Origin of the sequence: Actinoalloteichus caeruleus DSM 43889 (assembly GCF_000429185.2) — a bacterium.
Taxonomy (GTDB): Bacteria; Actinomycetota; Actinomycetes; order Mycobacteriales; family Pseudonocardiaceae; genus Actinoalloteichus_B; species Actinoalloteichus_B caeruleus.
In genome coordinates this window covers 1-57,671 of record NZ_AUBJ02000001.1, presented here as the reverse complement: position 1 = coordinate 57,671, position 57,671 = coordinate 1, and the positions used below count along the sequence as shown (strand labels likewise).

The window sequence follows — 57,671 nt, the reverse complement described above, 5'->3', positions numbered from 1 at the left end:
CTCGACCGTCAGGTCCTTCGACGCGGTGAGCAACAGGCCGTCGACGGAGACGACCACCGCGTGGGTGACCCCGGGGACCTGGTCGACGAAGTCGTTGACCAGCCAGGCGAGGTCCTGCGCCTCATTACTCGATGGACGACTCATGTCAGCCCGTCCCGCTCCTTCGTAGTGGGGTTCACTGGTTCGCCCGCGAGGGCGGTGTCGTCCTGCGCGAGGTCCGACGGGGAGTCCGAGGTCCGGAGGTCGGCGTCCCCGGCCGGGGCGGCGGACTGGGTGGCGCGTGCGGCGCGCGGGGTGCGTGACTGGCGGCGCGCCGGGGCCGACCGCTCCGGCTCCGGCGTGGTGGTGGGGGCCGGGCCCGGATCGGCGGGCGTCGCGGTGACGCTCTCCCCTCCGGCCCCGGTCTCCGTCGCCGGCGGGGTGGGCTCCGCCGCCGCGGTCTCCTTCCTGGCGGCGTCCTGCCCGAGTTCGAACCCGTCCAGGGCGTCGTGCAGGGCCTTGGCCGACTGGGCCGACGAGGTCCGCTCGGTCGCCGGCCGGGGGCTCTGCTCCGTGGTGGGCGCGCGGCGGGGGGCGCGCTTGGGCAGACCACCACTGGTGGTGCCGCTCACCTCGGTTCCGCTGGTGGCGGTCGGCTTCGCGCCGGAGGTCCGGGGAGGGGTCGAGGAGGCGGGTGTCCTGGTGGGGAGCGGGCTGGCCCCGGCGGTGCGCACCGAGCCCCGGTCGGGGGCCGTGGGGGTCCGGCCGGGCAGCGGCGGCCGCTGGGGGTGCGGCTCGGCGACGGGTCGCCTGCTCGCGGGCGCGACGATCCGGCTGCTGGTGGGGCTGCTCGCGGGCCGGGCCCTGACGAGGCGGTCCGGGAGCACCACGCTGGCGGTCGTGCCCTCGCCGGGGCGGGACCGCAGGCTCACCCGGATGCCGTGCCGGTGGGCCAGCCGGCTGACCACGTAGAGGCCCATGTGCCGCGCCACGCTGGCGTCGAGCAGCGGGGTTCCGGCGAGGCGGGCGTTGAGCCTGGTCAGCCGCTCCGGGGGCACTCCGATCCCCGGGTCCTGCACCTGGAGCCGCAACTCGCCGTTGGCGCCGGCCGGGGACGAGACGACCACGGCCGCCTCCCTCGGGGAGTTCGCGGCCGCGTTGTCCAGCAACTCGGCCAACAGGTGGCTGACGTCGTTGGCGGCGGCGCCGACGAGTTGGACGTCCGGCATGGTCTCGGTCCTGACCCGGTGGTAGCTGGCGATCTCCGAGGTCGCGGCGCGAACGACGTCGATGAGGGGGACCGGACCGTAGTGCGGGGTGTCGCTGTCCTTGCCGGCCAGGACGAGCAGGTTCTCGCCGTTGCGCCGCATGCGGGTGGCGAGGTGGTCGATCTGGTAGAGGAACTCCAGCTGTTCGGGGTTCTCCTCCCGTTCCTCCGCCTGTTCCACCCGCTGGAGAAGCAACTCGACCAGGGTCAGATCACGCAGCGCCAGGCTGGCCAGCACGCTCGGAAGGAGCTCCCTGGACTCGGTCGGGGGTTGCGGCTGTTGGGGCGCCGGGCCGTCCACGACCCGCCGCCAGAACCGTCGAGCCTCGTCGACGGCGCGCATGCGCCAGTGCGGGAAGCGTTCGGCTGCCTCCCGCCACGCGGGAACCGCACGCGCCAGTGGCCCGCCGGCCTCTGGTCGAGCACGCCGCGGATCACGCCGCGAGGCGGGCGAAGGAGACTGTGCCAAGGGAGAAATCTCCTTATCACGAAGAATCGGATCCGCGAAGACGTCGTCACGGGCCGGCGGTCGAGGCTCCGCGACCGGAACCCGGCGCGCGTACCGGTCGTCATTCCGGAACGCCGTCTTCAATATTCCAGCTATTCGTGCCACTGCGGCGGCGAGCATAGCATGATCAAGATGCCAGTATGAATAGCCCGGGGCGAGTGAGCCGATAGGAGGATTCCGCTAACCCCAGAGTTACTTGAAGCTTCAACTTCGCTCTCCGTACCTCCGAACGGCGCAAGCCCACCGACCGGTCCGCTTCGGACAGTGACAGTGACGGGCCGAACAGCCGGCGCCCCCCGCCTCGGTCGCCCCGGCCCCGTCAGCACCGCCACCTGCGCATCCCACCCCCGATCCGGAGTGGACGCACCGGCGCGACGCCACCCCCACCCCGCCGCCCACGCGCCCGACAACCCCGCTCCGACCCGGGCGAACGAGTGGGCGACCGGGCCGCGGACAACCTCCCACTCACGCGAACGGCTCAGAAGAAAACGGAGGTTTATATCACACTCAGGTAACGCGCGCTCATTCTGGATTACCTCGGGATGCTCACCGGAATTCGCCGCACGCTCCGTGAGTGCGGCTGATAAGAAGACCGGCGGCACGGGCGTGGCCCCACCATCGGCCAGCCGGGGATTGCCGACCACGACTACCCGCGCCACCTGTCACGGCCCGTATTCGCGCGCCCGCCCGGCGGCGGTTCGGATTCCGCCTCCGCGTGAAGCCCACGTGCCACTCGCCTCGGCGCGGCCGGGGCGGGATTCCGTGGAGAGGCCTCGAGCGACGGGCCGCCTGCCCACGCGCACCGCGACGGACGGCGTCGGGGGCCCAACCCGCGTCGCCGCGAGGGGGACCCGCCGATCCCTCCCCGCCGCTCCGCCGGTCCGCACCACCGGTGCTCGGGTCCTGTTCGCCCGCCCCGGCTCGCTCCTGGTCGTCCCTGCCCTCCCACCCCGGTTCCCCCGAGGGGACGCCACGAGCCGTCGAGGAGACCGTGGACGGGCCCAGGCACACGAACACCGCGTCCCCACCGCACGGCGCCGTTGCCCGGCCGGTCAGGTCCACCCGCTCCCTGACGAGCCCTCCGAGGACGCCGTCACCCTCGTCCTCGTCGTCGGGTCACCCGAACCACCCCAGTGGTTCCCCGTCCCGGGGGGCCCGCCTGGCGCCGGGTTGCCCGGAAGCTGGCGACCAGCCGGGCGAGCAGGGTCGCGAGGAAGACCTGCCCGGCGAACGCCTCCATCACCGCCAGCCCCCGACCGAAGGGCTCGGCCGCGGTGAGGTCGCCGTAGCCCAGGGTCGTCAGCGTCGTGAAGCTGAAGTACTGGAGGGCGCCCGGTTCCCCGGATCCGGCCCCGACGAGGAACGGACCGTCCCCGAACTGGTCGAAGGCCTGGTAGCAGGCGGCGAAGAACAGGCCGATGACCAGGTAGGCGCTCAACGCGCCGAAGATCGTCGTCACCGTGACGACCTGGTGGGAGAGGACGCGCCGGACGACGACGAGCACCACCACGAGGAGCAGGGCCGCGATCCACAGGTTGAGGACGCCGAGCCCGGCCCGCCGCTGGTCGGCGAGCAGCAGAACGGTGACGACGCCCCCGGCGAGGAAGGACGACGCCACGATCGTCGCCACGACCCGACGGCGCGCCCACGAGGTCCGCAGCGTGACCAGCACCGTGACGAGGAAGAGCGGCACCCGCGAGGCGGTCGCCCAACCGCCCTCGGTCACCGCGCCGAGCAGGTAGCCGCCCACCAGCAACCCGAACACCAGTCCGTACCGGTCCCGGTGGTCGTCGCTCCAGCCCGAGGAGCCGGCCGGGCCCCCGCACGGGACCGAGCACCGCCGCACCCCGGCTGACGCAACCCGAACGCCTCGGTCCACCCGCCCCGGGACGCTGCTGGCCGCCTCACCGCCGCCCGCCCGGCCCCGCTCCCCGTGCCGTTCCGGCCGGGCGGGACGTGCCCCCGACCGGACCGGGCTCCACCCCCCACCGACACCGCCGCTCCCTCCGACTCCCGCCGCTCCTGACTACCGCAGCGGGTCGAGGCCGGCTCGCCCGATCACACCGAGGGATGAGACCGGCCTACCGGCCCGGTCAAGCCCGAGCGCCGCCCCGGGCCAGCACCTCGAACCGCGCGACGGTGGGACCGGCACCGCGGCCGGCGACGGCACGGCCTCAGACATCGGCGGACGGCACGGCGGACCTCCCGCCGAACCTCCTCCGCCGGGTCGGGTCAGCCGGGTCACGAGAAAACTGGTTGCGACCTTGCCGGTCCCCGACCTAGTCTCGCCGTACACGAGAAAGGAGGTGGTCCAGCAGTGAAGAGCTCTAGGACTCGTGAGGTGGCTGTCCGCTAGGACCGCCTCGGCAACACCCACGCCGGCCCCGCTCGGTGGCGCGTCCACTGACGGGTGAGCGGTCGGCGAATACCAGACAGCTACCCGACCCCTGGAACCCCGAGCCCGTCCTGCTCGGGCCCATGCGAACCGCATGGGAAGCGTTCCAGGGGTCGCTGTCGTTCTGGGGCCTGGTCCGCTCCACCGTCCGAGTGCCCGAGGCAGGCCTCGGGCGGAGACGGGGAGTTCTCGCGGTTTCGACCAGTCCGCTGCCCGAAGGGAACTGGCGCGCGGCGGTGCTGCTGGGCGTGGACCGGGTCGTCACACTCCCCGGAGACGACGAACTCCTGGTCACCGCGCTGGCCGACGCCACCGAGCCCCCCGCCACCCGCGCCGCCCCCGTCGTCGGTGTCCTCGGTGGCCGGGGCCGGGGCGGGAGCATCCACGTTCGCCGCCTCGGTGGCCTGGGCCTCGGCCAGGCGGGGCGGCCATCCGCTGCTGGTCGACCGCGATCCCCTCGGTGGGGGCCTCGACCTGGCGCTGGGCATGGAGAAGGTGTCGGGCCCGCGGTGGTCGGGCTGCTCGACCGCCACCGGGCGGCTCACCGCGAGCACGGTGGGAAGGGCGGGTGCCCGGGACACGGCTCCGCCTCATCCGTGAACACCGCCCCGGCGGTCACGCCTCCTCGGCCCCGCCCAACCCCCGTCGACGGTCCACGTCCCGGGGCTCGGGGTCCGGGTCGGCGAGGGTGAAGAACGCCTCCTCCTCCTGCGCGAAGTGCAGGGTCAGTACGGCGTCGAGACCGTAGAGGGTGGCCCGCAGGTCGTCGACCTGGTCGGGGAGCACCCGGCCCCCCGACTCCGCCAGGTGCCGTCCCAACCGGCGGATGAGACGTTCGATCTCCACGTGGCTCCTGCTCATGGTGCTCATCGCCTCCTGCCCGCCGAAGAGCGCTCCGACCCTCGGGTACAGGTCCCTCTCCTCAGCCCGTTCGTGGGGCAGCAGGTGGTCGACGAGCAGGCGGTGGGCGCGGTGGAGTTCCGCGTCGGCCACCGGGGAGGGCCCACCGGAGAGTGCGTCGGCCGCCTGCCGCACCGCGACCCTGGTGGGCTGGAGCTCGTCGTGCTCGGCGGCGAAGCGGCGGAGCATCCGGTCGGTCGGGTCCCCGACCTTCGTGCGGCGGGGGCGCCGCAAGGCGCGGAGGGCGTACAGGATGACCACCACGTCGATGCCCTCCTGGGCCACCGCGCCCGCCACCGGCGGCAGCCAGCCCACCGCCGCCACGATCATCGCCACCACTGACAGCGACGTGCCCACGACGGCGCTCCGCACGGCGATCCCCCGGGTGCGCCTGGCGATCTCCACCACGTCGGCCAGCCGGTCGATCCGGTCGTCGAGGATGACGGCGTCCGCCGCCTGGGCCGCCGCCGTCGACCCCCGGGAGCCCAGGGCCACCCCGACGTCGGCCGCGGCCAGCGCCGGGGCGTCGTTGACGCCGTCACCAACCATGACGGTGATCCCCCGCCGCCGCTGGTCGCGCACGCACCGGATCTTGTCGGCCGGGGACGCCTCGGCGCGCACCGCGTCGAGCCCGAGGAGGGCGGCGACCTCCTCGGCGTTGGCGACCCGGTCGCCCGTCACCAGCACGATGTCCCGCAGGCCGACCGCACGGAGGCGGCGGATGGTGCGTCCGGCGTCGGTCCTGACGCGGTCCCGCATCAGCAGGGCGCCCCGGAGCCGGTCGTCGACAGTGACCCAGACCGGGGTCGCGAGGTCCAACCGGCCCCTGCTCGCGGCACCCCTCGCCCAGTCCGGCAGGGCGCCCTCGTCGCCGGCCCTTCCGACGCGGACCGCGCTGCCCTCGACCCGGCCCTCCACCCCCACCCCGTGCCGTTCGCGCACCTCGGTGGCGCTCGGCGGGCGGAGCCCGGCACCGGCGGCGGCGCGGACGACAGCGCCGGCCAGCACGTGGGTGGAGTAGCTCTCGACGGCCGCCGCCAACGCCAGCACCCTCGCGGCGTCCTCCCCGGGGGCGCAGACGACGCCAACCACCTCGGGGCGTCCCACGGTCACGGTCCCGGTCTTGTCCGTGGCCAGGGTGGCCGCCCGGCCGAGGAGTTCGAGCGTCGCGCCGCCCTTGACCACGACACCGGACCGGGCGGCGAGGGACAGCCCGCCGGTGACGGCGATCGGCACGGCGAGCAGGAGCGGGCACGGGGTGGCCACCACCAGCACGGCGACCGCGCGGACCGCGTCTCCCGAGGTGAGCCAGGACAGGCCGGCGATGGCGAGGGCGGTGGGCAGGAACCAGGCCGCCACCCGGTCGGCCAGGCGGGCGACGGGTGCGGCGCCCGCCCCGGCCTGTTCGGCGAGGCGGACGACTCCCGCGTAGGTGCTGTCCTCGGCGGAGGCGGTGGCGACGAGTTCCACGGCCTCCCCCACGCTGACGACGCCGCTGCGCACAGTGTCCCCGGCCCTCCTGGTCACCGGGTCGGGTTCGCCGGTGAGGGCCGACTCGTCGAAGGCGGCGTCGGCGGTGACCCCCGCGTCGACGGGCACCACCTCGCCGGGGGCGACGACGATCCGGTCGCCGGGACCGAGCTCGGCCACCGGGACCGGGCGCGGTCCGTCGACGGTGACCAGTTTGGCCGTGCGCGGGATCCGGTCGAGCAGCGCGGAGAGGTCGTGGCCGGCCCGGCGTTGGGCGAGGGTCTCCAGGAGCCGGCCGGTGCCGACCATCACCGCCACGACGGCGCCGGCCAGGAACTCCCCGACGACGAGGGTGCTGGCGAGGGCGAGCACCGCGAGGAGGTCCGCGCCCCACCGCCCGGCTCGGAACTGCCCGATGACCCACACGGTGGCGGGGACCAGGCCCACCACCGTCGCGACCGCCCAGAGCACCCGGGCGGCGCCCGGGTGCGCGATCCAGACGAGCCCGCCCGCCGCGAGCAGCGTCGTGGTCGTCACCAGCAGTGCCGCCTCGCTGGAGGCGAACGCGAAGCGCCAGTTCACCACACCGAGCGTCCTCCCGGCCGTTCGTCACCTCGTGGGTACAGCGTGCTCGCCGGGCGGGCAGCCCGCCGCTCGGAACCCCGAGCGGGGTGTGGTCGTGGGGCCGTCGTGACTGGTCACGGTGTGCCAGGCGCTCCGCCCGCCGAGTTCCGCCACGACTCCAGGTCCTCGGGCAGGTCGACGTCCACCGGGTCAGCGACGTCACCGCACTCCACCAGCGTGACCTCCCGCCGGGCGAGGTAGGGGCGGGCTCCGGTGTCCCCGGCGGCCGACCGCGCCACACCCGCCCAGTGGGCACGCCCGATCAGGACGGGGTGTCCTCGCCGCCCCTGGTAGGTCGCCACGGCGAGCGCCGCGCCGGGACGGATCGGCCCGGGTGTTCCTGGTTCGGCTGTCGCGGTCCGGCGGACCCGGTCGACGGCGGCCGGGGTGAGCCCCGGGAGGTCGACGGGTACCACCAGCGCGGCGTGCGCGCCGCGCCGGAGCAGGGCGTCCAGGCCGGCTCGCAGGCTGGACCCGACCCCGGTGGCCCAGTCCTCGTTGTCGACCGGCAGGACGGGAACGGGGAAGCGGGCCCGCCGGCGCACCTCGTCGCGCGCGGCGCCGAGCACCACCGCGATCGGCGAGCACCCGCCGGCGGCCAGCGCGGCGACGGCCCGCTCGACCAGGAGGTCGCCGTCCAGGGCGGCGAGGGCCTTGGGTCGACCGAAGCGCCGGCCGGCACCGGCGGCGAGCACGAGGCCGGCGACGGTCGGGGTCGACCGCTCGGCCCACCCGGTCACCGGTCCGCTCCGGAGGACGGCGTGGGACGGCCCGGACGCGGGCGCGGATCCGGCCCGGCGGCCCGATCCCGTCGGACCGCGTCCGCCACCGGGCGTGCCGGGACGGCCGTGCGAACTCGGCCCGGAGCCGGCTGGGGGTGGTACGGGTGCGGCTCCGCCCGCCCGCGGTCCCGGGACGGGTCCGAGGTCGGGGCGAGCCGGCCGGCGGCAGCGTGGTGGAGGAGGAACGAGCGGTCCGACCGGCGGCCGCCCACCGGTCGTGGTGGCCGTCCCCTGGGCAGCGGTGGGGAGGAGTTCGGGCGGTCTCCGGCCGGCGGACGTCCCGCCGACCCTTCGGGGGCCCGCGCGTGGGGGCGGGGGTCGGAGGTCATCGCGTTCCCTCTCCAGTGCCGCATTGGGGTCCGGTCCGTCGGGTGGGCTGGTGGGGCGCCTGCCTGGTCCACGCGGTACGGGGAGCCGCCGAGTGGACCGGGCCGTCGAGGAACGTCAGCGGCCGCCCGCTGCCGCCCGCGCGGCAGGCGATGATCTCGGCGGCCACCGAGACGGCCGTCTCCTCCGGCCGGTCACCCCCGAGGTCCAGGCCGACCGGAGCGCGCAACCGGGCCAGCTCGCGGTCGCCGAGTCCCCGGCCGCGCAGCTCGCCAACCCGCCGGCGGTGGGTGGAGCGGGATCCGAGCGCTCCCACGTACCCGGCTGGTCCGCGCAGGGCCACCACCAGGGCTGGCACGTCCACCCTGGAGTCGTGGGTGAGCAGGCAGACGGCGTCCCTCCCGGTCAGCCGCTGCCCGGCCAGGTACCGGTGCGGCCAGTCGACGACCACGTCGTGGGCGGCGGGGAAGCGGCGGGCGGTGGTGAACAGCGGGCGGGGATCGCACACGGTGACGTGGTAGCCGAGGAGCCGCCCGAGCCGGGCGAGGGGGTCCGCGTGGACCGTCGAGCCGATGAGGACCAACCGGTCCGGAGCCGCGTGGGTCTCCACCAGGACCTCCACCTCCCCACCGCCGACGGTGGGGAGCCGGTGGCGGCCCGGCCGGCGGGCGGTCAGCCACTCCCGCGCCCGCCCGGTCGCCGCCCGGTCGGCCGCGCGGTCCCCCAACGTCCCGTGGGGGTGTGGCCGTCCCGGCTGGCGGTCGCCGCCGGGTGCCCCGCTCGGTGCGCCGAGAACGGTGACCGCCTGGCCGGCGAGGGGGTGGTCCTCGTCGACGACGGTGACGAGCACCGCCTCCTGGTCACGGCGGTTGGCCTCGCGCAGGGCGAGCAGTTCGGGGTGTCCCTCCCCGGAGCAGCGGCGGACGAAGACCTCCAGTTCGCCACCGCAGCTCGCGGTCGGCGCGAGGATGTCCCCTCCGGAGGCCGCCACCCGCCGCCGCAGGCACCTCCCGGTCGCCAGGGCCTGCTCGGCCCACGCGTACACGGCGGCCTCGACGCAGCCACCCGCCACTCCCCCGGTCACCTGGCCGTCCGACTCGACCACGAGGGCGAGGCCGAGCCGGCGGGGGCTGCCGCCCGTCGCCTCCACGAGGCTGACCAGCGCGAAGGGCACGCCGGCCCCGGAGATGCCCGCGAGGTGTTCCACCAGATCGGACACGGTGTTCCCCATCCCGTCTCGGAGGGCGCGCGCCCCCGGTCGGGCCGTGACCTGGGAGCGGAGCCGGGCCGGTCGCGACCGGCCCGGCGGTCACACCCCTAGGCCGTGGCGCCGTGGCCGGCCAGGTACTCGCGGAGGTTCGCGAGGATCGGGGTCCACCCCTCCCGCCAGGACTCCACGTCCTCGGCCCCGGCCAGGCCGTCGTGCACCAGGCGGTACCGGACCTTGCCGCCGGGCAACGGCCGGAGTTCGAAGGACACCCGGGTGGCGGGAGACGCGGGGCCGCCGTCCGACGCCTCCTGCCGGAAGCTGTAGACGAGCCGGCGGGTGGGGTCGACCTCCAGCACCTCGCCGCTGTCGGTGACCCGGTCACTGTCGCCGTCGTAGAACCGGACCACCGATCCCACCGTCCAGTCTGACTCGACGCGACGGTCGAACCAGTACCGCCGGGTGATCTCCCCGGAGGTCAACGCGGCCCACAGCCGGCTGGGCGTGGTGTCCAGGACGTCCTCGTGCACGAACGCGGGGTCACTCATGGCATCGCACCTCCGGTGAACACGGATCACGAAGGAGGGCGGCGTGTCGTCCCGCCCCCGGCGGCCAGCCCGCGTGGCTGACCGGTGCCGGAGAGCTCGGGAGGCACCACACCGCCCGCCGGAGGCCCATCGTCGCACTCGGGAGCGCCCGATCGGCGGAACGACGGGCGGGTGCCGTCGGCGAGGGCCGCCCACCTGCCGTCCGACGTCGTCCCCGCACTCTTCCGGGCGACGCTCGACGAGGTTGGGTGGCGAACCGACGGCTCGGCGGTCGGCGGGGACCGGACCGGCGACCTCCGCCGAGGGCAGCCGCCACGTCATGGGGTCCCGAGCGGGCCTCGCGAGCGCACCGGACGACCGCTCCTCCGGGCGGAACCGCCCTCGTCGTGGCCCCCTCCCCGCCGCTCGCTCCGCCAGCCCGCACCTCGCCCCTGGACGCGTCGAGCGGTGTGGTGAGGTGGTGCGCGGGCATCGACCAGGGAGGAAGACGAGATGGGCGGCACGGGATCGGACACGTCGGTGACGTCCTCGGACGCGGGGCGCGAGGACGCCTGGAACCGGTGGCGGGAGGCGCGACGGCACGCGGTGACCGGCCCGGAGGGCAGCCTCGCGCTGGTCGACACCTGCTGGCCCGACGAGTCGGAGCGGCTGCCCGGACTGCCGGGGCGGTGGACCGTCGTCGGCGACGAGGTGTGGCTCGCCGCCGAGGAGGCGGACCAGGTGACCGTCGACGGCGATCCGCTGTCGGGCGAACGCCGGGTGAGCGGGGCGGGAGCGGGGGCAGCGCCGATGGTGCGGTTCCCCGGCGGGAGCGCCACCGTGGTGGTGCGGGGTGGGCAGTTCGGGGTTCGGCGCTTCGACCCGGCCGCCCCGGCCGCGTCGGGGTTCGAGGACATCGACACCTCCCCGTTCGACCCGGACTGGATCGTCCCGGCCCGGTACACGCCCTTCCCCGGCCGGGAGGTGGTGAACTACGCGAAGATGTTGGAGTCGGGACCGACGGAGCTGGAGGTCCCGGGGGAGCTGCGGTTCACCGTGGGTGGCCGCGAGTACCGCACCACTCCCCTGGTCTCCGAGGGGCGGCTCCTCCTGGTCTTCTCCGACGCGACCACCGGGGTCAGCAGCTACCGACCTGGCCGTTTCCTCCGGGTGACACGCCCCGACGTGAGTGCCGGCGGCACCGCTCGCGTCCTCCTCGACTTCAACCGCGCCTACCTCCCGCCGTGCGCGTTCTCGGCGCACTTCAACTGCCCGCTGCCCCCGGCGAACCACCAGTTCGACGTGGCGGTTCCTGTGGGCGAGCGGACCGTGCGGTACCGGTGAGGACGTGGTGGACAACCCCGGCCGGGCAGGGGGCGGCCGGTGGGGCCGTGACGCCGTCCCCTGGTGGCGACGGCCGTCCTCGGCGGGGCGGGCTGGTGCCGTGGGCCGGGGCTCAGGTGGGGCGGAGCGGACCGGTGAAGGACCTGCTCAGGTGGTCGTGCAGGTCGTCGAACCGCCGGCGCCGCCCGTAGGCGGCGCGCTGGCGGTGCGCGCCCGATCCGGCCGCGAACAACCTGCCCAGCAGGTCCCGCGCGGTGGCCCGGTCACCCCCGGCCTCCAGTCCGGAGGCGGCCCGGCGCATGAGTTGGCGTACCCGTCCCCTGGCGGTGAGCAGCGTGCCGGTCCCCGGGTCGAGGCTCATGCCCTCCAGTCCGTCGTGCGCCGCGCGCCACAGCGCCAGCCGCAGGGTGTGGTCGGGGAACCGGGGGCCCGCGCGACCGGCGTCGATGTCGGCGAGCGCGACCACGGCGAGCGCGCGGACCAGCAGCGCGTACAGCACCGCCTCCTCGGCCGTGGCGGCCACGTCGAAGATCCGGACCTCGACGGTGGGGACCCGCTCCGAGGGGCGGACGGAGAAGTACAACATCCCGCTGTCCAGAGCGGCGCCCGAGATCAGGAGTTCCTCACTCGCCCGTTCGTACCCGGCGAGCGACCCGAACCAGGGCTGTGGCACGGCCGAGGGCAGCCGGGTCCAGGTGACCGCCCGCCAGCTCGCGTGCCCGGTGGGCCGACCACCCGCGAACGCCGAGTTGGCGGAGAGCGCCAGCAGGGCCGGCAGCCACGGACGCAGGTGGTCCGCGACCAGGACCGCGCGTTCCCGGTCGGGCATCCCGACGTGGACGTGGCAGCCGCACACGGACAGGTCGTCCACGAGCATCCCGTACCGCTCCCCCATCCGCTGGTACCGGTCGGCCGGGGTGAGGGGGGTGGGGACACCGGCGGCGAGCGGGGCGCAACCGCTGGCCACGACCCGACTGCCCTCCCCGGCCGCGGCCGCCGCCAGCACGGCCCGGGACCGTGACAACGAACCCAGCAGCTCGCCGGCGGTCCCGCAGACCGGCGTCGCCGTCTCGACCTGGTACGGGGTGGCCTCCGCGCAGGCGCCCACCCCGGCCCGGTCGGCCGCCGCCAGCACGGAGGGTGCCGAGGCCGCCGGCCGGCCCGACTCGCCATCGAGCAGGAGGAACTCCTCCTCGATCCCGACCGTCAACACACCTCCCATACTCGCCCTGCCCGAGGGGAGGGTGTGGATCGAGCTGGGCTCGGGGTGCTCCTGCGGCCGGGAGGACGGGGGGACACCGGCTAAGTCGGTCTCCGTCTTCTCCATCTGTACCTCCGAGGGGAGAGGTCGTCGCCGAACGGCGACGGGTTCGGCCCGCGCGGGGCCGGCCGGCCCGGGCGGGTTGACGCGTGCCCGCGGAAAACGCGATCGGAACGCCGGAACGGGGAACGCCGTCGGGAAGGCCGAGCCCGCCGCGCGTCGGCCGCCACGGCTCACCGGGCGACGGCGGGCTGGTGTACGGCGGGCGTGGCCAGGGGGCTGGTCCCGGCTGGCGGTGGGACGCCTACCGGGTGGGATGCTCCGACCTGGCCAACGCGCGAGCCACGGAACGCTCGAAACAAGCGCGTTCGTTCATCGCAACCACCGTGCCCGTCTCTTCATCGTCCGCTCGCCACGGGGCGGGACGGGTTCGGTCCGAGTTCGCCGGCCTCGGTGCGCTGGTGGCACGGCGGGAACGGACCGACGGGGACCCACCCGTCTCCTGGCGAGATGTCCGGCGAAACTCCCTGGCAATCGCTACTCGCTGCGGCGGAGGACCCACCGCTCGTGATGCTACCTAAAGTGTTGCCGGTGGCACAGTAGGTAATGGGTGGTGGACCGCTGGACCCGTCGTCCCAGGCCCTCCGGTCCCGCCGGCGGACGGTCCGCGCGCCGCGAGTCCGCTGCGCGGGAAGGGCTACCGTACAGCTGACGATTCCGACCGCTCCCCCACGGGCCGACCCGGGGGACGGACGCCGCGGCGAGAATGGAAGGGCGGGTGTCTTCGGAGGTGGGAGAGCTGTCGTTCCGCCTGTTGGGACGCGTCTCGGCCATTCGCGACGGCACTCCGGTCGATCTTGGTCCGCCTCGTCAGCGCACTGTCCTCGCGGCGTTGTTGCTCCGGCTCGGCGAGCCCGTTCCCGCGCGGCACCTGGTCGAGGCGGTGTGGTCCTCGACGCCGCCGGGAGCGGCCGCACAGGCGGTGACCGTCTACGTGTCGACGCTGCGGCGGACGCTGCGCGAGGTGCGCATCTCCGGGGACGCGGACGGATACCAGTTGGAGGCCACGCCGGAGGCGGTCGACCTGCACCGCTTCCGGCGGCTGGTCGTGGCCGCCGGCCAGGGGGACCCCGAGAGCGCCCTGCCCCGGCTCGGTGAGGCCCTCGCCCTGTGGGAGGGCGACCCGCTGGGAGGCCTCGGGGCCGCGCCCCTGGTGGCCCGGTCGGCGGGCGCGCTCGCGGAGGAGCGGCTGGCGGCGTTGCGTCACCGCAACGCGATGCGCGTCGCCCTCCACCGGTACTCCGAGGCGGTGGCCGAGCTGTCCCGGTTGGTCACCGAACACCCGCTGCGCCAGGACCTGCGGGAGCTGCTGATGCGGGCCCTGCACCTGTCGGGGCGGCGGGACGAGGCGCTCGCCGTCTTCGAGGACGCCGAACGGGTGCTCCGACGCGAGGGGGGCACCGAGCCGCTCCCGGCACTGCGCCTCCTGCGCGAGGAGATCAGGAACGGGCGTCCCGGGAAGGCGACCGGAAACGCCGGCGGCCGGGAGGTGGTGGCGGAGGGCCGTCCCCAGCCGGGCCACCCCGTGCCCGCGCAGCTCCCCGTGGACACGGCGGACTTCACCGGTCGTGACGAGTTGATCGACCGGATCTGCCACCTGGCGCGGTCCGGGGAGGCCGAGTCGCAGGTCACGGTGGTCGTCCTCGACGGGATGGCGGGAGTGGGCAAGACCGCCCTGGCCGTGCGGCTCGGACACCGGTTGTCCCTCGGCTACCCCGACGGCCAGCTGTTCCTCGACCTCCACGGCTTCACCGAGGGCACGCTCCCCCTCGACCCGGCGCGGGCCCTCGACCGGGTGCTGCGCGATCTGGGCGTGCCGGGGGAGGAGGTCCCACCCACTCCGGCGGAACGGGCCACGCTGTTCCGGACGATCGCCGCGCGGCGGCGGCTCCTCGTCCTGTTGGACAACGCGGGGTCGGAGGAGCAGGTGACGCCGCTGTTACCCGCTGGCCCGGGGAGCCTGGTGCTGGTCACCAGCCGCCGGCGGCTGCCCTCCCTCCCCGGCGTGCGTCCCTTCTCGCTCGGTGTCCTGGACAGCACCGAGGCCGCGATGTTGTTCCGCAGGGTGGCGGGTCCCGAACGCCTCGGAACCGTCCCGCCCGAGGAGGTCGACGAGCTGGTCGACCTGTGTGGGCGACTGCCGCTCGCCGTGCGCATCGCCGCGGCCAGGCTGCGGGCGCGTCCGACCTGGTCGCCCCGCCACCTCGCCAGGAGGCTCCGCGACGAACGACGCCGACTCGGGGAGCTGGAGGAGGAACGTCGCAGTGTGGCCGCCGCCTTCCAGGTCTCCTACCGGCAGCTCAGGCCCGCGCAGCGGAAGGTGTTCCGGTCGCTGGGCCTGTTGCCGGGACCGGATGTCGACGTGGGCGCGGCGGCGGCGGTCGCCGGGTCGGAACCGTGGGCGGTGGAACGCTCGTTGGAGGACCTGGTCGACAGCCACCTCCTCGAACAGCACCTGCCCGACCGCTACCGCTTCCACGACCTGATCCGGGCGCACGCCGCCACGCTGGCGGAGGCGGTCGACGACCAGACCGAGCGGCGGACCGCGCTGCACCGGCTGTTGGACTACTGGTTGGTCACCGCGCGGGCCGCCGTCGACCGGATGGACTCCAACCGGACGACCGAGTCCCTGGCCGTCGCCCACCCTCCACGACACGTCCCCACCCTCACCGGTCCCGGTGAGGCCGGGGACTGGTTGGAGACCGAGCTGGCGAACCTGGTCGCCGCGGTGGAGCGGGCGGCCGGGTCGGAGCTGGCGGAGCACTCCTGGCGGCTCGCCGACGTGCTCTGGCGCTTCTTCCACCTGCGCGGCTACCTCGACCACTGGGTCGCCACCCACGAACAGGCGTTGGACGCGGCCCGCCGGCACGGCGACCGGTGGGAGGAGGCGACGGTCCTGCACAACCTGGGCACCGCCTACTGGCGGCTCGGTCAGCTGCCCTGCGCTCTGGACCACTACCAGCGGGCGCTGGCCGTGCGGCGGGAGCTCGGCGACAGGACGGGCACCGCGCGGTCTCTGGGCAACCTCGGCCTCGTCCTGCGCCGGCTGGGTCGGCTCCCCGAGGCCAGGGAGCGGCACGAGGCGGCGCTGGCCCTGTTCCGCCGGCTCGACGACCGCCCGGGGGAGGCCAGGGCGTTGGGGAACCTGTCCATCGTCGAGGAACTGCTCGGGGACCTCGACGGCGCGCTGGCCCGGCACCGCCACGCGTTGGCCGTCTTCCGCGAGTTGGACGACCGTCCCGGGGAGGCCAGGACGCTGGGGAACCTGGCGATCCTGTTGCGGAAACTGGGTCGGGAGAGCGAGGCCGAGGAGCACGACCGCGGGGCGCTCACCCTGTTCCGGCAGCTGGGTGACCGGTCCAGTGAGGCGATGGCCACCGCGCACCTGGCCGCGGGGATGCGCCGGGACGGGGATCTCGCCGCCGCCGAACGGGAGCAGCGGCGTGCGCTGGAGCTGGCCGAGAAGGTGGGTGACCCCGGCCTGGTCCACGAGGTGTTGCTGGAACTGGGCGAGACCCTCGCCAGGTCGGATCCCCGGGCCGCGCTGGCCGAGTACCGCAAGGCCGCCGAGGTGGCGGAGTCGGTGGGCAACGGCTACCAGCGGGGCCAGGCCCTGGAACGGGTGGGTGACGCCCACCGGGCGATGGGGGACGCGGCGGCCGCGGCCGAGTCGTGGCGCCAGGCGTTGGCCTGCTACCAGCCGCTGGAGGTCCCGGAGGCCGCGAGCGTGGCCGAGCGGCTGGCGGCGCTCGGCGGACCGGCCGCCACGAGCGGCTGAGGTGGCCTCCCCGCCGCCCGCCCGTCAGTGCTCGTGGTCCTGCCCGTCCCGAACCCCTTCGTACACGGCGGCCAGGTCGTCCCGGCCGAAACCGTGGTCCTCCGCCCGGGTCAGCTGGTCGAGCACCACCCGCACCAGGGAGAGGTCGGGTGCGTCGTCGCCGGCCGACGCGGCGAGCACCAGGCGGGCGTCCTTCGCGGCGAGCCGGAGGGGGAAGGACGGGGTGTAGTCGGAACGCAGCATCGCGTAGCCCTTGGTGTGGGCGTAGGGGACGTCCATCGCGCCGCCGGAGATCGCGGCGAGGAACAACGCCGGGTCCAGGCCGAGGTGGCGGGCCAGCGCCAGCGACTGGCCGACGCCGGCGGTCAGCGTCAGGACCCAGGCGTTCGCGACGAGCTTCAGCCGCGATCCGGCACCGGCTGGTCCCACCCAGAGGGTGCGGGAGCCGATCGCGTCGAGAACCCGCGTCGCGGGTCCCCTGGTCTCGTCGGGGCCGGAGGCCAGCACGACCAGCCGCCCCTGTTCGGCGGGTTCGCGGGTGCCGAGGACCGGCGCGTCGACGTAGGGCAGGTGCGCCGTGGCGGCGGCGGAACGCAACCGCCGTTCGTCGGCGACCCCGACCGTGCTGGTCTGGATCCACAGGCCGGGACGCTGCCGCGCCGCGAGCACCCCGTCGGAGCCGGAGGCCACGGCGTCGACGGCGTCCCCGTTGGCCAGCATGGTGAGGACGACGTCCGCGCCGTCGGCGGCCTCGGCCGGGGTGTCGAGGATGTCGGCGCCGTCCGCGCGCAGCGGTTCGGCCCGGGCGCTGGTCCGGTTCCACGCCCGGACACCGAACCCGTGGGCCAGCAGGTTCCGGGCCATGGGCAGGCCCATGGTGCCGATGCCCAGCACCGCGACGGTGGGAGGCGGTGTCCAGCTCACGACCGTGCTTCTCCTCAGACCGGGGTTCGTCGTCGGGTGACGTCCGACGCGGCTCCATCGTCGGGGCGCCACTCCGCCACCGCCACTCGACGAGGGGCGGGCCGGCGGGGCCGGGTGGGCGGGGCGACCGGACGTGCCGTCCACTCCGATCCGCCGGTGGCGGGCGCGGCACGCGCGTCCCCGTCCCGTCGTCATCGGTCGAGGTGCGGTTACCGGCAGGACTCGGCGGGAACGGGGCCACGGGGATTTCGCGGACCGCGCCACCGCTCGTTCTCCACCTCACCGGGGCAGCGCGATCCCGGAATTCCGACTCGACGCGCCCCCCGGGCCCCACTTCCGAGCGACGCACTCCGAACACCGCACCCGCGACCGCGCCAAAACGTTCTGGGACCTTTTCCGAGGAATCACCGAACCAGGTCGGCCAGTGCGTTCGCCACCCGGGCTCGACACCGCCGCTCCCGGGCAACTCTGACCGGAACCGGCCCTGGACCAGGCGAACTACACCGTCCTACTGATACGGGAAGGAACGGTTTCCGATCTTGTGCGGATCACGGAGAACACCGCCACCGATAATTGGAGGGTTTTCGCCGAGGGGGAACGGAAACGTATCTCCCGAATCCAACGGACATCGAGCAAGGGTTTTCCTATGACCGCCGTGACAGTTTCTTGACGGCGCACGCGAACTCGGACTAGACCATTGTCCCGTGACGTTCGCCCACCAGGCGAACACGGCTCAGCCGAACCATCGAGACAACCGGAGTGTCATGCGCTTTCGTCTTGCCGCCACCGCGGTCGCCAGCGCGGCCATCGCCACGCTCGGGCTGGCGTCGGCCACCGCGGTCGCGTCACCCGACACGACCACCCCTGACGCCGGGGTCGTCCAGCCGTTCATCGTCGGCGGCGAGGACGCCACCGAGGGGTACGAGTTCTCGGCGGCGCTGATCAACGACGGTCGCCACGCCTGCGGCGGCACCGTGATCGCCCCCGAGTGGGTGCTCACGGCCGCCCACTGCATGGTGAGCTACGAGCCGGCGGACATCGACGTCCGCGTCGGCAGCGTCGACCGCACCCAGGGCGGCGAGGTGGTCCCCTCCGCCGAGATCATCATCCACCCGGACTACGACGACTCGGAGGTCACCCGGGTCGACGCGGACATCGCGCTGATCCGCCTCGCCGAGCCGGTCTCGGTGACGCCGGCGACGCTGTCCACCAGCAAGCCGCTGCCCGGAGACACCATCCGGCACACCGGGTGGGGCCAGGAGTGCCCGGTCGGCGGTGAGTGCGGGTCCGCCGAGATCCTCCAGCTGCTGGACACCACCGTGATCGCCGAGGGCTGCGAGTACGGATTCAACCCGGAGACCGAGATCTGCGACCAGCCGGCCGAGGGCACGGGCTTCTGCTACGGCGACTCCGGCACCGGCACCCTGAAGGCCACCGACGGCGGCTGGGAACTGGCCGGCATCATCGTGCGGACGGGCTACCAGTCCAGCGAGCCCCTCTGCGCCATCGGCCCTGGCATCAGCACGGACGTCGCCTACTGGACCCCGTGGATCGAGGAGCACGTCTCCCTCTGACGGTGAGCGGTACGACGCACCGAGCAGCGGGGCGGTGGTCTCCAGGGGAGAGCACCGCCCCGTTCGGCTGCCAGGCACCACCGCCCCTCCCGGGCGGGAGCCGAGGGTCAGGTGAGCGCCGGGAGCCGCGCGCGGGGCGAGCTGGGCGGGGCGAGCGGGGCGCGGGGCTCCCGACTCACTTCTCCACGGGATACCAGCGCTGGTGTGCCTCCCAGCCGTCCCGCAGGATGCGCGGGAGGTCCGACCGCCTCGGTTCCCAGCCGAGCTCCCGGGTGATCCGCGAGTGGTCGGCGACCAGTTCGGGAGGTTCGGGTGCGGCCCTCCGGTAGGCGAGGGGCACGGCTCCCCCCGTCACGCGGGCGGCCGTGTCCACCACGTCGCGGACGCTGCTGCGCCGGCCACTGCCGACGGTGTAGGCGCGCCACCGGCCGGGCGCGCAGGCCGCCACCGCCAGGGCGAAGGCGTCGGCCATGTCCTCCACGTGCACGAAGTCGCGCACGGCCGACCCGTCGCCGTTGATGGTCAGGGCGGCCGTCCGGCCCGTCCTGGCCGCGAGCACCGCGGGGACGAGTCGGGACGGGTCGGGGTCGGGCCGGCCACGCGCCGCGCCCGCGAGGTTGAAGGACCGCAGGCTGATCGCGCCGACCGACCCCGTCGCGGCCAGGTCGGCGGCGGCCCGGTCGGCGGCGAGTTTGCTCCCGCCGTAGGCGTTGACCGGGACCTCCGGGGTGTCCTCGTCGATGGGTTGGCCACCCGGAACGCCGTACACGGCGCAGGTGGAGGCCAGCACCAGGCGGCGGGGACCGCCGGCCGCGCCCGCCTCGGCGAGCGCGGTGAGCAGCGCCAGCGTCCCCCCGGTGTTCGTCCGCCAGTGCCGCACCGGGTCCGTCAGCGACTCGCGCACCCGGACCAGCGCGGCGAGGTGGCAGACGGCCTCCACGGCCGAGACGGGGGACCGGAGCGAGTCGACGTCCCGCACGTCACCCACGACCGCGTCCACGACACCGGGTGGAACGGGCCGCCCCGGTCGGACCAGGGCCACCACCTCATGGCCCCGGTCGGCCAACTCGGCCACCACGGCGTGCCCGAGGAAACCGCTCGACCCTGTCACCAGCACTCGCACCGCCCCAGCCTCGCAGAGCGGACCGTGGAGCCGGCGGTGTCACGTCGGCGCGTCCCGGGAGTGGGCCGCCGCGCCGTCGCGGATCAGCCCACGCCGCCGGGCGGCGGCACCTCGGAGTCCGGGGACGGGGTCTCGGTCCCGCCGGGCTCGCGTCGCCGGTGGTAGCGGGCCGGCGGGTCCAGGTGCGCGAGCATCGCCTGGGAGATCTCACGCAACTGGCGGACCTGGTCCTGGCTGAGCTGGTCGAACAGCCCCTGCCGCACGGCCTCGACGTGGCCGGGAGCGGCGGCCACGAGGACGTCGAACCCCTCCGCCGTGAGGGTGGCGATGGTCGTGCGAGCGTCTCGCGGGTGCTTCTGGCGACGAACCCAGCCCTCCGTCTCCAGCTTCGTCACCGCGTGGGACAGCCGGCTGGGCGAGGCCCGGACCACCTGGGCCAGTTCGGACATGGTCAGGGACCGCTCGGGCGCCTCCGACAGCATCGCGAGGATCAGGTAGTAGGTGTGCGGCAGGCCCGAGTCCCGGTGCATCTGGCGGTCCAGCGACTCCCGTAGCAGCTGGCTCGCCCACAGATAAGCCCGCCAGGTCTCCTGCTCGTCGTCGTCGAGCCATCGCACGCCGTCCATCCACCAAGCATACGAACGGACTTGATCGATCAACGCATCTCAGGCCGCCGAATGGCCGCACCGGGTGAGCGGGTCCTGGCCCGCCACGCCCGCCCGCCCCCGTCCGTCGCGCGGGAACGCGGTCCGGCCACAGCACGACAACGATGTGAGCCGCCCGGTCCACGAACCGCCCGTTCCGCCGCCGCTTGGATACTGTCTCCCCATTTCGGCTCCCGGGAACGAGGAGAGACATGACCACCCCAGCCCAGCTCGCGGACGACCTGATCGCCGCGATGTTCGACGCGCGTCCCATCGATGCCACCCTGGTCGGGTTACGGGACCGGGACGACCGGCTCCCCGACTACGGGGTCGCCGGTGACGAGGACCAGCGCGGTCGTCTCCAGGCCATCCTCGACCGGGCGCGGGAGCTCGACGCCGAGTCCCTGGACCACGGTGACCGGTTGAACCGGGACGTGGTGATCCACCAGGCCAGCGGGCTGCTGGAACACCTCGACGCCCGCGCGGTGGAGTACACGGTCGCCGACTCCTTCTTCTCCTCCACCGCCGAGCTGCTCATCATGCTGCCGAGGGTCGGGATCGCCGACCGCGCGCACGCCGACGGGTACCTCGCCAGGCTCGCCGGGCTGCCCACCGTGCTCGAGGCGATCGCCGAGCGTCACCGGTCCGGGATCGGCGCGGGCCTGCTGCCGGTGCGCCACCTCGTCGAGGCCACCGTGGACTTCCTGGACCGGTACCTCGCCGCCCCGGATGACGACCCCCTGCGCCAGCCGGAACCGCCGGCCGAGGCCGACGTGGACCTCGCCGGGTTCCGCGCCGAGCGGGACCGGCTGCTGGCCGAGGTGGTGCGGCCGGCGTTCCGCCGCTACCGCGACGTGCTCGCCACCGAGGTCGTCCCCTCCGGCCGGGACATGGACCACCCGGGCCTCAGCTGGCTGCCGGGTGGTGACGCCATCTACGCCGGCCTCGCCCGGGCGCACACCACGACGAGCCGGACCCCCGAGGAACTGCACGAAACCGGTCTCCGGCTCATCGAGGACCTGAAACGGGAGTACGCGGAGATCGGTGGCCGCGTGTTCGGCACCGACGACGTGACCGAGATCTTCGAGCGGCTGCGCACGGACCCGGCCCTGCTGTGGTCGAGCGGCGAGGAGATGGTCACCGAGGCCCGTGCCGCGATCGCCCGGGCCGAGAAGGTCGCGCCGGCCTGGTTCAACCGGATGCCGGCCGAGAGCTGCGCGGTGGAGGCCGTGCCGGAGTCCGAGGCCCCCGGCGCCCCGATCGCCTACTACATGTCCCCGGCGCTGGACGGCAGCCGCCCGGGCACCTACTTCGTCAACACCCACCGGGCGGAGGAGCGGGCCAGGACCACCTCGGAGGCCGTCGCCTTCCACGAGGCGGTGCCGGGGCACCACTTCCAGATCGCGCTCGCCCTCGAACTGACCGACCTGCCGTTGCTCCGCCGCCTCGCCCCGTTCAACGCCTACCTGGAGGGCTGGGGGCTCTACACCGAACGGTTGGCGGAGGAGATGGGCCTGTACTCCGGCGACCTGGACCGGCTGGGCATGCTCACCCAGGACGCCATGCGGGCCGGTCGCCTGGTGGTCGACACCGGTCTGCACGCCAAGGGCTGGAGCCGTCAGCAGGCCATCGACTACCTGCGGACCAACACCGCCATGTCCGCCTCCGAGATCGAGTCCGAGGTGGACCGCTACATCACCGCCCCGGGCCAGGCGCTGTCCTACATGGTCGGGCGCCTGGAGATCCAGCGCATCCGCGCCGCGGCGGAGGAGGCGCTGGGCGACCGGTTCGACATCCGCGCCTTCCACGACACGGTGTTGTCCGACGGTCCGCTGCCGCTGGAGGTCCTGGACCGGGTGGTGCGGGAGTGGGTGGACAGCCAGCGCTGAGCGAGGACAGGCGTCAGGAGGGGCGACGCGCACCCCCGCCGTTGAGAGGTGCGGTGGTCAGCAGTTTCTCCCGCAGCCACACCGGGCAGCGGTAGCCGTCCGCCCGTTCGACCAGGAAGTCGTCGGCGACCTTGCGGCGCAGGGTGGCGTTACCCGCCTCCTGGAAGCGGGGGTCGTCGGCGAGTTCCTCCGCCAGGGTGGGCAACGACCGGGCCAGCCGCTCGTGGTGGTCCTCCGCCACCTGGAGCGCCGTGTCGGTGGCCTGTTGGATGGCCTCCCGGGCGGTGCGGCCGGGGAGTCCCGACTGGCTCAACATCCCCCGCAGCTCGGGCTGGCGGCGGGCCACCCTCGCCCGCCGCACATCCGTGCCCGCCGCCCGGAAGGCGGGCAACGCCAGCAGCACGGCGGCGAGCCGGCGAACCTCCTCGGAGTCCACCACGTCTCCGGTGCCCTCGTGCCGGGCGGTGGGCGCGGCGGGCGACACCGCCGCCAGTGCCTGCCGGAACAGCGCGTAGAAGGGTTCCTGGTAGGTCCACCGGTGCAGGACACCTCGGTGGACGAAGGCCACGTCGAACTGGTAGAGCACGCCGTCGAACCGGCGCATCACCCGTTGCACGGCGGCCACCCCGTCGTCCGCCGGTGGGCTGGCCGGCCCGAACTCCTCGACGTCGTCCGGGTCGAAGGCCCACATGCTGACGTAGAGCAGACCGGTGTCCAGGCCGGCGGCCAACTCCACCACCCGGGTCGCGTCGTAGCTCTCGTCGGGCAGGCGCACGGTCCACCCGCCGCCCTCGGGCAGTTCGTCGACGACGGTGAGCCCCAGCGCCCTGGCCCGTTGGAGGGCGGCGCGGGCCAGGCCGGTCAGCTCCCCGTAGGCCTCGTCGTCGGGCAGCCGGGCCAAGGCCTCCAGCGCTGAGGGCGAGGTCGTCGGTTCCTGGCTGTGCACGCGGGGTCCCCTTCCGTCCCCCCGGTCGGGGTGCCGACGTGGGGCCGACGGCCCGATCAGAGGTGTGATGTCCACCTCCGCCCGATGCTAGCCATCGGGGCACCACCCGGGACAGGACTGAACGGGTCGTTGTGCGTCCTTCGTGCTCGGGCCACCGCTACCGCGGGTGCCGGTCGGCGGCTCAGGAGCGGGGCGCGGGACGGCGCAGCCGCCAGTCGAGTGCCGTGTGCCGACGGCCCGACCCCACGGTGCGGACCGCCTGGCCGAGCGCCCGCCTCGACCCGACGAGGACCACCAGCTTCTTGGCCCTGGTCACCGCCGTGTAGAGGAGGTTGCGCTGCAACATCATCCAGGCGCTGGTGGTGACGGGGATGACCACGCACGGGTACTCGCTGCCCTGGGACCGGTGGATGGTGACCGCGTAGGCGTGCACCAGCTCGTCCAGCTCGGAGAACTCGTACTCGATGTCCTCGTCCTCGTCGGTGCGGACGGTCAGCGTCTGCTCGTCCTGGTCGAGGGCGGTCACCACGCCCTGGGTCCCGTTGAACACGCCGTTGGCGCCCTTGTCGTAGTTGTTCCGGATCTGGGTGACCTTGTCCCCCAGGCGGAAGATCCGCCCGCCGAAGCGTCGTTCGGGCAGGCCGTCCCGGGGTGGTGTCAGCGCCTCCTGGAGGAGGAGGTTCAACGCACCGGCCCCGGCCGGCCCTCGGTGCATGGGCGCGAGCACCTGGATGTCCCGGCGGGGGTCCAGGCCGAACCTGCGGGGGATGCGGCGGGCGACGACATCCACCGTCAGTTCGGCGGCGGCCTCGGCCTCGTCGACGGGGAAGAGGAAGAAGTCGTCCATGCCCTTGAGCAGGGGGTGGTCGCCCGAGTTGATGCGGTGGGCGTTGGTGACCACGCCCGACTCGGCGGCCTGCCGGAAGATCTGGTCGAGCCGCACGTGCGGGATGGGGGTGTCCGGGGCGAGCAGGTCCCGCAGGACCTCGCCGGCCCCCACCGAGGGCAGCTGGTCGACATCGCCGACGAGCAGCAGGTGCGCGCCGGGCGCGATCGCCTTGACGAGTTTGTTGGCCAGCAGCAGGTCCAGCATGGAGGCCTCGTCGACCACCACGAGGTCCGCGTCGAGGGGGCGGTCGGCGTCGTAGGCGGCGTCACCTCCCGGTTTGAGCTCCAGCAGCCGGTGGACGGTGGCGGCCTCGTGGCCGGTCAGTTCGGTGAGCCGTTTCGCCGCCCGCCCCGTGGGCGCGGCCAGGACCACCTTGGCGCGTTTCGCCCTGGCCAGGGTGACGATGGACCGCACGGTGAAGCTCTTCCCGCAGCCGGGTCCTCCGGTCAGGACGGCCACCCGTTCGGTGAGGGCGAGCCGGACGGCGCGTTCCTGGGCCTCGGCGAGCTCGGCGCCGGTGGAGCGGCGCAGCCAGTCCAGGGCCCGGGACCAGTCGACGTCGGCGAAGGCGGGCAGGCGGTCGGCGCTGGTGGCCAGCAGGCGGCGCATCCGGCTGGCCAACGAGATCTCGGCGCGGTGGAACGGCACGAGGTAGACGGCGGCCGTCGGGTTCTCGGCGTCGTCCCCGGGGACCTCCTCCCGGACGACGCCCTCCTCCTCGACGAGTTCCCCGAGGCATTCGGCGACCAGTCCCGCGTCGACGGCCAGGATCTTGATCGCCTCGGCGATCAGCTCCAGCTCGGGCAGGTAGCAGTTGCCGTTGCCGGTGGCCTCGGAGAGGGTGAACTGGAGACCGGCCTTGACCCGCTGCGGGGAGTCGTGGGGGATGCCGACGGCCTTGGCGATGGTGTCCGCGGTCTTGAAACCGATTCCCCAGACGTCGCCGGCCAACCGGTACGGTTCCTCCCGCACGACGCGGATGGCGTCGTCGGTGTACTGCTTGTAGATCTTGACCGCGAGCGAGGTGGACACCCCGACTCCCTGGAGGAAGACCATCACCTCCTTGATGGCCTTCTGCTCCTCCCAGGCGGCCGCGATCAGCTTGGTGCGCTTCGGGCCGAGTTTGGGGACCTCGATGAGGCGGTCGGGCGTCTGCTCGATCACGTCGAGCGCGGCGGTGCCGAAGTGTTCGACGATGCGGTCGGCCAGGCGCGGCCCGATGCCCTTGATCAACCCTGACCCGAGGTAACGGCGGATTCCCTGGACCGTGGCGGGGAGCACGGTGGAGTAGTCCTCGACGTGGAACTGCCGACCGTACTGCGGGTGGGAGCCCCACCGGCCCCGCATCCGCAGCGCCTCACCCGGCTGCGCCCCGAGCAGCGCGCCCACCACGGTGACCAGCTCGCCGCCCCGGCCGGTGTCCACCCTCGCCACGGTGTAGCCGGTCTCCTCGTTGGCGAAGGTGATCCGCTCCAGGGTCGCGTCCAGCACGGCGCCGCGCGGGGACCCGTCCACGAGTTCCTCACCTCCGTCCGGCCCTCCGTTGGGCGCGGGGTGCCGCCCCGGGCCACGCGCGTCCAGCGAGCGTCCTCGGGGTGGCGGCGGCCACGCCGCCCTCCGTGCCGCCGCCACGGTATCCACTCGGGACGACCGTTCCGAGCCGGGGCCGGGACATCCGGATTCGGTCACCGACGGTGTCCGCGTCCGGTGTTCGGCCTACCGCCGGTTGGAGGAGATCGGCGCGTTCTCGGGTCTGTCACCTGAGCGGGCGCTGTTGTAGCCTGCCGGGACCGCCAGCGTGGACGACGCTGGACTGTGTTGAGGTTTGGGGTAGCTGTGGTGACAACCGGCAAGATCCTTCGGTTCGACGAGACACGCGGATACGGCTTCATCGCGCCCGACGAGGGCAGCGAGGACGTCTTCATGCACGCGAACGACCTGCGTGATGCCAAGCACCTGTTCCAGCCGGGGGCCAAGGTGTCCTTCGTGGTGGAGGACGGCGACCGGGGGCTGAAGGCGTCCGAGGTCCGACTCGTCTCACCGGCCGTGTCCTCGCCACCCGCGCCGGCGAGGGTGGCCGCTCCGGCGCCGCGTCCGATCGGGCGGGAGGACGAGGAGGACGGCATGTGCGACGTCCTCTCCGCCGCCGAGTTCCGGGTCGAGCTGACCGAGGCGCTGCTCGACGCGGCACCGACGCTGACCGCCGCGCAGGTCGTGCAGGTGCGCACCCGCCTGCTGGAGCTCGCTCGTGGGCACAACTGGATCGAGAGCTGATCGGTCCGCCGACGGGCCTGGCCGATCGGTCAGGATGGTGGCGTGAAGTTATACGAGCGGATTGACGGCCGGCTGCGGGAGTTCGTGCTCGCGCAGCCGGTGTTCTTCGTGGGCACCGCGCCCGCCGGCGCCGAGGGGCATGTGAACGTGTCGCCGAAGGGGATGCGGGGCACGTTCACGGTCCTGGGCGAACACCGCGTCGCCTACCTCGACTACATGGCCAGCGGAGTGGAAACGATCGCGCACCTCCGGGAGAACGGGCGGGTCGTGCTGATGTTCTGCTCCTTCTCCGGCGCGCCCAACGTGGTCCGGCTCCACGGTCGGGGCCGTGCGGTCATGCCGTCGGACCCGGACTTCGCCGAGCTCGTGTCGCGGTTCGAGGTCGAGCCGGCGCCGAGGTTGCGGGCCGTGATCGACGTCGAGGTGACCCGGATCAGCGACTCCTGTGGGTTCTCCCTCCCCCTCATGGACTACGTGGGTGACCGGGACCTGCTGACCCGGCACAACGGGCGCCGCAGCGACGAGAACGCCGCGACCTACCTCGCGACCCGCAACGCGGTCAGCATCGACGGCCTCCCCGCGATCGACCCGGTGCCGACCTCCTGATCGTCGCGGCCCCGCCCGGCCGCCACCCGGCCCGTCCCTCGACGGGCGACGTCCTGAGGAGGACGGGAGCCCGAGGTGTTCGGCCGTGGGCGCGCCGGCGCCGGAAGCCCCCGGGGCGGCGAGGGGAGCCTGTCAGCAGGCCCCGGGTCGTCCGACGCCCCGTTCCTCCTGGGGGTCGCCGTTGGCCTCGCGCAGCGCGCGCATGGCGTCGGCGAGCCGCTGGGAGTCCCCAGGCCCGAGGGGCGCGAGGACGCGGCGGCGCAGGATCTCCGCGCCGGCGGCCCGCACCTGCTTGGCGATGTCCAGCCCGTGGTCGGTGAGTTCGGCGTAGGTCACCCGGCGGTCCCGGTCGCAGCGGTGCCGCCGGATCAGGTCCGCCGCCACGAGCCGGTCGGCGACCTTGGTGAAACCGCCGCTGGAGAGGGCGGCCTCGTGGGCGAGCCGGGTCATCGGCATCCGGTGGTCGGGGCTGCGGACCAGGCGGATCAGGATGTCGAAGGAGGCGGGGGCGAGGTCGAAGCGCTCGCCGATCTCGGCCTGGATCCGGGCCTGCGTCGCGTGGTAGCCCTCGATGACCAGCCCCCACCAGGTGATGATCTCGTCGTCGGCCGCGAGGCCCGCGTCACGCGCGGCGGTCATGCGCACGCCCCTCCTCCCCCTCGTCTCACGTTCCGGACTGGGCGAGTGTAGCCGAACACATCTTCCCGGCGAACTTCTTGCACGGAAGATGTTTAATGTTTAACCTCGCGTCGGGTCGTCCGCAGACCCCCGACCGAGAGGAACGAACACCCCCATGAGCAAGGTCAAGCTGAGCGTCATCTACTACTCGTCCACCGGCACCATCGCGGAGATCGCCCGCACCCTGGTCGCCGAGGCCGAGCAGGCCGGTGCCGAGGTGCGCCTGCGCAAGGCGCCCGAGCTGGCCCCCGACGCCGCCATCGACTCCAACCCGGCCTGGCGGGCGAACGTCGACGCCACCTCCGACGTCCCCGAGGTCACGGCCGACGACGTGGTGTGGGCGGACGCGGTGATCTTCGGCTCCCCCACCCGCTACGGCAACATCGCCGCCCAGCTCAAGCAGTTCATCGACACCCTCGGCGGCGAGTGGCAGCAGGGCCTGCTGGCCGACAAGGTCTACAGCGGCTTCGCCTCCTCCGCCACCCTGCACGGCGGCCAGGAGTCCACGCTGCTCGCGCTGTACAACACCATCCACCACTTCGGCGGCATCCTCGTCAGCCCCGGCTTCACCGACGGCTCGAAGTTCGTCGACGGCAACCCCTACGGCACCAGCCACGTGGACGCCCAGGGGAGCAACCCCGTCAACGACGTGACCCGCACCGCCGCCGGCGTGCAGGCCCGCCGCGTGGTCCGGATCGCCCAGGCCCTCAAGGCCGGCCTGGCCGCCTGAGCTCCCCGGCCGGTGGTCGTCCTCCCAACAGGGAGGGCGACCACCAGACGGAGGGTGGCGACCCGGGCCTCCGAAGAACGGACGGCAGGGGCCCGACCGCGCCGCGCCCGCTCGTCCACCTCCTCAGGCCCCCTGTCCACGACGCCGCCAGCAGCACACGGCCGGCGACGTGGCTGTGAGGAACCGAGGTCAGTCCTGACGGAAGTCCCGGAAGCCGCTCGTCGAAACGGCACGGGCCCCGCCCCCGCCTGGCTCACCACGTCCTCAGCACGCCGAGGAACCCGCCGATTCAGTACCAGTCCCCTGGCTGCCACTGGACGCACTCCGGTCGACGCCCGGTCCGCAGATGTTCGGTGACGGCTCGGCGCACGTCCTGGAGCGCGAGCGTCGCGGAAAGGGGGAAGAAGAGGGGCGCGGACTCGTCGAAGAGGAGCGCGGAGCCGCCCAGATCGGCTCCCGGGTTGTACGTGTCCCAGGGCCCGAGGTCACCGTCCGGCGAGTCACCCGCCCAGTTCAACGCTCCCACCCCCTGGTCAGGCACGGTGGACACCCTCAGCTGCCACTCCGGCCACGCCTCGTGCCCGGCTCCCTGCCCGGCGGGCCTGTCCCAGACGTAGAGGAGACTGGGGCCGGCCGGGTGCGGTTCGTCCACGACCGCCCGGACCAGTGCCGTCCGTTCGCCCTCCGTCCGGGCGTAGTGCCGAACGTTGTCGATGATCGCGGTCACGACGACTGCCACGTGGCTTTCCCTTCGACGGTGGTCGGTCGGCTGCGCCCTGGTTCCCATACCGTCATGGAGAATCCCCGGGGCAGGATCGCGGCTACTGCTTCCGTACACCCGTAAGGGCCTTCGCACATCAGGTTGTTGACGACGACGACCGCGTGGGTGACACCGGACTCTGCCTGGCGCAGCGCCAGCTTCGTCTCGACGTGACGGGCGGCATCGGCGATTGCGCGGTCGCGCAGCGGATGTTCGGGGAACAGGTCGCTGGTGGCGAGAATGAGGCCCACCACGTCCGACTCCGGCCCACGCCCGGACACCACCCGTTCGCCACTGCCCTCGGGGCCCTTCAGGTTAATGCCGGTCGTGGGCTCAGAACCGATAGCCCGGCTGCCACTGCACGCACTCCGGCCGGCGGCCCGTGTTGAAGTGTTCCGCAACGGCCCGGCGCACGTCGTCGATTGGCAGCACCGCCGACGGCGGAAAGTAGGAGGGAACGGAACCGTCGAACTCGACCGCGACACCGACGATCGGCGTGGGATTCAGAGTGTCCCATGGGCCCAGCTCATCACTCGGAACCGGCCCCACCCAGTTGAGCGCGCCCACCCCGAGGCCCGGCTCAGCGGACACCCGAAGCTGCCACGCCGGCCACGCCAGCCGTCCGCTTCCCTCTCCCGCTGGCCGATCCCAGACGTAGACGAGTGACGCCCATCCCGGATGCTCCTCGTCCACCATTCGGCGAATCAGGACCGCTCGTTCCTCCTCCGTCCGGGCGTAGTAGCGATCATTGTCAATGATCGCGGTCACAACGACTGTCACGTGGCTTTCCCTTCGATGATGGTCGGTCGGCTGCGCCCTGGTTCCCATACCGTCATGGAGAACCCCCGGGGCAGGATCGCGGCTACTGCTTCCGTACACCCGTAAAGACCGTCGCACATACGGTTATTGAGGACGACAACCGTGTGGGTGACACCGGCTTCTGCCTGGCGTACCGCTAGCTTCGTCTCGACGTGGCGCGCCACGTCCGCAATGGCGAGGTCCCGCAGCCGATGCTCCGGAAACACGTCGCTGGTGGCGAGGATGAGGCCCGCCAGGTCCGACTCCGGCTCGTGGCCGGACACCATCCGCTCGCCGCTGCCGTCAGAGCCTCCCAGGATGATCCCGGTCGTCTGGCCCCGGCCTCGGGGACGTTCCGGCAACTGGTCTCGGGCCCAGGCCACCCAGGCGACGCCTGTCCCCAGGGCCGCTTCCCACGGGGTGTTCGACGGGTGCGGCAGCGAACGGCCCTGGGGCGGTTCGTCGGCCGGGGCGGGGTCGTGGGTGCCGTGCACCACCCCACCGGCTGGCGGCCCAGGGGCCTGATCAGATCCCGAAGCCGCCCTGAAACGTGGCCATCAGCCGCACCAACTGCTCGCGCAACTGCTGTTGCTGGTCGGCGGCCATCGCGATCGACTGGCGGATCTGCTCCAGCTGCGCCAGCACCTCGCCGTGCCGGGCGGTGCCGTTGAGCACCGCCAGGTGCCCGGTGACCTCGTCCATCCGGCCCTGTTCCTGACTGAGACCGTAGGGCTCCAGGAGGGTGCTGGCGGCCTGTAAGCCTCCGATGATCTGCTGCATGTCCACGGCGGTTCTCCTGTTCAGGTATGGTTTTCGGCGGCCGAGGCGGCCCGGCCGATCAGCTCCCCGGCCCGCTGCGGGTGGGTGAGCGCGGGACCCTGGGGCTGGGGTGGGCGCCACCGCACGGGAAGCGCCCACGTCAGCGGCGGGGCACCGGGAGAGGTCAGGGTGAGGACCTTCCCGCCGAGCCGGGACAGGGTCGTCACCATCAGCGAGGCCACCACCCCCGGCCCGGCCGTGATGACGGTCGCCACCGCGTCGGCGTCGGGCACGAGGAGCGCCCCGGCCACCCGCCGGGCCTGCACGCCGGGCAGCCCGACCGGTTCGGCGGGCGCGTGTTCCGGACGGAGGACGACTCCAAGGCGGCCTGCCTCGACACCCAGGCGAACCGGCCGGTACTGCTCCGCCACCACACCACCAGCCGGGCAAGCTCGCGACCCGGCATCACGACATCGGGCGGGAGGGCGGTCACGGGATCACCCGCTACGGCGGGGGCGAACCCGGCGCACACCGCGCTGGACACGCCCGCTCGGGGAGCCGGGGTGGTCACGGCGTCGCTGCCTGAGCAGCGGAGGCGGTGTCCTCCGCTGCCGCCGCCTCGGCCTCTTTGGCTTCCAGCTCACGCACCACCCGCCGGAGCTGGCCCACCATCGTCCGCACCCACTCCGAGTGGAGGTCGGGCTCCTCGGTGACGCAGGGCTCCATCTCCCGCAGCCAGTCCTGGTAGTACCGCAGCCGCTGCTCGTCCGACACCCAGGACCAGCGGCCCATGTAGCGCCTGGTGATGGCCGAGGCGATCTCGGCTGGACTGCCCTTCCGTCGTCCCATGTGGTCATTCCCCGATCTCGATGACGGTTTCGCGGCCGTGCGCCCGGCCACACCCCCACCTCACCGCCGGATCGATCGCCACGGCAGTCCCACAGTGGACGCCTTCCGTCCACGACCCGCCCACCACCTCTCGCCGCCCGGCGGAAGTCCCAGTCCCCTCCCAGGGGTCCTACTGGGGTCTCACTTCGCCGTGACCAGCCCCAACGCCTCCCACTCGTCCGCTCGGGCCACTACTCTCCGGACGCACAGGGAAACCCACGGTGATGACACGGGGTCGCGATGCACGGGAACCAGGACCTGCGCCGACTGATGGCGGAGGCGGAGCTGAGCAACACGGGGCTGGCGAACGCGGTGGTGCGGACCGCCGCGCGGGAGGGCATCCATCTCGGAACCACTCCCACCTCCGTGAAACGGATGCTGCTGGGCTGCCAGCCCCGCGATCCGGTGCCCCGGCTGGTGGCCGCCGCGTTGTCGCGGCGACTCGGCTACCCGGTGACGGTCACCGCCTGCGGGTTCGACGACCACCGAACGGCGGGTGACACCTTTGACGCGCTCCGTCGCGCGTCCACTCCGGGTGGGACGATGGGCACCGTGGTGGAGCTGTCCGGACGCGACCTGAACCGACGCAATTTCCTGCTGGGCTCGGCGTTCACGGCGAGCGCCTTCGCGGAGCCGGCCTGGCTGGCACTGACCGCCCCGCCGCCGGAAGCGACGGCGGCGGTGGGGAGTGGGCGGCGCATCGGTACCGCCGAGATCAAGGTCCTCGGCGAGATGGTGCGGCACTACGAGAGTCTGCAACGCAGGTTCGGCGGCGGTCAGGTGCGAGATCGTGTCGTGCGCTTCGTGCACGATGAGGCCAGGGTGGCGGCGGAGGCCACCTACTCGGAACAGCACGGTCGGGAGCTCTTCTCCACCCTGGCACAGGCCACCTGGTTGGCCGGGCTGACCACGGCCGACAGCGGGCGGCACGCACTGGGCCAGCGGTACTACGCACAGGCCCTGCACCTGGCCACCCAGGCCGGCGACACGCTGTTCGCCGCCAACGTGCTCGCCGAGATGAGCCGGCTGACCATCGACATCGGCAACGCCACCAGCCAGGCGACCGGCGCGGAACACGGCCCGCACGCGGCGGCGCTGGCGCGGTCGGCGCTGCGGATGACCGAGGGCGCGGCCACCCCGAGGTTCGCCGCCTGGCTGCACGCCATCGAAGCCCGGGGGCTCGCCTTCGTGGGCGACGCCCGCTCGGCGCGGCAGGCGATCGAGGAGGCGCAACGCGCCTTCGACCGGCCCGGCCCGCCGGAACCGGAGTGGCTGGCCTTCTACGGCGAGCCGGACCTGATTTCCGATGTCGGCCAGTGTCTGCGGGACGCCGGCCGGCCCCAGCAGGGGCTCGCCCTGCTCGAACAGGCGGCGGCCGCCCTGCCCGAGGACAGGGTGACGGCGCGGGCGAAGACCCGGATCCACATCGCCGCCGCCCACCTGGAACTCGGCGACTACGACCAGGCCGAGTCCGTGGCCGGTCAGGCCTTCGCCGACATGGGCGAGCTGTCCTCGGCCCGCACCGTCGACCGGGTGGTGGCGCTCCGCCAGCGGGCCCGGGGGCGGGGTCGGCATCCGGCGCTGCTCGACCTGGACGAGCGCATCACCGAACTCGTCGGGGAGCGCCCGTCCTCCGGCCCTGGCCCGGCGGGGGTGACCCCCTAGTCGACCGCCTGGTCGTTCGCGGCGCCGCACCCGCCAGGTTCGGCGGCCGGTCGGCCGTGGTCGTCGCCAGCACCGTCAAGGACCGCGAGGGCCGGACCGGCCGGCCGAGGCGCCGCGCCCCCACCGACCGGTCGGGCTCAGCTCAGCGGGAGCCGCCGCCGAACCCGGCGCGGCGCAGCGCGTCGGCCATCGCTCCGCCGCCACTGTCGGCGCGCTCCCGGCGCTGTCCACCCCGGCCGCCCTGCTGACGGCCGCCGCCCTGACGTTGACCGCCCTGGCCCTGACCGCCTCGGCCGCCCTGGCCGCCGCGCCGCTCCCCGGGCTGGCCCCCGGCCTGGGGCAGCTCGTCGTCGAGGCGCAGGGTCAGGGAGATGCGCTTGCGGGTGGCGTCGACCTCCAGCACCTTGACCTTGACGATGTCGCCGGGCTTGGCCACCTCGCGGGGATCGCGCACGAAGTTCCTCGACATCGCCGAGACGTGGACCAGGCCGTCCTGGTGCACGCCGATGTCGACGAAGGCCCCGAAGGCGGCGACGTTGGTGACGACGCCCTCCAGGGTCATGCCGGGACGCAGGTCGGCCAGGGTCTCGACCCCCTCGGCGAAGGCGGCCGTCTGGAACGCCGGACGCGGGTCGCGGCCCGGCTTCTCCAGCTCACCGAGGATGTCGGTCACGGTGGGCAGGCCGACGGCGTCGTCGACGAAGTCGGTGGGGCGCACGGACTTCAGCAGTCGGGTGTTGCCGATCAGACCGGCGACGTCGCTGCCCACCGCGTCCAGGATGCGGCGCACGACGGGGTAGGACTCCGGGTGCACCGCCGAGCTGTCCAGCGGGTCCTCGGCGTCGGGGATCCGGAGGAAGCCGGCGCACTGCTCGAAGGCCTTCGGCCCCAGCCGGGAGACGTCCTTGAGCTGCTTGCGGGAGCGGAACGGACCGTGGGTGTCGCGGTGGAGGACGATGTTCTCCGCCAGTCCCTCACCGATGCCGGAGACCCGGGTCAGCAGCGGGGCCGATGCGGTGTTGACATCCACCCCCACGCCGTTCACGCAGTCCTCGACCACCGCGTCCAGCGACCGCGAGAGCATCGTCTCGGAGAGGTCGTGCTGGTACTGGCCCACCCCGATGGACTTCGGGTCGATCTTGACCAGCTCGGCGAGCGGGTCCTGGAGCCGGCGGGCGATGGAGACGGCGCCGCGCAGCGCCACGTCCAGTTCGGGCAGTTCCTGGGAGGCGTAGGCGGAGGCCGAGTACACCGAGGCGCCCGCCTCGGAGACCATCACCTTGGTCAGCCTCAACTCGGGGTGCCGGCGGATGAGGTCGGCGGCCAGCCGGTCGGTCTCGCGGGACGCGGTGCCGTTGCCGATGGCGACGAGTTCGACGCCGTGGCGCTCGGCGAGGCGCGCGAGGGTGGCGATCGAGGAGTCCCAGCGGTCCTGGGGCTTGTGCGGGTAGATGGTGTCGGTGGCCACGACCTTTCCGGTGCCGTCGACCACGGCGACCTTCACCCCGGTGCGGAAGCCCGGGTCGAGGCCGAGGGTGGGCCGGGTGCCGGCCGGGGCGGCGAGCAGCAGGTCTCGCAGGTTCGCGGCGAAGACGCGGACGGCCTCCTCCTCGGCGGCCTGCCGCAGTCGGGTGCGCAGGTCGATGCCGAGGTGCACCAGGACGCGGGTGCGCCAGGCCCAGCGCACCGAGTCGAGCAGCCAGTGGTCGGCCGGGCGGCCCTGGTCGCCGATGTCGAAGCGGTGCGCGATCCGCTGTTCGTAGCTGCTCGGGCCCTGCGGCGCCTCACCCGGGTTGCTGTCCTCGTCGGGTTCGAGGACGAGGTCGAGCACGCCTTCCTTCTCCCCCCGGAACAGCGCGAGGATCCGGTGGGAGGGGAGTTTGGTGAAGGGCTCGGAGAAGTCGAAGTAGTCGGCGAACTTCGCGCCCTCGTTCTCCTGGCCCTCCCGCACCCGGGCGGCCACCCGGCCCCGGGTCCACATCTCCTCGCGGAGCTCGCCGATGAGGTCGGCGTCCTCGGCGAAGCGTTCCACCAGGATGGCCCGGGCGCCCTCCAGGGCGGCCGTCCCGTCGGCGACGCCCTTCTCGGCGTCGACGTAGTCGGCCGCGACGGCCTTCGGGTCGTGGGTGGGGTCGGCGAGGAGCAGGTCGGCGAGCGGTTCGAGCCCGGCCTCCCTGGCGATCTGCGCCTTGGTGCGCCGTTTCGGCTTGTAGGGCAGGTAGATGTCCTCCAGCCTGGCCTTCGACTCGGCGGCGTTGATCCGCGCCGCGAGCTCGTCGTCGAGCTTGCCCTGCGACCGGATCGACTCCAGGATCGCCGCCCGCCGGTCCTCCAGTTCGCGCAGGTAGCGGAGGCGTTCCTCCAGGTCCCGCAGCTGGGCGTCGTCGAGTGTGCCGGTGGCCTCCTTGCGGTACCTCGCGATGAAGGGCACGGTCGCCCCTCCGTCGAGCAGGTCGACGGCGGCCTGGACCTGGCCCTGCCGCACCCCGAGTTCCTCGGCGATCCTCTGGTGAATGGACATCGTCATCGGTTCTGCATCCGCCCTCTCGCTGATCTCCGGCCTGCATTGTGCCGGTGCGGGCCGGGGGGTGTGGCATCCCCCGCCGGGGTGGTGCCCGAAGATCACCCGGGACGGACGGGCCGGGACGGTGGATCGGCCCGCCGGGGCGGGACATGGCGGTGGCCCCGGGGGCGGCGAACCCCGGGGCCACCGGATCGGGGGTGCGGGGCCGGGGCCCCGCGCCGGTCAGGACGCGATCTGTTCGGCGAGCTGGTCGCTGTGCGCGGCGACGCCGGCGTAGACGCCCGGGTAGCCGGCCTGCGCGCAGCCGTAGCCCCAGGAGACGACGCCCACCAGGGTGCCCTCAACCACCAGCGGGCCGCCCGAGTCGCCCTGGCAGGCGTCCTTGCCGCCTTCCTCGAGCCCGGCGCACAGCATGGTGGCCTCGTCGAACTCGCCGCCGTAGGCGCTGGCGCAGTCCTCGGCGCTGACGAGCGGGACCGTGGTCTCGAGCAGGTAGCGGGAGGCCGCGCCCCCGGAGGACGTGGTGCCCCAGCCGACGACGGTGGCCGCCTCCCCCGGGGTGTGCAGGTCCTCGTCGGCCGGGGTGGCCAGCGGCACCGTCGGGTGGTCCAGCTCGACGTCGAGGGTGAGGACCGAGACGTCGCCGCTGAACGAGGTGCTGTCGTAGTCGGGGTTGATCCAGATGTCGGTGACCTCGGCCTCGTCGCCGTCGGTGCTGTTCTTGTCCTCCCGGCCGGCGACGACCCGGATGTCGGACGGAGCGGAGTCCTCCGTGCAGTGGGCCGCCGTGACGACCTTGTCCGCGGCGACGAGGGAGCCGCCGCAGAACTGCTGGCCGGCCGGCGTCGTCAGGTAGACGGCCCACGGGTAGTCCTCGATGCTGGCCCGCTCGCCGCCCACGATGCGGGTGCTCACCCCGTCGCCGCCCGTGGTGTCCGCGATGGCCGTTCCCGCTCCGGCGGCGGCCACGGCGGCGGTGGCCGCGACCAGGGTGGACCAGCGTCGTGCCCGACCTGCTCTCATGAACTCTCCCTCCCCGAGGGGTGGTGGGCGGCAAAAAACCGACCACACCGTCGAATGTGTGGATCGTTCACATCCAAGCCGACCGACCGGCGGCCGGGACAGGTCCGTTCGGACCAATCCGCGTACCCGCGACCGGACAACCAGACACGATCCAGACGTCGACGAGCGAGCGACCGCCACCCTCCGGGACGGGCGTCCGCGCCTCAGCCGTCGAGCACCCGGGTGACCAACGCCGTGTCGACCTCCGCGAGCGTGGCCGGCGACCAGCGCGGCCGGCGGTCCTTGTCCACCAGCTGCGCCCGCACCCCCTCGTGGAAGTCGTGGCTGTGCGCGGCCCACGCCGCCACCCGCAGCTCCCGGGCCAGGCACTCCCGCAGCGAGGAGGCGGCACCGCGCCGGAACAGGCCGGCAGCGAGGTGCAGGCTGGTCGGTGACATCGCCGCCAGGGTCGCCAAGGTGGCGCGCGCCCACTCCTGGTGCGGCCCGGCCTCCGCCTCCAGCCGCGCGACGACCTCCTCGACCGAGTCGGCGGCGAAGCACCGGTCGACGGCCTCGGCCACCGGCGCGAGCTCCGACACCGGCGGGGGCGTGGCGAACCCGGCGACCACCTCCGCCGCGGTCCCGGTTCCCAGCGCGGCGACCAGGTCGGGCAGCCGCTCGGCGGGAACGTGGTGGGTGGCCAGCCCGGTGTCCACGGCAGCCCCTGCTCCGATGTGGACACCGGTGAGTCCCAGGTGGCGGCCGGACGCGCCCCGCAGCCGGGGCAGGAAGTAGGTGGACCCGACGTCGGGGAAGAAACCGATGCCGGTCTCCGGCATCGCCAACCGGGACCGTTCGGTGACGACCCGGATCGACCCGTGCGCGGAGATGCCGAGCCCACCACCCATCGCGATCCCGTCGAGCAGGGCGACGTAGGGCTTGGGGTACTCGGCGATCAAGCCGTTGAGGGCGTACTCGGCGCGGAAGAACTCGGCCACGTTCTCCTCGTCACCGGCCAGGCTGGCCGCCCGGGCCGCCCGGATGTCCCCGCCAGCGCAGAAGGCGCGGGGTGAGCCGCCGGCCACCAGGACGGTCCGGACCTCCGGGTCGTCGCGCCAGCCGTCCAGCACCCTCGTCATCTCCCGGATCATGTCCAGGTCCAGGGCGTTCAGGGCCGCCGGCCGGTCCAGGACCAGCCGCCCGACCCCGTCGACGACCTCGTGCCGCACCGTGTCCACTGGGGACCTCCTGTCCGCTCGTCGTCGGTGTCCCGTGACGCCGACCTCGCCCGAGCCTGCCCGAGGAAGGGCCGGCCCGGGCGACCGGGGCCGTCGCGACGACGGGGACCTGGCTGGCCCCGCCGCCGGATCAGAACGGGTTGATGGACACGGTGATCCCGGCCGGCGCGTGGTCCTGGACGTAGGAGGCGAAGTCACCGACGTCGTCGAAGGCGAACCCGTAGACCTTCCCGTCGACCATGTTCTCGTGCAGCACCCGCGAGTAGTGGTTGCTGGTCTGGTCGAGGTAGAAGGCGTCCGGGTCCAGGATCGGCGCCCGCGCGCTGTCCAGCAGCGTCGACCGGTTCAGGCTCGCGCCGAGCACGGCGGCCACCGGCCCCGAGATCCCGTCGTTGGGCGCGTGCAGGGCTCCGTCGCAGAACAGCACGTCGCGGGTCGTCGGCTTCTCGAAGGGGCTGACGCCGCCGGTGAAGGTGAACAGCCCGCCCTGGACCTGCCCGGTGAAGTCGGTGTGGTTCGCGGTGACGGTGAGCGTGTCGCTCTGGTACCTGTTCCAGACGGCGTCCACGTAGGAGTCGTAGAAGGTGGGGGAGAACAGGCCGGAGTCGATGCCGTGGCTCGGCGCGATGACGCGCAGGTCGTCGACGACGAGGTTGGCGAAGTCCGGGTTGCCCCGCATCGCCGCGAAGACGGCCTCGCGCCCCCCGTCGACGAGGAAGCCGGTGCGCTGCGTCTCGCTGCCCGTCAGCTCGATGCCCAGCGGCATGCTGAACATGTCGACCTTGGTGGTGTTGCAGTACATGCCGGTCGCGTCGTAGGTGAACTCCATGCAGTCGTGCAGGATCCGGTAGTTCGGGTCGCTCTCGACCCACCCCGCCGGGTAGGCCAGGGTGTCGTCGGGGTTGACGCGGAACCGGATCTTCTCCGTCACCGAGAAGTAGGCCCGGCCGGAGAAGTTGATCGGCAGGTCGAACCGGGTGTCCCCCGCACCGTTGAGCGGGATGGCGTAGTCGGCGAAACCGTCGGCGTCGTTGTCGGAGGCGGACACGTAGGCGAGCGTCCCGTCCGGTGTCATCCGCACCGGGCGGTCCGAGGGCAGTTCGCGTCCCACGAGGTGCATCCACAGCGCGCTGTTCGGGTACCGCCCGCTGTCGTTGACCACGGTGAACGGCAGCGAGTTGGGCACCCGCGCGGCGGCCGGGGCGACAGGCCCGGACGCGGCGGAGACGGTTCCGCTCCCGATCAACGCGCCGCTGGTGGCGGTGGCGGCGAGGCCGCCGAGGAACATTCGCCTGGTCACCATGGTGGTGGTCTCCGTTCTCTTCGCCCGGTGGGGAAAGGCAGGGGCGGCTTCCCGTGACGCGGCCCGGTGTAACGGTGATCTGGGCACCATCTGAGCTGGCCCGTCGACGCCCTTCAATCGGCCGGACGGCGTAGCGGCCGGGCAGCTGGGCCAACGCGGAACAGGACAGCGGACAGCGTCCCGGCTCCCGGTGCCCCAGCGCTGGCCACCGGACGCTGGGCGGGTGTTCAGCACCGTCCTACCTGCACCGATCCCGAACCACGACCGGCGGCCGAGCGCCCGGGCGTGGGACACCGGACCCTTCCGCCCGAACCGGACAGGTCGGGGGTCGTGCACCACCACCGGAGTTCCCCGCCGGTGCTCCTGCCCGGCGAACCGGCGTCCGAGACGCCTCGGCCCCCACCACGACCGGAACGCCCGAACCGTCCTCGGCCCGCACACGATCGCGGGACCGCACCCGCCCCCCCGGCCGGCACCCCGCCAGCGCCGGCACACCGCGGCTTTCCCCGCCAGCGCCACCCCCGCCGACCGGATGCCGTTCCGATCACAACCCCTTGACCTCAAGCGCGGTTCAGGTCGGAGGGTGGGCTGGTACCCACGACGGAACGACGAACAGGACCGACGATGGCCCCCTACACCCTGCCGGATCTGGACTACGACTACTCGGCGTTGGCCCCGGCGATCACCGGCGAGATCAACGAGCTGCACCACTCCAAGCACCACGCCGCCTACGTCAAGGGCGCCAACGACACGCTGGAGAAGCTCGCGGCGGCGCGGGAGGCCGACGACTTCGGCTCCATCGTGGGCCTCCAGACCACGCTCGCGTTCAACCTCGCCGGTCACGCCCACCACGTGATCTGGTGGAAGGTCCTGTCGCCGAACGGCGGCGACAAGCCGGTGGGGGAACTCGCGGCCGCCATCGACGAGGAGTTCGGCTCCTTCGACCGGTTCCGCGCCCAGTTCAACGCCGTCGCCACCACCATCCAGGGCAACGGCTGGGCCGTCCTCGCCTGGGACCCGATCGGGCAGCGGCTGATCACCCAGCAGATCAGGGACCACCACGCGAACTCGGTGCTGCCGTCGGTGCCGATCCTGCTGTTCGACGTGTGGGAGCACGCCTTCTACCTCCAGTACCGCAACGTCAAGCCCGACTACGTCAACGCGCTGTGGAACGTCGTCGACTGGGCCGAGGTCGGTCGCCGCTTCGAGGACGCCCGCGCCGGGCGCAACGGTCTGCTGCTGCCCTGAGCCCACCCGACCGGGCCGCCCCTCCCCCACCGGACGGGCGGCGCGTCCGGTAGCCCCGCTCGACGCGGGGCCGTCCGCCCGGCACCCCCGATCAGCGGTGCCGGGCGGACGGAAGACCGGACAGACCGGCGGCGTCGACGTGACGGACGTCCTGCCGTACCCCACGATGGGATGACCACGCCTCGACAGCGCCGGTCGGGAGGAGCCCAGGATGAGCAGGAGCACCGAGCGATCCGCAGGATCCGCACTGTCCCGGCGCGCCGCGCTCGGGGCAGCCGGCGGACTGGGACTGCTGGGCGTGACGGGCATCGCCGGGACGAGCCAGGCCTCGACCGCCGACGGTCCCGGCACGCACCCCGCCACCGGGCCGCGCCCACCCGTCGGGGAGGCCACCGGCCGCCTGTACGAGATCCGCGCCGGTCGGCACGCCGTCGTCGTCGCGGGCGTCGCGGCGACCCTGCTGTCCTGGAAGGTCGACGGCGAGGAACGGCTGCTCACCCACGAACCCCACTCGGTGGGCGACAGCTACCAGGGCAAGACCATCGTGCCCTGGCCCAACCGCATCGACCGCGGCCACTACACCTTCGACGGCGCGGAGTACCAGGTCCCCGTCAACGAACCCGAGCGGAACACCGCCCTGCACGGCCTGGTGAACTGGGTGGAGTGGGAACCCGTCGAGCACTCCCGGGACCGGGTGGTGCTCGACTACCAGCTCCACCCCCAGTACGGGTACCCCTTCCGGCTCGGCCTGCGCATGGAGTACGCGGTCAGCGCGCGGGGCATCCGTGCCCGGCTCACCGCGACCAACCTCGGGCGGGCGCGGGCGCCGTTCGGCGCGGCGTTCCACCCGTACTTCCAGCTGGGCTCGGAGACGATTGACGACATGCGGGTCCGGCTGCCCGCCGACGCCTACTACACGGTCGACGACCGACTGCTGCCCACCGGGATCGCCGAGGTCGACGGGACCGGCATGGACTTCCGCGTCCCCCGCGAGCTCGGCACGACCGAGTTGGACACCGCCTACACCCGGCTCCTCCGCGAGGCGGACGGCACCGCCGTGACCCGGCTGAGCCGCCGGGGCGGCCCGACCATCGAGCTCTGGGTGGACGAGAACTACCGCTACCTCCAGGTCTACACCGACGACGGCCCACCGCCCGGCCGCGCGGGCCGGGCCGGTATCACCGTCGAACCGATGACCTGCGCCCCGGACGCGTTCAACTCCGGTGACGGGCTCGTGCTGCTCGACCCCGGAGCGGAGTTCCACGGGAGCTGGGGGCTGCGCTCCGCCTGACACCGACCCGGTCCGCCGCTCCCGGTCGGTGCGGCGGGCAGGACGGCCGATGCCCGGGCCGCGCCGGCCGGACCACCCGGTACGGGGCTCCCGGGCGGCTCACTCCGCGGTGTGCGCGAGGATGCGGTCGGCCAGGACCCCGTGCAGGGCACCGGGAAGCGCGTGCCCCAGCCCCGCCACCTCCCACAGGACGGCACCGGGGATGAGGTCGGCCAGGTGCCGCCCGTGCGGCGGCGGGTTGAGCGGATCGAGCTCCCCCTGGACCACCAGAGTCGGCACCCGAACGCCGCGCAGTTCCCGGCCCCGCTCGGTCGGCACGGGTTCCGCCGCGCCGTGCGCGCTCGGCTGCTCGAGGGTGCCGGCGTGCTCGATGGCGCGCTCCTCCCAGCGGCGGAACTCGGCCGCGTCGAACACCGAGGGCCCGGCGAGGGCCCGCCACTCCTCGACGCGGCGGTCCAGCGCGGCCGCCCGGTCCGAGGGCGGCTCGGCCCGCCGGGCCAGCACGTCGAGCACGTCCCGGCGGGGCAGGGGCAGACCGCCCGGGTCGGGTTCCCCGGTGTGGGCCCGCCGCAGGTTGCCCACGAAGTCCACGTCGAGCGCCGCCCCCAGCATCAGGGTGAGGCCGCGCAGCCGCTCCGGGTGGTCCAGCGCGAGCAGCTGGCCGAGGGTGCTGCCGAGCGAGAGACCCACCACGTGCGCCGACCGCAGCCCCCAGCCGTCGAGCACCCCCAGCGCGTCCTCCGCCAGCCGGGCCACCGGGTACGGCGCGTCGGAGAACGGCCGGGTGGTGGACCTGCCGGTGTCACGGTGGTCGTAGCGCAGGACCCGTCGCCCGCCGTCGACGAGGCGGGCGACGAACTCGTCCGGCCAGCCCAGCGCCGAGGAGTTCGCGCCCGCCACGAGCAGCACCGGGGGGTTCGCGGGGTCACCGATGCTCTCGGTCCACAGCTCCACGTCCCCCACCGGCAGCCTGCGGGACGACCTCACGCCGCCCGCACCTCCCGCAGCAGCTCGGCGACCCCGTCCAGCGGGAACGGGTCCTCCAGGGAGACGATCAGCTCCTGGGCACCGGCCTCGACGTAGTCCCGCCACGTCTCGAGTTCGTGCGGGCGGATGAGGACCGTGCGGTGGACCTCCCGGGGGTCACGGCCCACCCGTTCGCACCACTCGTCCAGCACCCGGTTCTTGTGCGCGAAGTTGTCCGGCGGGCCGAAGGCGTTCCAGGCGTCCGCGTGCTCGGCCACCAGCCGCAGCGTCACCTTCTCCCCGGAACCGCCGATCAGGATCGGCATCGGGCCGGCCGGGCCGGGGTTGAGCACCGAGAGCCGCTGCTTGATCACCGGCAGGTCGGTCTCCAGCTTCCGGAGGCGGCCGATCGCCGTGCCGAAGGTGTAGCCGTACTCGGTGTAGTCCCGTTCGAACCACCCGGAACCGATGCCGAGGATGAACCGGCCCCCGCCGAGCTGGTCGATGGTCCGGCTCATGTCGGCCAACAGGTTGGGGTTGCGGTAGCTGTTGCAGGTGACCAGGGCACCGAACCGGATGCGGGACGTCTCGACCGCCATCGCGGCCAGCAACGCGTAGGCCTCGAAGTGGGCGGCGTCCGGGTCACCGTGGAGTGGGTAGAAGTGGTCCCAGACGTAGGCGGTGTCCAGCCCCAGTTCGTCGGCCCCCGTCCAGGCGCGGCGCAGCGCCTCGGTCGTGGTGGCCTGGGGTTCGAGCTGGACACCGATCTTCACCTGCTGCACGCGCTATCTCCAGACTGCTGTGAGCCGACCGATGTGGACGCGGAACCGGGACGGGAAGGCGTTTCCCGCTCCACGAGCGGGACCGGCGGCGGTCCCGCTGCCGAGACTAGCCACCAGCACGCCCGGCGGTCACCCGCATTCCCCCGTGTGCCGCGGTTGGCCTCGTCCGGCCACCGCCCGTCACACCACCGCCGGCACCCCCCGTCAGTCGGCCAACGCCTCGGCGAGCTGGGGAAGCAGCAGGTCGAGCGCGTAGGGCAGGCTGAGGACGGTGCCCATCGAGAACGCGTTCTGCGCGTCGGCGTCGCTGAGCACGATCATCCGCCCCTCCCGCGCCATCGCGGTCCCCTGGAGCAGGGTGTCCTGCTCGATGCGCTCGGCCGGCTGCATGCTGACGACGACGCAGACGTCCGCCTCCAGCAACCCGGCCTCCTCCCGGGAGACGTCCACGGTGAAACCGTCACCACCGCGCAGCTCCTCGATCGCCGGCGAGTTGACGAACCCGAGGTCCCGCAGGGTGTCCACCCGGGTGTCACCCTCCACGTAGGCGGCGTACGACGCCTCGTCCCACCACACCACCGAACAGGTGCGCCCCTCGAACTGGGGGTACCGCGCCCGGGCATCGGCGAAGGCGTCCTCCACCTCACCGATGAGGGCCTGGCCCTCCTCCGGGCGCCCGAGCACCTCGGCGATGAGCCGGGTCTGGTCGCGCCAGTGGGTGCCGTAACTGATGTCGGTGGCCGGCCCGGACAGGGTCGGCACGAGTTCGGCGAACATCTCGTACACCGACCGGTCGTTGTCCGACTTGGTCATGGTGACCAGGTCCGGCCGCTGGGCGAGGATGCCCTCCGGGGAGAACTCGGGGCCGGTGAGCACCTCGACCTCGCCGTCCCCCCGCCTCTCCCGGGCCCACGGCCCGAACCCGTCGTCGTAGGCGCGGAACCAGTCGACCGAAGCCACCGGCACCACTCCCAGCGCCAGCAGGGTGTCGCCGTCCCCCCACCCGAGGGCCACCACCCGTTCCGGGGCCCGGTCCAGCTCGGTCGTCCCGAACTGGTGGTCCACCGAGGTGGGGAAACCCTCGGCGGCGGGTGCCCCGCTGGCCCCGGCCCCGGTGTCACCACCCGACCCGTCGGCGCAGCCGGCGAGCAACGCGACCGTCGCCCCGGCACCCCCGATCAGGAAGTGCCGCCTGGTCAGGCCACGGGTACGGACGCTGGGGAACCGGTTCATGCTGCTGTGCTCTCCTCGCGCGGAACGGCTGCCACCCGGGGTCTCCCGGGTGGCGGACGCGATCCGCCACCCGACCGCGACCAAGCCAAGGCTAACCTCACCACGCTCCGCTCCCACGGGCGGCGGGTGGGGCGACCACCGCTCCGGCGGCCACCCCACCCCAGCGGTCAGCGGGTCAGGAACTCGCCGTCCAGTAGAGAGCCCTGGCCACCTGCGAGTACAAACCCTTCGGGTGATCCCGGAACAGGGGTTCCGTGCCGAACAGCACGGTCGGTGTCCCCGCGCCACCGACGCCGGACACCACGGCCGGCCGCCCGGCCGCCTCCACCTGACCGCCGGTGCCGTCCTGCTCGGGTCGCCAGTGGCCCGCCACGAGCGGCGCGTCCGGGCCGTACCGCTGCTCCACGGTCACCCCGTCGCCGAGGCCCTCGAACCACAGGGGTGAGTAGACGAAGGAGTGCGGGGCCGCACCGGAGCCGACCCACCCGTCACCGGCGCCGACCTCGACGATGCCGTTGGCGTCGGAACGGCCCCGGACGACGTCGACGGGCAGCAGGCCGGCCTCGGTGTTGAACCGGGCCCCGACCGCGCCGCGCGTCACCACCCCACCGCTGCCCAGGAACTCCGTGAGGTCCGCGCGTGCCTCCTCGCGGAGACCGGACAGCTCCAGACCCGCCGACACGTAGAGCACGTCCACCCGGCGCCAGTCGAACCCCTCGTTGAGGACGGCGGTCGACACCGGCCGCACCTCGAACCCCATACCGCGCAACGCGACCAGCTCGTCCGGTGACACGGCCGCGGCCACCACCGGCCGCTGTCCCACGGGAGTCCGTTCGTCACCGCTCGGGGCCTCGGTGAAGCGCACACCGTGCTCACGGGACGCGGCCAACGCGTCGGCGCGCGCCGACGCCGGCACCACGATGACGCCCTCGGACGACCTGTGCACCTGGTGACCCCGGCCGAGCAGGTCGTTCACGGCCCGGATGTCACTGCCGTCGGTGAGGGCGACGGCGAGGTCCCGGCCCGGGGCGACGTCCACGCCACCCGAGGCCACCGGCTCCTCCACGGGACGGGAACGCACCGTCAGCCCACCCCGCACCGGCGCCACCTCGGCCCCCCACAACAACCCGTGGCTCAGCGCCGAGTTCGCGTAGGTCCTGGGCACCCGCTCGGTCAGATCGGCACCGTCCTCCAGCAGCGAGTTCGCGATCGCGCGGCGAGGCTGCCGCAGGTCCACCAGGTACGAACCGGGTGGGTACTCCTCCCGCCCCACGCGGAAGCCAGCTTCGGTGCGCCGCACCTCAACACCGTTGTCCAGCAACAGGTTCACCAGGCGCGCCGCCGCCGGCTCCGAGATGCCCTCCCCGGCCGCCGGGATCACGTAGCCCCGGGGGAACTCGGTGGTGTACCGGTCCGCCTCCCCGAAGCCGGGGATGTAGTCGTCGGGGATGCGCCGCTGCTGCTCCCCGGCCCCCGCGCGGCGGAAGAACTCGATCTGGTCGGCGACCAACTCGTCCCGGTTGGCGTCCACGTAGTCGATGGTGCTCAGGATGGTCGCCTCGGCGACGTCGGTGTTCACCGCCGCCCTGCGGCGGAGCTCCGCCACCGGCTGGTTCTCGTAGTCCTGCCGGTTCACCCGCAACGGGACCTCGACGGTGTGACCGTGGGTGCCCTGCAACATCGCGTACATCGGCGTGTACATCGGCAGCCAGTCGTCCCAGTCACCCGGCGCGCGGTCCCGGATCGGGATGTCGGCCCGCTGGGTCTCGGGGTGGCCGAGCCCGGCGATGGCCCGTTCCATGCCCAACGCGTTGGGCCAGGCGTGCTTGAGGTACAGGTCGTACTCGGCGTTCTGCACGTGCGGGGCGGTGTTCGGGCTCAGCAGCGTCGGGTTCACGTAGCCGTGCAGGTCCAACATCACCAGCGACTGGCCGTTGATCGCCACCTTCCGCACGGCCTCCGTCTCCGGGTTGGCCACCGTCACGAAGTCGCGGTTCAGGTCGAAACCGGCCGCGTTCTGCCGGGTGCCGGCCACCCGGCCGTCCGGGTTGTGCGAGACCGTGAAGTAGAGCCTGGACGTCTCCAACAGCCGGAGGTCCTCGGGGTCCTCGCTGGTGGCCAGCTGTTCGATGACGCGGAGCGACCCGTCGGTGCCCTCCCACTCGTCACCGTGGATGTTGGCGTTGAACCACATCGGGGCCTTGTACCCGGCGCGGAGTTCCTCGTCCGCCGCCGCGGCGCGGGGGTCGGTGCGGATCGCGTCCCGCCACCGCCGCTGCCGGGCGCTGTCCTCCGGGGTCTCGGGGGCGGTGAGGGTGACGAGGTAGATGTCACGCCCGAGCACCGACTCGCCGAGCACCTCGACGGAGACCCGGTCGCTCTCGGCCTGGAGGTCGTTGAGCCGGGGAGCCAGCTCGTGGTACGGGACGAGGCCCAACTTGACCGACCTGTCGGCCGGGTCGTCGGGGTAGATCCGCAACTGGGTCCGCCGGGGGTACCCGCGTTCGTCCGACTCGGAGAAGGAGCTGGGCGTCCCGGCCTCCACTCGCTCCCCCGGGGTGCCCGGCCGGTTCTCGCCACGCGGTCGCACCCGGGCAGGGTCGGCCAGGTCCGCCGCGAGGACCGCGTCCCGGTCCGAGACGTCCACCCCTGGCGGGGCGTCGGGAGGCGGTGGCTCGGCCGCGGTGGCGGGAGGTGCCGCCGCGGCCGTGGCCGCGACCAGGGCCGCGACGAGCAACCCGGCGGTGGGACGGGAGATGCGCACATGAACTCCTGTGGTGGCGGTGATCCGGTCACCGGTACCCAAGACCGAGTGGGACCGCCGGTCAACGGCGTCCCAGGCAGTGGTCAGGGACTTGCCGACCGCGTCGTTCCCCGCTCTCGACGTCTCCCCTGGTCCTCGGCCGGCCAGCACGGCCACCCCCGCCCCCGGGACAACCGCGTCCAACGGCCGGTGGCCGGTTCCCGTCAGGGAGCCGGCCACCGGTGGACGCGAGGTGGGTTCGCGAGGAGGACCCGGTCAGCTCGCCGGCGGCACGTACAGCAGGCGGTTGGTGGAACCGGTGCCCGGGTTGGTCACGATGCCGCTGGTGCCCCACGACTGGAGCGCGCTCTTCACCTGGGCGGGAGTGGCGCCGGGGTTGCTCTGGAGGTAACGGGCGGCGGCACCGGCCACGTGCGGGGACGCGAAGGAGGTGCCGTTGCCGGTGTAGGTGCCACCCGCGCGCCAGGCGGAGGTGATGTTGGAACCGGGTGCGAAGATGTCGACCTTGCCGAAGTTGGAGTACGAGGCGCGGGCGTCGGTGCTGGTGGTCGCCCCGACCGTGATCGCCGGGCCGACCCGGGCCGGCGAGTAGTTGTTGGCGTTGCCGTTGTTGTTCCCGGCCGCCACCACGTGGGTGACGCCGCTGTTGATGGCGTTGACGACGGCCTGGTCAAGGGCGGTGGACACGCCGCCACCCAGGCTCAGGTTCGCGACCGAGGGACCGCTGGCGTTCGCGGCCACCCAGTTCACGCCGGCGACGACCCCGGCGGTGGTGCCGCCACCGGTGGCACCGAGGACCTGCACGGCCACGATCCGCGCGTTCTTGGCCACACCGAACTGGGACCCGGCGACGGTGCCCGCCACGTGCGTCCCGTGCCCGTTGCCGTCCTCGGCGTTGGGCGTGTTGTTGACGAAGTTGTAGCCGTAGCTCGCCCGACCGCCGAAGGTCGGGTGGCTGATGTTGACGCCGGTGTCCAGCACGTACACGGTGACGCCGCTACCGGTGGTGGTGTACTCGTACCGGTTGTCCAACGGCAGGTTCCGCTGGTCGACGCGGTCGAGGCCCCAGGACGGCGGGTTGGTCTGCACGGCCTGGACGCCCACGTCACGCGTGGTGGCCGGGGCGGCGGTCAGGTCGATGCTCACCCGCTGGTTCTGCTCGACGTAGGCCACCGACGGGTCGGCGGCCAGCCGGCGGGCCTGCCCCTCGGTGAGCGCGGCCTCGAAACCCTGGATGGCCGTGGAGTAGGTCCGCTCGACGCTGCCGCCGTACTGGGTGACCAGCCCGTCGGCGGTGGCGGTCACGCCGGAGGCCAGCCGAGGGCTCGTCTCGTCGAGCACGACCAGGTAGCTGCCCTTGATCGCCCGTGCCGAGTCCGCGTGCAGCACCTTCCCGACCTGGTCCGCCGTCGGGTTGGCACCGGCCGCCCCGGTCAGCGCGGTCAGTGACAGCGCGACGGCGGCTCCGACACCGCCGAACGTCCGTAGGTAGTTCCGCCAGTTGTTCGTCATCCCTGAATCCCTTCCGGGTACGGTTCCGCCGCGTCCGGGCATGCGAAACCGAAACCGATCACCGTTACTCCCGATCACCACGAATTACGTCACAAGAACGAAACACGGAACACTGTTGGCGGTAATTCGTGATGCTGCACCGATGCTAGGAAGAAAACAGGGCGGTGGAAAGGACCGGGTTTTGACACTTAACAGATGAGCGCCGTCGCCCAGTTCCCGGACTCCGGAATTCACGGCACGCGGGGGCTGCCACGGGAGAACGCCCCGCACTAACGTCAGCCGGAGTGCGATCCGACTGCGAGGAGTGAGCATGATCGGTGCCACGTGGAGTACGAGCGACCAGGTCGACGGGGACGGAACCCGCCAGACCACCGACCGCACATCACCGGCTGACGAGCCATTCCCCAGCACCCTGCGAGCGGCGATCGCGGCGAGCGGGCTCAGCCTCGACCGCATCAGGTACCGGCTGGAGCAGCACGGTCACCACATCAGCGTCGCCACGCTCAGCTACTGGCAGTCCGGCCGCAGCCGGCCCGAACGGCGGGAATCGCTGAACGCGTTGCGGCAGCTGGAAAGCCTGCTCACTCTGCCGCCGACCGCTCTCCGTTCCCTGCTCGGCCCACCCAGACCCAGGGGAAGAAACAGGCGATTAACAATCCCGTCCATCGCGTCGCTGTGGCCGGAGGTGCCGGCGGTGCCCGAGCTGCTGTCCTCATTCGACATCCGGTCGGACACCATGCTGGAACGAATCAGTCACCACGACCATTATTCGATCGGCGGCTCGGGCGACGTCCGCCGAATTCGGACGCGGCAGGTGCTCCGCGCCCGGGGGGAGGGGCCGGACCGCTGCCTCGTCGTGTTCGACCCGGAACGCCCCGGCCTGCCCAGCCTCACCCCGCACGCCATCCGCAACTGCCGGGTGGGCAGGGTGGCCCGGTCCGGTGGCACCGGGCTGGTGGTGGCCGAACTCGTGCTGCCGGGGCCGTTGGCCAGAGGGGCGACCACCATCCTGGAGTTCGAGCTGCGCGCCCAGCCGGGCAGGCCCGCCGCCACGCGGACGACGGAGTGTTCCAGGAGGTTCGTCGCTCCGGTGCGGGAGTACCTGTTGGAGGTGTCCTTCTCCCCCGAGGCCCTTCCCGTGGCCCCGCACCGTTTCGTCCGCCCCGCCGATCGGCGCAAGGCCCCGTCGCGGTCGCCTCTGACCTTGGGACCGGAGCAGTGCGCGCACGTGGTCGAGCTGGACGTGCCTCCCGGGACGGTCGGCATCTCCTGGGGGTGGCCGGCACCGTGAGCACGCGCCGTCCGTCACGAGGTCTTCGCCGGCACCGGCCCCGTTCGGACCGGAGGGTGATGGCGGGAGACCGCCGCGGAACCGCCACTCGGGTCTCTCGCCGGTGAGCGGGAGGCTTCTCCCCGGCCGGAGTGCCGGGGAGGAGCGGCCGCCCGACGACGGACGGGACGGGGACCGGTCCTCCGTCGGCCTGATGCCCTGGCGCGCCGGCCGGGCAGTGGATGCGTGACACCTTCGGCGACCCGGCGTTCCCGGCTGGCCGACCTCCGCCGCCAGGCCCACCCGCTGATTCCGTTCGACGGAGCCCTCGACCGTTCGAGGGACTGGCCGTTCCCCTCGTTCGACGTGGCCTCGGAACCCGCACGTCCGTGGAGCAGGTGCGCTCGCCACCGACGACCGGGGACCGGATCGCCAGCGGTGACGGTCACGCCCGAAGCCGACCGCGGGTTCGCCAGTCGACCGCTGGTTCGTCTCGTCGACCCCGACCACGACCAGTCAGCCGTCCCTGACGCTGCCCCAGTCCCGGGTCACCGGGAAGGCCCCGGAGGGGACGCCGAGGCCGCCCTCGGGGCGGTGCGCGCCGCTGGGCCACCACCCCGTCCGGCGAGCCGAGCCGCCAGTCGTGGGGTCCGCCGTCCGAGGGCGGTCACGGCCTCGGGGACCACCCCACGGCGAAGGCCGGCTGCCTGCCTCCTGGTCGTCCATCTGCGCCCCCTAGGCGGGGGCCGCCGGACGGGTTCCGGGCAGACGGGACCGTGGCCGTCACTGGGTGGGGACCGCACAGGGGAACGGACAGCACCGGGAACGCCTGACCAACCCTGGCGGTGGAACGGTTCGGCACCGCTCGGACGCCGACCAACCCGCCCCTCCCCCGAACGCGGAGCTCCGGTTCCTGGGCGCACAAAAAAGTGGGTGGAGGAGAACCGGGAGCACCCACCAGGTGCTCAACCACATTCCCCTCCACCCACCGGTGAAAGAAAGTTCGGCGGCGTCCTACTCTCCCACACCCCCACAGGTGCAGTACCATCGGCGCTGAAAGGCTTAGCTTCCGGGTTCGGAATGGGACCGGGCGTTTCCCTCTCGCTATCACCACCGAAACACTCTAACCAACACCCCACCCCAACCAACCCCAGGGCAGGGAGCCAGTTGCACTCCCAGAATCACACAGTGGATGCGTAACACCTTCGTAGACAAGCCCTCGGCCTATTAGTACCGGTCAACTCCACACGTTACCGTGCTTCCATCTCCAGCCTATCAACCCAGTCGTCTACTGGGGGCCTTACCCCAACAAAGTGGGTGGGAGACCTCATCTTGGAACAGGCTTCCCGCTTAGATGCTTTCAGCGGTTATCCCTTCCGAACGTAGCCAACCAGCCATGCACCTGGCGGTACAACTGGCACACCAGAGGTTCGTCCGTCCCGGTCCTCTCGTACTAGGGACAGCCTTCCACAAGTCTCCAACGCGCGCGGCGGATAGGGACCGAACTGTCTCACGACGTTCTAAACCCAGCTCGCGTGCCGCTTTAATGGGCGAACAGCCCAACCCTTGGGACCTACTCCAGCCCCAGGATGCGACGAGCCGACATCGAGGTGCCAAACCATGCCGTCGATATGGACTCTTGGGCAAGATCAGCCTGTTATCCCCGGGGTACCTTTTATCCGTTGAGCGACACCGCTTCCACCAGCCAGTGCCGGATCACTAGTCCCGACTTTCGTCCCTGCTCGACCCGTCAGTCTCACAGTCAAGCTCCCTTGTGCACTTACACTCAACACCTGATTGCCAACCAGGCTGAGGGAACCTTTGGGCGCCTCCGTTACCCTTTGGGAGGCAACCGCCCCAGTTAAACTACCCACCAGGCACTGTCCCTGAACCAGATCATGGTCCGAGGTTAGACACCCAGTACGACCAGAGTGGTATTTCAAGATTGACTCCACGACCACTAGCGTGACCGCTTCCCAGTCTCCCACCTATCCTACACAAGCCGAACCGAGCACCAATACCAAGCTATAGTAAAGGTCCCGGGGTCTTTCCGTCCTGCCGCGCGTAACGAGCATCTTTACTCGTAGTGCAATTTCGCCGGGCCTGTGGTTGAGACAGCGGAGAAGTCGTTACGCCATTCGTGCAGGTCGGAACTTACCCGACAAGGAATTTCGCTACCTTAGGATGGTTATAGTTACCACCGCCGTTTACTGGCGCTTAAGTTCTCAGCTTCGCCCCGAAGGACTAACCGGTCCCCTTAACGTTCCAGCACCGGGCAGGCGTCAGTCCGTATACATCGTCTTACGACTTCGCACGGACCTGTGTTTTTAATAAACAGTCGCTTCTCCCTGGTCTCTGCGGCCACACAACGCTAGCCCGCGAAGGGCTTCACGCCACACGGCCCCCCTTCTCCCGAAGTTACGGGGGCATTTTGCCGAGTTCCTTAACCACAGTTCACCCGATCGCCTTGGTATTCTCTACCTGACCACCTGTGTCGGTTTGGGGTACGGGCCGCGTAGACACTCGCTAGAGGCTTTTCTCGGCAGCATGGGATCACCCTACTTCGCCTCATTCGGCTATGCATCACGTCTCACCATTAACAGAGAAGCGGATTTGCCTACCTCTCCTGGCTACACGCTTACACCAGTACTACCACTCACTGGCGGGGCTACCCTCCTGCGTCACCCCATCACTTGGCTACTACCAGCTCAGATCCCGCGCATGGCCACCACCCCACCCGAAAGCAGGACAGCACCACGGGCGGTTAGTATCACCAGCCTCGCCAGGGACGCATCCACACGGGTACGGGAATATCAACCCGTTGTCCATCGACTACGCCTGTCGGCCTCGCCTTAGGTCCCGACTTACCCTGGGCGGAATAACCTGGCCCAGGAACCCTTGGTCATCCGGCGGCAGAGTTTCTCACTCTGCTTTCGCTACTCATGCCTGCATTCTCACTCCCACACCGTCCACACCCGCTCACGCGACTGCTTCACCCAGTGCAGGACGCTCCCCTACCCATCCACACACCTACACCCACCCCCCAAAAGGGACAGATGGAGCTCTACATGTGAATGACACGGCTTCGGCGGTGCGCTTAAGCCCCGCTACATTATCGGCGCAGGACCACTTGACCAGTGAGCTATTACGCACTCTTTCAAGGATGGCTGCTTCTAAGCCAACCTCCTGGTTGTCTGGGCGACCCCACATCCTTTTCCACTTAGCGCACACTTAGGGGCCTTAGCCGGCGTTCTGGGCTGTTTCCCTCTCGACTACGAAGCTTATCCCCCGCAGTCTCACTGCCGCGCTCTCACACACCCGCATTCGGAGTTTGGCTGACGTCAGTAACCTTGTCGGGCCCATCGGCCATCCAGTGCTCTACCTCGGATGAGAAACACACGACGCTGCACCTAAATGCATTTCGGGGAGAACCAGCTATCACGGAGTTTGATTGGCCTTTCACCCCTACCCACAGCTCATCCCCCAGGTTTTCAACCCTGGTGGGTTCGGGCCTCCACGCGGTCTTACCCGCGCTTCACCCTGGCCATGGGTAGATCACTCCGCTTCGGGTCTAGGACACGCGACTCTGACGCCCTGTTCAGACTCGCTTTCGCTACGGCTACCCCACCCGGGTTAACCTCGCCACGTATCACTAACTCGCAGGCTCATTCTTCAAAAGGCACGCCATCACCCCACAACGGAGGCTCTGACGGATTGTAGGCACATGGTTTCAGGTACTATTTCACTCCCCTCCCGGGGTACTTTTCACCTTTCCCTCACGGTACTAGTCCGCTATCGGTCATCAGGGAGTATTTAGGCTTAGCGGGTGGTCCCGCCAGATTCACAGCAAATTCCACGAGCTCGCTGCTACTTGGGATCCCCTCCAGGAGACACAGTGCTTTCACGTACGGGAGTATCACCCTCTACGCTGACGCTTTCCAGACGTCTTCCGCTAACACCATGTTTTCTGACTCCTCGCCGAGATGGCAGCCTCGACCGGTGGGTCCCACAACCCCGCATACGCAACCCCTGCCAGGTATCACACGTACACGGTTTAGCCTCATCCGCTTTCGCTCGCCACTACTCACGGAATCACGGTTGTTTTCTCTTCCTACGGGTACTGAGATGTTTCACTTCCCCGCGTTCCCTCCACACACCCTATATATTCAGGTGCGGGTGACCAGACATGACTCTGGCCGGGTTTCCCCATTCGGAAATCCTCGGATCACAGCTTGGTTGACAGCTCCCCGAGGCCTATCGCGGCCTCCCACGTCCTTCATCGGCTCCTGATGCCCAGGCATCCACCATGTGCCCTTACTTACTTGACCACAAAGATGCTCGCATCCACTGTGTAATTCTCAAAGAACAACCGGCCACCACCCCCACACCAGCACCACCAACCCCGCACACCCACCAGGGGCACGCCAGACGGTATGGCACTCGGGGACAGCACCACCAGAAGACCCACGCACCACGCGTGTTCCCTCAGGACCCAACAGTGCACCGACCACACCACCACCCCACCACACAGCAGCTTTCCCCACCCCCACCCGAAAGCAGGAGCCGTACTCACCACCACACAGCAGAACAGCCATGCGGGTAACCAGCAGTCCACAATTCCACTGAGCAGTCACCCCCAGAACACACGCCTGAGACAGTGACCACCCCACCACCGAAGCAGTGGGATACATGCTCCTTAGAAAGGAGGTGATCCAGCCGCACCTTCCGGTACGGCTACCTTGTTACGACTTCGTCCCAATCGCCAGTCCCACCTTCGACCGCTCCCCCCACAAGGGTTGGGCCACGGGCTTCGGGTGTTACCGACTTTCATGACGTGACGGGCGGTGTGTACAAGGCCCGGGAACGTATTCACCGCAGCGTTGCTGATCTGCGATTACTAGCGACTCCGACTTCACGGGGTCGAGTTGCAGACCCCGATCCGAACTGAGACCGGCTTTAAGAGATTCGCTCCACCTTGCGATTTCGCAGCCCTCTGTACCGGCCATTGTAGCATGTGTGAAGCCCTGGACATAAGGGGCATGATGACTTGACCTCATCCCCACCTTCCTCCGAGTTGACCCCGGCAGTCTCCCATGAGTCCCCACCATTACGTGCTGGCAACATGGAACAAGGGTTGCGCTCGTTGCGGGACTTAACCCAACATCTCACGACACGAGCTGACGACAGCCATGCACCACCTGCACACTGACCTTACGGAAACCCCATCTCTGAGGCGATCCAGTGCATGTCAAACCCAGGTAAGGTTCTTCGCGTTGCATCGAATTAATCCACATGCTCCGCCGCTTGTGCGGGCCCCCGTCAATTCCTTTGAGTTTTAGCCTTGCGGCCGTACTCCCCAGGCGGGGCGCTTAATGCGTTAGCTACGGCACGGAGGACGTGGAAATCCCCCACACCTAGCGCCCACCGTTTACGGCGTGGACTACCAGGGTATCTAATCCTGTTCGCTCCCCACGCTTTCGCTCCTCAGCGTCAGTATCGGCCCAGAGACCCGCCTTCGCCACCGGTGTTCCTCCTGATATCTGCGCATTCCACCGCTACACCAGGAATTCCAGTCTCCCCTACCGAACTCAAGTCTGCCCGTATCGACTGCACGCCCACAGTTAAGCTGTAGGTTTTCACAGTCGACGCGACAAACCGCCTACGAGCTCTTTACGCCCAATAATTCCGGACAACGCTCGCACCCTACGTATTACCGCGGCTGCTGGCACGTAGTTAGCCGGTGCTTCTTCTGCGCCTACCGTCACTTTCGCTTCTTCGGCGCTGAAAGAGGTTTACAACCGAAGGCCGTCATCCCTCACGCGGCGTCGCTGCGTCAGGCTTTCGCCCATTGCGCAATATTCCCCACTGCTGCCTCCCGTAGGAGTCTGGGCCGTATCTCAGTCCCAGTGTGGCCGGTCGCCCTCTCAGGCCGGCTACCCGTCGTCGCCTTGGTAGGCCATTACCCCACCAACAAGCTGATAGGCGCGGGCCCATCCTGCACCGCCGGAACTTTCCACCCACCCCCATGCGGGGAAGGTCGTATCCGGTATTAGCCCCGGTTTCCCGAGGTTATCCCAGAGTGCAGGGCAGGTTGCCCACGTGTTACTCACCCGTTCGGCCGCTCGTGTACCCCGAAGGGCCTTACCGCGTCGACTTGCATGTGTTAAGCACGCCGCCCAGCGTTCGTCCTGAGCCAGGATCAAACTCTCCATAAAGGTTTGATTCTGTTACATTCGACGCATGACACTCACACCCACCCCGGAGGGGCAGGAGATGCCACCGTCCACTCAAAGGAACTCCTCTAACGAGGTTCATATTTAGCTCTACTGGCTATTATATCGGTACACTGTTGAGTTCTCAAAACACACGCCACACCAGAACCCCCACCCCACATCGTGGGCCCGTCGTCCTGGACGCACTCTTCTCGTATCTGAAGCTTGTGTCCGGTAACCCCCCACCCACGTTCCCGTGATGTCCCATCCGGTGTTTCAGGGAGTTCCCGTTTTTCGCTGGAACCAGCTTAGCATTTCGTTTCCACCGGGTCAAATCCGGGGTTTCCGTGGAAACCGCCGTTTTCTCAGCGGAACCGGAATCACCGTTGACCACCCTTCCGGGAAGGCCGTCGCTGTTTCCGTCGTGTTGTGTTGTCAACGCTACCAGACCGTGTTTCCGGTGTTTCCCGGGGGTGTCGGTGTCACCGTGGTGAACCGTGCACCGTTTCCGGTGGACCGGTGTTTCTTTCCGGTCTGGCCGTTCCACCGTATCGGTCGGTGTTTCCTGGTGTCAAATCCGGTGTTCACCGGGTTTGGCCTGGTCACGACCGTTTCCGAATATCGTGGAACTGTGTTGTCAATGTGTGGTTCCGGGCAGCACCGTGTGTGCGGTGTTTTCCGGTTCCGGGTCAACGTAACCGATCTTCGTTCGTTCCGTCAACTCGGCGCTTTCGACCGGTTGGCGGTGAA

Annotated in this window: 43 protein-coding genes, 3 rRNA genes and 1 pseudogene (1 of these 47 running past the window's edge); 14 read left to right on the top strand and 33 right to left on the bottom strand. The window is 71.7% G+C overall.

Translation table 11 applies throughout. The features are described 5' to 3' along the window. The 3 genes from G443_RS00230 to G443_RS00220 form a co-directional block, all read right to left on the bottom strand. Positions 1-144, bottom strand: the 5' end (the start) of a protein-coding gene (locus G443_RS00230; RefSeq protein ID WP_026419184.1) for a roadblock/LC7 domain-containing protein. The gene continues 282 nt to the left of window position 1, outside the view; the window shows 144 of its 426 coding nt (coding positions 1-144); it begins with the start codon at positions 142-144; the stop codon falls past the left edge of the window. Next, entirely contained in the window at positions 141-1,589 is a 1,449-nt protein-coding gene (locus tag G443_RS00225) for a sensor histidine kinase (protein WP_051314054.1), read from the bottom strand. Before G443_RS00225 ends, G443_RS00230 begins: the two co-directional genes overlap by 4 nt. 1,258 nt (positions 1,590-2,847) lie before the next feature. Then, positions 2,848-3,519, bottom strand: a complete 672-nt coding sequence (locus tag G443_RS00220) for a potassium channel family protein (RefSeq protein WP_162147310.1) — start codon at positions 3,517-3,519, stop codon at positions 2,848-2,850. Between the two features lie 713 nt (positions 3,520-4,232). Between G443_RS00220 and G443_RS26015 the strand changes: the two are divergent. Both G443_RS26015 and G443_RS00215 read left to right on the top strand, forming a co-directional pair. Beyond that, a pseudogene (locus G443_RS26015) lies at positions 4,233-4,466 on the top strand (hypothetical protein); the annotation flags it as partial. 40 nt (positions 4,467-4,506) lie between these two features. Next, complete coding sequence (locus G443_RS00215) at positions 4,507-4,749, top strand: CpaE-like family protein (protein ID WP_155886161.1); 243 nt, start codon at positions 4,507-4,509, stop codon at positions 4,747-4,749. A gap of 15 nt (positions 4,750-4,764) precedes the next feature. Here the strand turns inward: G443_RS00215 and G443_RS00210 are convergent, their stop codons facing one another. The 4 genes from G443_RS00210 to G443_RS00195 all read right to left on the bottom strand — a co-directional run bounded on the left by G443_RS00210 (position 4,765) and on the right by G443_RS00195 (position 10,007). Next, the gene (locus G443_RS00210; protein WP_051314058.1) at positions 4,765-7,101 is read right to left on the bottom strand and encodes a heavy metal translocating P-type ATPase; all 2,337 of its coding nucleotides are present in this window, start codon (positions 7,099-7,101) and stop codon (positions 4,765-4,767) included. Positions 7,102-7,217: 116 nt separating this feature from the next. Next, positions 7,218-7,883: a nucleotidyltransferase family protein gene (locus G443_RS00205; protein WP_051314052.1), complete on the bottom strand. Its 666-nt coding sequence runs from the start codon at positions 7,881-7,883 to the stop codon at positions 7,218-7,220. A 367-nt stretch (positions 7,884-8,250) separates the two neighbouring features. After that, the gene (locus G443_RS00200) at positions 8,251-9,471 is read right to left on the bottom strand and encodes an XdhC family protein (protein WP_211237544.1); all 1,221 of its coding nucleotides are present in this window, start codon (positions 9,469-9,471) and stop codon (positions 8,251-8,253) included. Positions 9,472-9,569: 98 nt separating this feature from the next. After that, positions 9,570-10,007: an SRPBCC domain-containing protein gene (locus G443_RS00195; RefSeq protein ID WP_051314050.1), complete on the bottom strand. Its 438-nt coding sequence runs from the start codon at positions 10,005-10,007 to the stop codon at positions 9,570-9,572. Between the two features lie 492 nt (positions 10,008-10,499). Here G443_RS00195 and G443_RS00190 point away from each other — a divergent pair, with 492 nt between their 5' ends. Continuing rightward, complete coding sequence (locus G443_RS00190; protein WP_035276188.1) at positions 10,500-11,330, top strand: DUF1684 domain-containing protein; 831 nt, start codon at positions 10,500-10,502, stop codon at positions 11,328-11,330. 112 nt (positions 11,331-11,442) lie between these two features. Here G443_RS00190 and G443_RS00185 read toward each other — a convergent pair whose 3' ends face one another. Then, entirely contained in the window at positions 11,443-12,657 is a 1,215-nt protein-coding gene (locus G443_RS00185; RefSeq protein WP_051314049.1) for a carboxylate-amine ligase, read from the bottom strand. Between the two features lie 712 nt (positions 12,658-13,369). Here G443_RS00185 and G443_RS00180 point away from each other — a divergent pair. Then, positions 13,370-16,429, top strand: coding sequence for an AfsR/SARP family transcriptional regulator (locus G443_RS00180; protein WP_162147309.1), 3,060 nt, complete (start codon positions 13,370-13,372; stop codon positions 16,427-16,429). Between the two features lie 24 nt (positions 16,430-16,453). Here the strand turns inward: G443_RS00180 and G443_RS00175 are convergent, their stop codons facing one another. Further along, positions 16,454-17,353 carry an NAD(P)-dependent oxidoreductase gene (locus G443_RS00175; protein ID WP_026419180.1) on the bottom strand — a complete coding sequence of 300 codons (900 nt, stop codon included), beginning with the start codon at positions 17,351-17,353 and terminating at the stop codon, positions 16,454-16,456. Positions 17,354-18,117: 764 nt separating this feature from the next. Here G443_RS00175 and G443_RS00170 point away from each other — a divergent pair. Then, positions 18,118-18,927 carry a S1 family peptidase gene (locus tag G443_RS00170; RefSeq protein ID WP_026419179.1) on the top strand — a complete coding sequence of 270 codons (810 nt, stop codon included), beginning with the start codon at positions 18,118-18,120 and terminating at the stop codon, positions 18,925-18,927. 175 nt (positions 18,928-19,102) lie between these two features. Here the strand turns inward: G443_RS00170 and G443_RS00165 are convergent, their stop codons facing one another. Then, positions 19,103-20,050, bottom strand: a complete 948-nt coding sequence (locus G443_RS00165) for an NAD-dependent epimerase/dehydratase family protein (protein WP_026419178.1) — start codon at positions 20,048-20,050, stop codon at positions 19,103-19,105. Positions 20,051-20,133: 83 nt separating this feature from the next. After that, complete coding sequence (locus G443_RS00160; RefSeq protein WP_051314047.1) at positions 20,134-20,676, bottom strand: MarR family winged helix-turn-helix transcriptional regulator; 543 nt, start codon at positions 20,674-20,676, stop codon at positions 20,134-20,136. 230 nt (positions 20,677-20,906) lie between these two features. On the opposite strand from G443_RS00160, the gene G443_RS00155 reads away from it, so the two are divergent. Next, positions 20,907-22,583 (top strand): DUF885 domain-containing protein, encoded by a 1,677-nt coding sequence (locus G443_RS00155; RefSeq protein ID WP_026419177.1) that lies wholly within the window; start codon positions 20,907-20,909, stop codon positions 22,581-22,583. Positions 22,584-22,596: 13 nt separating this feature from the next. Here the strand turns inward: G443_RS00155 and G443_RS00150 are convergent, their stop codons facing one another. Both G443_RS00150 and recD2 read right to left on the bottom strand, forming a co-directional pair. Beyond that, the gene (locus tag G443_RS00150) at positions 22,597-23,529 is read right to left on the bottom strand and encodes a hypothetical protein (protein ID WP_026419176.1); all 933 of its coding nucleotides are present in this window, start codon (positions 23,527-23,529) and stop codon (positions 22,597-22,599) included. A 181-nt stretch (positions 23,530-23,710) separates the two neighbouring features. Further along, positions 23,711-25,933, bottom strand: coding sequence for an SF1B family DNA helicase RecD2 (gene recD2, locus G443_RS00145; protein WP_026419175.1), 2,223 nt, complete (start codon positions 25,931-25,933; stop codon positions 23,711-23,713). Between the two features lie 324 nt (positions 25,934-26,257). Here recD2 and G443_RS00140 point away from each other — a divergent pair, with 324 nt between their 5' ends. Both G443_RS00140 and G443_RS00135 read left to right on the top strand, forming a co-directional pair. Continuing rightward, on the top strand, positions 26,258-26,692 hold the full coding sequence (locus G443_RS00140) for a cold-shock protein (protein ID WP_035292289.1): 435 nt from the start codon (positions 26,258-26,260) through the stop codon (positions 26,690-26,692). Positions 26,693-26,734: 42 nt separating this feature from the next. Then, positions 26,735-27,298, top strand: a complete 564-nt coding sequence (locus G443_RS00135; RefSeq protein ID WP_026419173.1) for a pyridoxamine 5'-phosphate oxidase family protein — start codon at positions 26,735-26,737, stop codon at positions 27,296-27,298. Between the two features lie 132 nt (positions 27,299-27,430). Here G443_RS00135 and G443_RS00130 read toward each other — a convergent pair whose 3' ends face one another. Continuing rightward, on the bottom strand, positions 27,431-27,937 hold the full coding sequence (locus G443_RS00130) for a MarR family winged helix-turn-helix transcriptional regulator (RefSeq protein WP_035292280.1): 507 nt from the start codon (positions 27,935-27,937) through the stop codon (positions 27,431-27,433). 154 nt (positions 27,938-28,091) lie between these two features. On the opposite strand from G443_RS00130, the gene wrbA reads away from it, so the two are divergent. After that, positions 28,092-28,706 (top strand): NAD(P)H:quinone oxidoreductase, encoded by a 615-nt coding sequence (gene wrbA, locus G443_RS00125; protein ID WP_026419172.1) that lies wholly within the window; start codon positions 28,092-28,094, stop codon positions 28,704-28,706. A 289-nt stretch (positions 28,707-28,995) separates the two neighbouring features. On the opposite strand, the gene G443_RS00120 is transcribed toward wrbA, so the two are convergent. The 7 genes from G443_RS00120 to G443_RS00090 form a co-directional block, all read right to left on the bottom strand. Further along, a complete protein-coding gene (locus tag G443_RS00120; protein ID WP_051314046.1) occupies positions 28,996-29,445 on the bottom strand; it encodes an Imm1 family immunity protein in 450 nt (149 codons plus the stop codon). Continuing rightward, the gene (locus G443_RS00115; RefSeq protein ID WP_245588834.1) at positions 29,430-29,747 is read right to left on the bottom strand and encodes a DddA-like double-stranded DNA deaminase toxin; all 318 of its coding nucleotides are present in this window, start codon (positions 29,745-29,747) and stop codon (positions 29,430-29,432) included. Before G443_RS00115 ends, G443_RS00120 begins: the two co-directional genes overlap by 16 nt. A 52-nt stretch (positions 29,748-29,799) precedes the next feature. Next, positions 29,800-30,246: an Imm1 family immunity protein gene (locus G443_RS00110; protein WP_051314044.1), complete on the bottom strand. Its 447-nt coding sequence runs from the start codon at positions 30,244-30,246 to the stop codon at positions 29,800-29,802. Next, positions 30,243-30,758: a DddA-like double-stranded DNA deaminase toxin gene (locus G443_RS00105; protein WP_051314043.1), complete on the bottom strand. Its 516-nt coding sequence runs from the start codon at positions 30,756-30,758 to the stop codon at positions 30,243-30,245. The genes G443_RS00110 and G443_RS00105 overlap by 4 nt, the downstream gene beginning before the upstream one ends. Positions 30,759-30,789: 31 nt before the next feature. Beyond that, positions 30,790-31,050: a hypothetical protein gene (locus tag G443_RS00100; RefSeq protein ID WP_026419169.1), complete on the bottom strand. Its 261-nt coding sequence runs from the start codon at positions 31,048-31,050 to the stop codon at positions 30,790-30,792. A gap of 14 nt (positions 31,051-31,064) precedes the next feature. Then, positions 31,065-31,454, bottom strand: a complete 390-nt coding sequence (locus G443_RS00095; protein ID WP_026419168.1) for a hypothetical protein — start codon at positions 31,452-31,454, stop codon at positions 31,065-31,067. 136 nt (positions 31,455-31,590) lie between these two features. Continuing rightward, on the bottom strand, positions 31,591-31,872 hold the full coding sequence (locus G443_RS00090) for a hypothetical protein (protein ID WP_026419167.1): 282 nt from the start codon (positions 31,870-31,872) through the stop codon (positions 31,591-31,593). 279 nt (positions 31,873-32,151) lie between these two features. Here G443_RS00090 and G443_RS00085 point away from each other — a divergent pair, with 279 nt between their 5' ends. Further along, positions 32,152-33,576, top strand: coding sequence for an NsdA family TPR-like regulatory protein (locus tag G443_RS00085; RefSeq protein WP_026419166.1), 1,425 nt, complete (start codon positions 32,152-32,154; stop codon positions 33,574-33,576). Positions 33,577-33,718: 142 nt separating this feature from the next. Here G443_RS00085 and G443_RS00080 read toward each other — a convergent pair whose 3' ends face one another. The 4 genes from G443_RS00080 to G443_RS00065 form a co-directional block, all read right to left on the bottom strand. Next, entirely contained in the window at positions 33,719-36,103 is a 2,385-nt protein-coding gene (locus G443_RS00080; protein ID WP_035292278.1) for a Tex family protein, read from the bottom strand. Between the two features lie 219 nt (positions 36,104-36,322). Then, complete coding sequence (locus G443_RS00075) at positions 36,323-37,123, bottom strand: S1 family peptidase (RefSeq protein ID WP_026419164.1); 801 nt, start codon at positions 37,121-37,123, stop codon at positions 36,323-36,325. Positions 37,124-37,326: 203 nt separating this feature from the next. Next, on the bottom strand, positions 37,327-38,340 hold the full coding sequence (locus G443_RS00070) for an enoyl-CoA hydratase/isomerase family protein (protein WP_026419163.1): 1,014 nt from the start codon (positions 38,338-38,340) through the stop codon (positions 37,327-37,329). 130 nt (positions 38,341-38,470) lie between these two features. Then, positions 38,471-39,643: a beta-1,3-glucanase family protein gene (locus tag G443_RS00065; protein WP_026419162.1), complete on the bottom strand. Its 1,173-nt coding sequence runs from the start codon at positions 39,641-39,643 to the stop codon at positions 38,471-38,473. A gap of 624 nt (positions 39,644-40,267) precedes the next feature. Between G443_RS00065 and G443_RS00060 the strand changes: the two genes are divergently transcribed. Both G443_RS00060 and G443_RS00055 read left to right on the top strand, forming a co-directional pair. After that, the gene (locus tag G443_RS00060; RefSeq protein WP_026419161.1) at positions 40,268-40,891 is read left to right on the top strand and encodes a superoxide dismutase; all 624 of its coding nucleotides are present in this window, start codon (positions 40,268-40,270) and stop codon (positions 40,889-40,891) included. 211 nt (positions 40,892-41,102) lie between these two features. Then, the gene (locus G443_RS00055; RefSeq protein ID WP_051314042.1) at positions 41,103-42,182 is read left to right on the top strand and encodes an aldose 1-epimerase family protein; all 1,080 of its coding nucleotides are present in this window, start codon (positions 41,103-41,105) and stop codon (positions 42,180-42,182) included. A gap of 99 nt (positions 42,183-42,281) precedes the next feature. Here G443_RS00055 and G443_RS00050 read toward each other — a convergent pair whose 3' ends face one another. The 5 genes from G443_RS00050 to G443_RS00030 all read right to left on the bottom strand — a co-directional run bounded on the left by G443_RS00050 (position 42,282) and on the right by G443_RS00030 (position 49,439). After that, positions 42,282-43,169 carry an alpha/beta fold hydrolase gene (locus G443_RS00050; protein ID WP_051314041.1) on the bottom strand — a complete coding sequence of 296 codons (888 nt, stop codon included), beginning with the start codon at positions 43,167-43,169 and terminating at the stop codon, positions 42,282-42,284. Beyond that, positions 43,166-43,930: an LLM class F420-dependent oxidoreductase gene (locus G443_RS00045; protein WP_026419158.1), complete on the bottom strand. Its 765-nt coding sequence runs from the start codon at positions 43,928-43,930 to the stop codon at positions 43,166-43,168. Before G443_RS00045 ends, G443_RS00050 begins: the two co-directional genes overlap by 4 nt. Positions 43,931-44,134: 204 nt before the next feature. Further along, positions 44,135-45,163: an iron-siderophore ABC transporter substrate-binding protein gene (locus tag G443_RS00040; RefSeq protein WP_030107508.1), complete on the bottom strand. Its 1,029-nt coding sequence runs from the start codon at positions 45,161-45,163 to the stop codon at positions 44,135-44,137. Between the two features lie 175 nt (positions 45,164-45,338). Beyond that, positions 45,339-48,146: a M14 family zinc carboxypeptidase gene (locus G443_RS00035; RefSeq protein WP_245588833.1), complete on the bottom strand. Its 2,808-nt coding sequence runs from the start codon at positions 48,144-48,146 to the stop codon at positions 45,339-45,341. Positions 48,147-48,182: 36 nt separating this feature from the next. Continuing rightward, a complete protein-coding gene (locus G443_RS00030; protein WP_026419155.1) occupies positions 48,183-49,439 on the bottom strand; it encodes a S8 family peptidase in 1,257 nt (418 codons plus the stop codon). A 310-nt stretch (positions 49,440-49,749) separates the two neighbouring features. On the opposite strand from G443_RS00030, the gene G443_RS00025 reads away from it, so the two are divergent. Further along, positions 49,750-50,730: a hypothetical protein gene (locus tag G443_RS00025; protein ID WP_081715491.1), complete on the top strand. Its 981-nt coding sequence runs from the start codon at positions 49,750-49,752 to the stop codon at positions 50,728-50,730. 980 nt (positions 50,731-51,710) lie between these two features. Here the strand turns inward: G443_RS00025 and rrf are convergent. The 3 genes from rrf to G443_RS00010 form a co-directional block, all read right to left on the bottom strand. Continuing rightward, positions 51,711-51,827, bottom strand: a 5S ribosomal RNA gene (gene rrf / locus G443_RS00020). An 89-nt stretch (positions 51,828-51,916) separates the two neighbouring features. Further along, positions 51,917-55,037 (bottom strand): 23S ribosomal RNA (locus G443_RS00015). Positions 55,038-55,409: 372 nt separating this feature from the next. Then, a 16S ribosomal RNA gene (locus G443_RS00010) occupies positions 55,410-56,924 on the bottom strand. Together the 16S, 23S and 5S rRNA genes form the textbook arrangement of a ribosomal RNA operon. Before the next feature lie 256 nt (positions 56,925-57,180). Here G443_RS00010 and G443_RS00005 point away from each other — a divergent pair. Then, positions 57,181-57,671, top strand: a 491-nt coding sequence (locus tag G443_RS00005; protein ID WP_253860083.1) for a hypothetical protein, incomplete at its 3' end; no start/stop codon positions are given.

Excerpts from the sequence above, each read along its gene's own strand:
- G443_RS00225 (WP_051314054.1), bottom strand. The coding sequence starts at position 1,589 with ATGCGCGCCGTCGACGAGGCTCGACGGTTCTGGCGGCGGGTCGTGGAC.
- G443_RS00195 (WP_051314050.1), bottom strand. The coding sequence starts at position 10,007 with ATGAGTGACCCCGCGTTCGTGCACGAGGACGTCCTGGACACCACGCCC.
- G443_RS00190 (WP_035276188.1), top strand. The coding sequence starts at position 10,500 with ATGGGCGGCACGGGATCGGACACGTCGGTGACGTCCTCGGACGCGGGG.
- G443_RS00185 (WP_051314049.1), bottom strand. The coding sequence starts at position 12,657 with ATGGAGAAGACGGAGACCGACTTAGCCGGTGTCCCCCCGTCCTCCCGG.
- G443_RS00170 (WP_026419179.1), top strand. The coding sequence starts at position 18,118 with ATGCGCTTTCGTCTTGCCGCCACCGCGGTCGCCAGCGCGGCCATCGCC.
- G443_RS00160 (WP_051314047.1), bottom strand. The coding sequence starts at position 20,676 with ATGGACGGCGTGCGATGGCTCGACGACGACGAGCAGGAGACCTGGCGG.
- G443_RS00155 (WP_026419177.1), top strand. The coding sequence starts at position 20,907 with ATGACCACCCCAGCCCAGCTCGCGGACGACCTGATCGCCGCGATGTTC.
- G443_RS00130 (WP_035292280.1), bottom strand. The coding sequence starts at position 27,937 with ATGACCGCCGCGCGTGACGCGGGCCTCGCGGCCGACGACGAGATCATC.
- wrbA (WP_026419172.1), top strand. The coding sequence starts at position 28,092 with ATGAGCAAGGTCAAGCTGAGCGTCATCTACTACTCGTCCACCGGCACC.
- G443_RS00090 (WP_026419167.1), bottom strand. The coding sequence starts at position 31,872 with ATGGGACGACGGAAGGGCAGTCCAGCCGAGATCGCCTCGGCCATCACC.
- G443_RS00085 (WP_026419166.1), top strand. The coding sequence starts at position 32,152 with ATGCACGGGAACCAGGACCTGCGCCGACTGATGGCGGAGGCGGAGCTG.
- G443_RS00080 (WP_035292278.1), bottom strand. The coding sequence starts at position 36,103 with ATGACGATGTCCATTCACCAGAGGATCGCCGAGGAACTCGGGGTGCGG.
- G443_RS00075 (WP_026419164.1), bottom strand. The coding sequence starts at position 37,123 with ATGAGAGCAGGTCGGGCACGACGCTGGTCCACCCTGGTCGCGGCCACC.
- G443_RS00065 (WP_026419162.1), bottom strand. The coding sequence starts at position 39,643 with ATGGTGACCAGGCGAATGTTCCTCGGCGGCCTCGCCGCCACCGCCACC.
- G443_RS00060 (WP_026419161.1), top strand. The coding sequence starts at position 40,268 with ATGGCCCCCTACACCCTGCCGGATCTGGACTACGACTACTCGGCGTTG.
- G443_RS00055 (WP_051314042.1), top strand. The coding sequence starts at position 41,103 with ATGAGCAGGAGCACCGAGCGATCCGCAGGATCCGCACTGTCCCGGCGC.
- G443_RS00040 (WP_030107508.1), bottom strand. The coding sequence starts at position 45,163 with ATGAACCGGTTCCCCAGCGTCCGTACCCGTGGCCTGACCAGGCGGCAC.
- G443_RS00030 (WP_026419155.1), bottom strand. The coding sequence starts at position 49,439 with ATGACGAACAACTGGCGGAACTACCTACGGACGTTCGGCGGTGTCGGA.
- G443_RS00025 (WP_081715491.1), top strand. The coding sequence starts at position 49,750 with ATGATCGGTGCCACGTGGAGTACGAGCGACCAGGTCGACGGGGACGGA.